Below are 56,742 nucleotides of genomic sequence, written 5' to 3'. Positions count from 1 at the left end.
TGGATGCCAAGAGCGTCGATTTCTCACTGCTCGAGGAGCAGCCGGGAGATAGCCCGACGCCGGTAATGTCTTATCTGGGCCGGCGCGACATGCATCCGCGCCAGGTGAGCTGCCACATCGCCCACACCAACGAGCGCACCCACGAGATCATCTTCGCCAATCTCGATCGCTCGCCGATGTACTCCGGCGTGATCGAAGGCGTCGGGCCGCGTTACTGCCCGTCGATCGAAGACAAGGTGCACCGCTTCGCCGACAAGGCGAGTCACCAGGTGTTCATCGAACCCGAGGGGCTCGATACCCACGAACTCTACCCCAACGGTATCTCCACCTCGCTGCCCTTCGACGTGCAGCTACAGGTGGTGCGTTCGATCAAGGGGCTCGAGAATGTCCATATCACCCGGCCCGGCTACGCCATCGAGTACGATTTCTTCGATCCGCGTGACCTCAAGCACTCGCTGGAAACCAAATTTATCCACAACCTGTTTTTTGCCGGACAGATCAACGGCACCACCGGCTACGAGGAGGCTGGTGCCCAGGGCCTGCTCGCCGGGCTCAACGCCGCCCGCCGTGCCAAGGGGTTCGAGGCCTGGTGGCCGCGCCGCGACGAGGCTTACCTCGGCGTACTGGTCGACGACCTGATCACGCTGGGCACCAAGGAGCCCTACCGCATGTTCACCTCGCGCGCCGAGTACCGCCTGCTGCTGCGCGAGGATAACGCCGACCTGCGCCTCACCGAGGCCGGCCGCGAGCTGGGGCTGGTGGACGAGGCACGCTGGGCGGCGTTCAGCGAGAAGCGCGAGGCGATCGAGCGCGAAAGCGCCCGGCTCAAGGCCAGTTGGGTTCAGCCCGGTACCGCAGCCGCCGAGGCCATCGAAGCCAGGACCGGCAAGCCGCTCACCCGCGAGTACAGCCTGCTCGACCTGCTCAAGCGTCCCGAGCTCGGCTATGCCGACGTGGCCGGGCTGACCGGCCAGCCGGTGAGCGACGAGGCGGTCGCCGAACAGGTGCAGATCCAGGCCAAGTACCAGGGCTATATCGACCGCCAGCAGGACGAGATCGACAAGCTCAAGCGCCATGAGGCCACGCCGCTGCCGGCCGATCTGGACTATGCCAAGGTCGAAGGCCTCTCCCATGAGATTCGCCAGAAGCTCGCCGAAGCACGCCCCGAGACCTTGGCCCAGGCCTCGCGGATCTCCGGCGTGACCCCGGCAGCGGTATCTATCCTGCTGATTCATCTCAAGAAGCGTCGTCTTCTCGATGACACCCGGGTGATCAACGCATGAGCGATGCCGTAACACCCCAGGTGGAAGCGCGTCTCGACGAAGGGTTGGCCGCACTGGGTATCGATATCGATGACGTGCAACGCGAGCGGCTGCTGCGTCTGGTCGGGCTGTTGCACAAGTGGAATCGCGCCTATAACCTCACCGCGATACGCTCACCGGAAGAAATGGTGACCAGGCACCTGCTCGACAGCGCGGTGGTACTGCCCTTCGTCGGCAAGGCACCGCTGCTCGACGTGGGATCGGGCCCGGGCCTGCCGGGGCTGGTACTGGCGATCCTTGAGCCGCAGCTCGAGGTCACGCTGCTCGACAGCAACGGCAAGAAGGTACGCTTCCAGCGTCAGGCGGTGATGGAGCTCGGGCTTGGCAACGTCACGCCCGTGCAGGCCCGGGTCGAGGCCTTCGAGCCGCCAACGGGCGGCTACGTCCAGGTGATTTCACGGGCCTTCGCCAGCCTGGCAGATTTCGTTCGGCTGACCGATCATCTGCTGGCGGAAGACGGGCACTGGCTGGCCATGAAGGGGCCGGCCGCCGACGAGGAGCTGGCCGATCTGGATGCCCGGCTGACCATACGCGAGCGTCATGCGCTCGCCGTGCCGTTCACCACGGGGGAGCGTCAGCTGTTGATCGTCGAGCGAACCGATTCCAACCCAGGCCGCCCGTGAGCGTGCCTTCGACGCAAGGAAGTCGCCCGTGACCCAAATCATCGCCTTGACCAACCAGAAAGGCGGCGTGGGCAAGACCACCACCGCCGTCAACCTGGCCGCCAGCCTCGCCGCACTGGATCGCCGCGTGCTACTGGTCGATCTCGACCCCCAGGGCCATGCCACCATGGGCAGCGGAATCGACAAGCATGCGCTCGAGGGCAGTGTGCTCGACCTGCTGCTGGGCGAGAAGAGCGCTCCCGAAGTGATGCTCGACTGCCCCACCGCCGGCTATTCTCTGCTGCCCGGCAATGGCGATCTCACCGCCGCCGAGGTGGAGTTGCTGGACCGGGCCGAAGGTCGCGAGCGCAGCCTGACCGAGGCCCTGGGCAGCGTCGCCGGCGAATACGACGTGGTGCTGATCGACTGCCCGCCCTCGCTCAACATGCTCACCGTCAACGGCCTGACCGCCGCCAACGGCGTGCTGATCCCTCTGCAGTGCGAGTTCTACTCCCTGGAGGGGCTCTCGGCGCTGCTCGATACCGTTGAGCAGATCAAGGACAGCGTGAACCCGAACCTGGCGATTTATGGCATCCTGCGGACCATGTTCGATGGTCGCAACAGCCTGACTCGTGACGTCAGCAAGCAGCTGCGCGACTACTTCGGCGAGGCGCTGCTCAAGACCACGATCCCGCGCAACGTGCGGGTTGCCGAGGCGCCGAGCCACGGCCTGCCGGTCACCAAGTACGCGCGCTTCTCGCGCGGCAGTCAGGCCCACCGGGTATTGGCCAAGGAACTGATTCGTCGCCTGTCGCTGTAGTGCGGCGGGTGAAACCACCGGTCGTGACCGATTTTCGTGATGAGGGAATGCTGATGACGCGTAAACGCGCCCTGGGCCGAGGCCTGGATGCCCTGATCGGTGCCGGCGCCCGTCGCCGCGAGAATCTCGAGCTGCCCGAGGTGGAAGTCCTGCCTGGCGAGTCGAGCGAGCCGGCCCAAGCTGCCCCTGCCGCCGCCGAGGAGCGACTCGAGCGCCTGCCGCTGGGCCAGCTCTCCCGCGGCAAGTACCAACCGCGGCGTGACATCCAGCCCGAGGCGCTGGAGGAGTTGGCCGACTCGATACGTGCCCAGGGCGTCATGCAGCCCATCGTGGTACGGCCCATCGGCGAGGCCCGCTACGAGATCATCGCCGGCGAGCGCCGTTGGCGTGCGGCCCAACTGGCCGAACTCGACACCATCCCGGCGGTGATCCGTGAGGTCACCGATGAGGTCGCACTGGCGCTGGCGCTGATCGAGAACATCCAGCGCGAGAACCTCAACCCAGTGGAAGAGGCGATGGCGCTCAAGCGCCTCCTCGAGGAGTTCGAACTCACCCAGCAGCAGGTCGCCGATGCCGTGGGCAAGTCGCGGGCCCAGGTGGCCAACCTGCTGCGCCTGCTGGCGCTGGATCCCGAGGTGCAGACCCTGCTCGAGCGTGGCGATCTCGACATGGGCCATGCCCGTGCCCTGCTCGCCCTTTCCGGGGCCAAGCAGCGCCGTGCGGCGCATGAAGTGGTCAACAAGGATCTCACCGTGCGCGATACCGAGGCGCTGGTGAAACGCCTGACCCAGGGCGAGGTGAGTAAGGCAGCGAACGAGCCCATCAGCCCTGACGTGGCGCGCCTGGAAACCAAGCTCGGCGAACTGCTCGGTGCCCCGGTGAAGATTCAGCATGGTCGTGCCGGCAAGGGGCGGGTGACCATCCGCTACTCCAGCCTCGAGGAACTCGACGGCATTCTCGAGCATATTCGCTGACTTTACGGGTTGTGTTGACAATCATTGCTTCTTTGGTCGCAAACCCGCACCATTCGTGGGCAAAAAGCGCCAAGTCTGGTTGAACAGGCCAAGGGGCTTCCCTATAATCCGCCGTTGTTTGCCTGAGCGACACGCTAGGCTCAGCCGGCACTCACGCCCTCTTCAGGTGGGGCAGGAATGTCGACAGATGCACAGACACCCCGGCCGCAAGCGCGAGCGAATCGATACCACTCGGTTATTGTGGTTACAGGGCGCGGCGGCACTGTCGGTGGTTGCTGTCGGCACATTGCTAGCAGGGATCGATGGCGCACTGTCTGCGCTGATGGGCGGGCTGGTTAGTCTGATTCCTTCCCTCTATTTTGCCTGGCGCATCGGCTCGGTTCGTGGTGGCAGACAAGCAGGTCGCTTCGTCTCGAACCTCTACCGGGCCGAGGCAGGAAAGTTCGGTTTGACGGTGGCGCTGCTGGCCATGGTGTTCGTGGCAGCGCCCCCCTCAAACCCGATTTTCTTCTTTGTCGCATACGTGGCGGTTGTTCTTGCGCACTGGCTCTTGCCTTGGACGATGCGCAGGCGACCCGCTCCCTGAACCGAGGTAAGCGCATGGCAGCAGGTAACGAAGTTACGGCAACGTATTACATACAGCACCACCTCCAGAACCTGACGTTCGGTCGTCACCCCGAGAATGGCTGGTCGTTCGCCCACTCCTCGACCGAAGCTCAGGAGATGGGGTTCTGGGCCATTCACGTGGATACCATGGGTTGGTCGGTCGCCATGGGCTTGCTGTTCATCTGGCTGTTCCGCAAGGCAGGGAAGATCGCCACCACCGGCGTGCCCGGCGGCTTGCAGAATGCCGTCGAGATGGTCATCGAATTCATCGAGGGCCTGGTTCGCTCTGCCTTCCATGGCAAGAACCCCATCATCGCCCCGCTGGCGCTGACGCTGTTCGTCTGGATCCTGCTGATGAATACGCTGAAGATCATTCCGGTCGACTACTTCCCGGAGCTCTTCGCGCGTCTCGGCGTCGAGTACATGAAGATCGTGCCGACCACCGATCCCAACGCTACGCTGGGCATGGCGCTGGGCGTCTTCATCCTGATCATCTACTACAGCCTGAAGGTCAAGGGGGCTGGCGGTTTCGCCAAGGAACTGTCACTGACCCCGTTCAATCACTGGCTGTTGATCCCTTTCAACCTGCTGCTGGAGGTGATTGGCCTGCTGGTCAAGCCCTTCAGTCTCGCCATGCGACTGTTCGGTAACATGTTTGCCGGCGAGGTGATCTTCATCCTGATCGCGCTGCTGCCGTTCTGGGCCATCTGGCTGCTGGACGTGCCCTGGGCCATCTTCCACATTCTGGTGGTCACGCTGCAGGCCTTCATCTTTACGGTGCTGACCGTCGTGTACCTGAGCGCCGCGCACGAGCACCACTGAACCGAGCAACGTTTGCAATTCCCTAAACCCCTAACCCGTTGAACCTAAACTCAAATACCAGGAGTAACATCATGGAAATGGTCTACCTTGCAGCCGCCATCATCATCGGTCTGGGCGCCCTGGCCACCGGCATCGGCTTCGCCATCCTGGGTGGCAAGCTGCTCGAGTCCACTGCGCGCCAGCCTGAGCTTGGCGACCAGCTGCAGACCAAGACCTTCATCATGGCCGGCCTGCTCGACGCCGTGCCGATGATCGGCGTCGGTATCGCGATGTACCTGATCTTCGTCGTTGCCGGCTAACGACCCTACCGAGCGCTGAGGCGCTCGGTTTGCTCGTTTCCGGTCGCCACGAACCCGTCAGAGGTACTTACCCGTGAATATCAACATGACGCTTATCGGGCAAACGATCGCCTTCGCGATCTTTGTCTGGTTCTGCATCAAGTACGTGTGGCCGCCGATCAGCACTGCGCTTCACGAGCGCCAGAAGAGGATCGCCGATGGCCTCGACGCGGCCAGCCGCGCCTCCCGCGACCTCGAACTCGCCCAGGAAAAGGCGGAGCAGACGCTGCGTGAGAGCAAGGAACAGGCCTCCCAGATCCTCGAGCAGGCCCACAAGCGCTCCACTCAGATGATCGAGGAAGCCCGCGAGCAGGCCCGTGCCGAAGGTGAGCGCCTGGTGGCCGGTGCACGTGCCGAGATCGATCAGGAAATCAATCGCGCCAAGGAAGAGCTTCGCGCCCAGGTGGCGACACTTGCCATCGTCGGTGCCGAGCGTGTCCTGGAATCCTCCGTCGACGAGAAGGCACACCGCAAGCTGCTCGACAAGCTTGCCGCCGAACTGTGAAGGAGGTGACCCATGGCGGAAACGTCTACCGTTGCACGACCCTACGCCAGGGCGGCGTTCGAGTACGCACGTGATCACAAGGCGCTGGAAAACTGGTCGGAATGGCTGGGCAAGCTCGGCCAGGTCGTTGCAGTCCGCGATGTACAGAAACTCCTTTCCAGCCCGAGCCTGACGCCCGAGCGCAAGGTGGCGCTGATCATCGAACTGGCCGAAGCCAAGCTCGATGAATCGGTTCGCCGCTTCCTCGAGGCGTTGGGTGAAAAGGGGCGTCTGAACACTCTGACCGTGATCGCCGAACAGTTCGAGCTACTGCGTGCCGAACACGAAAAGCGCGTCGAGGTCATCGTGGTCTCTGCCTACGAACTCGACGACAAGCAGCAGCAGAAGCTCGCCGGCGCGCTGAAGAAGCGCCTGAATCGCGAAATCTCCATTACCACTCAGGTGGATTCGAAGCTTATCGGAGGCGTCGTCCTGCGCGCTGGCGATACCGTCATCGACGGGTCGGTGCGTGGTCGACTGAATCGCCTCTCCGAAGCTCTTACCGCCTGAGTCTGAGGGACATGGCATGCAGCAACTGAATCCTTCCGAGATCAGCGACATCATCAAGCAGCGTATCGAAAAGCTGGATGTCGCATCCGAAGCCCGCAATCAGGGCACCATCGTCAGCGTTTCCGACGGCATCGTGCGTATTCACGGTCTCGAGGACGCGATGTTCGGTGAAATGATCGAATTCCCCGGCAGCATCTACGGCATGGTGCTCAACCTCGAGCGCGACTCCGTGGGCGCCGTGGTGTTGGGCGACTACCTGAAGCTGGAAGAGGGCATGACCGCCAGCTGTACCGGCCGCATCCTCGAGGTGCCGGTGGGTCCCGAGCTGATCGGCCGCGTGGTCGATCCGCTGGGCAACCCCATCGACGGCAAGGGCGACGTGGGCGCCAAGCTGACCGATGCGGTGGAAAAGGTCGCCCCGGGCGTCATCACCCGTCAGTCGGTGGATCAGCCGATCCAGACCGGCCTCAAGGCGATCGACGCCATGGTGCCGATCGGCCGCGGCCAGCGTGAGCTGATCATCGGCGACCGCCAGATCGGTAAGTCGGCCATTGCCGTCGACGCCATCATCAACCAGAAGGGCAAGGGCGTCACCTGTGTCTACGTGGCCATCGGTCAGAAGCAGTCGACCATCGCCAACGTGGTGCGCAAGCTCGAGGAGCACGGCGCGATGGAGCACACCATCGTCGTCGCCGCCGGCGCCGCCGACCCGGCCCCGATGCAGTTCCTGGCGCCCTATGCCGGCTGCACCATGGGCGAGTACTTCCGCGACCGCGGCCAGGACGCGCTGATCGTCTATGACGATCTGACCAAGCAGGCCTGGGCCTACCGTCAGGTATCCCTGCTGCTGCGTCGTCCGCCGGGCCGTGAAGCCTACCCGGGTGACGTCTTCTATCTCCACTCGCGTCTGCTCGAGCGTGCCGCTCGCGTCAACGTCGACTACGTCGAGAAGTTCACCAATGGCGAAGTCAAGGGCAAGACCGGCTCGTTGACCGCACTGCCGATCATCGAGACCCAGGGCGGCGACGTTTCGGCGTTCGTTCCGACCAACGTGATCTCGATCACCGACGGTCAGATCTTCCTCGAGACCGACCAGTTCAACGCGGGTATCCGTCCGGCCATCAACGCCGGCCTGTCGGTATCCCGCGTCGGTGGTGCGGCCCAGACCAAGATCATCAAGAAGCTCGGCGGCGGTGTGCGTCTGGCACTGGCCCAGTACCGCGAGCTGGCGGCCTTCTCCCAGTTCGCTTCCGACCTGGATGAAGCCACCCGCAAGCAGCTGGAGCACGGTCAGCGCGTCACCGAGCTGATGAAGCAGAAGCAGTATTCGCCGCTGTCCGTGGCCGAGATGGGCGTGTCGCTGTATGCCGCCAACGAAGGCTTCCTGGACGACGTCGACGTCAGCAAGGTGCTGGACTTCGAGCGTGCCCTGCACGAGTACATGAGGTCCGAGCATGCCGAGCTGCTCGACAAGATCAACCAGACCGGCGACTACAACGACGAGATCCAGCAAGGGCTGAAGCAGGGTCTCGAGCAGTTCAAGGCCACTCAGAGCTGGTAAATCCGCCGGCCCGCCCGCAAGGGCGGGCCCTGGACAACTTCTGAGGGCCACGAACGAGGTAGATCGCTATGGCAGCTGCAAAAGAGATACGCACCCAGATCGGGAGCATCAAGAATACGCAGAAGATCACCAGCGCCATGGAAATGGTCGCTGCGTCGAAGATGCGTAAAGCGCAAGATCTGATGAGGGCCAGCCAGCCTTATGCCCGGCAGATCCGCAACGTGGCCAGCCACCTGGCCGACGCCAATCCCGAGTACAAGCACGACTACATGGTCGAGCGTGACGAGGTGAAGCGGGTCGGTTACATCGTGGTTTCCACCGATCGCGGTCTGTGCGGCGGCTTGAACGTCAACCTGTTCAAGGCTGTGATCAAGGACGCCGTGGCATGGCGCAGCGAGGGGGCGGAACTCGATTTTTGCGCCCTCGGCAGCAAGGCCGGCGGCTTCTTCCGCAACTACGGCGGCAATCTGGTGGCAGCCAAGAGCGGCCTGGGCGAAGCGCCCGAGGTCGAGGCATTGATCGGCATCGTCAAGGTGATGCTGGATGCCTACGACGAAGGCCGTCTGGATCGCCTGTACGTGGTGTACAACGAGTTCGTCAACACCATGACGCAGAGACCGGTGGTTCGCCAGCTGTTGCCGCTCTCCCCCGATATGGGGGCCGGTGCGGATGACGAGGACAACAAGCGTCCCGGTAGCTGGGACTACCTGTATGAGCCGGATGCCAAGGCGCTGTTGGATAGCCTGCTGGTTCGTTTCATCGAATCCCAGGTGTATCAGGCGGTGGTCGAGAACGGGGCCTGCGAACAGGCGGCCCGGATGATCGCCATGAAGAACGCCACCGACAACGCCGGCGGCCTGATCGACGATCTGGAGATGGTGTACAACAAGGCCCGCCAGGCCGCCATCACCCAGGAAATTTCCGAGATCGTCGGCGGTGCCGCCGCCGTATAGCGCCCGGGGAGAGCCTACGGCTCTCCCGGTACAGGTTTCATTTGCAGGTTTTTGAGAGGATCGCAAGATGAGCGGACGTATCGTACAAATCATCGGCGCGGTGATTGACGTCGAGTTTCCGCGGGACTCGGTTCCCAAGGTCTACGACGCGCTCAACGTCGCCGACTCCGAGACCGTGCTCGAAGTCCAGCAGCAGCTGGGCGACGGCGTGGTGCGTACCATCGCCATGGGCTCCACCGAGGGCTTGAAGCGTGGTCTGGAAGTCACCAGCACCGGAGCTCCGATCTCCGTGCCGGTGGGCAAGGAGACGCTGGGTCGCATCATGGACGTGCTGGGTCGGCCGATCGACGAGGCCGGCGACATCGGTGAGCAGGAGCGCATGCCCATTCACCGCCCGGCGCCCACCTATGCCGAGCAGGCGGCATCCAACGAACTGCTCGAGACCGGCATCAAGGTCATCGACCTGGTCTGCCCGTTCGCCAAGGGCGGCAAGGTCGGTCTGTTCGGCGGTGCCGGCGTGGGCAAGACCGTCAACATGATGGAGCTGATCCGCAACATCGCCATCGAGCACAGCGGTTACTCCGTGTTCGCTGGCGTGGGTGAGCGGACCCGTGAAGGTAACGACTTCTACCATGAGATGACCGAGTCGAACGTTATCGACAAGGTATCGCTGGTATACGGTCAGATGAACGAGCCGCCGGGCAACCGTCTGCGCGTGGCCCTGACCGGTCTGACCATCGCCGAGAAGTTCCGCGATGAAGGCCGCGACGTGCTGCTGTTCGTCGACAATATCTACCGCTACACCCTGGCCGGTACCGAGGTATCCGCACTGCTGGGCCGCATGCCCTCCGCGGTGGGCTACCAGCCGACCCTGGCCGAGGAGATGGGCGTTCTGCAGGAGCGCATCACCTCCACCAAGACCGGCTCGATCACCTCCGTGCAGGCCGTCTACGTGCCCGCGGACGACCTGACCGACCCGTCGCCGGCCACCACCTTCGCCCACTTGGACGCCACCGTGGTACTGGCGCGTTCGATCGCCGAGCTGGGTATCTACCCGGCCATCGACCCGCTGGACTCCACTTCGCGCCAGCTCGACCCGCTGGTCGTCGGCGAGGAGCACTACAACACCGCCCGCGGCGTGCAGAACGTGCTGCAGCGCTACAAGGAGCTCAAGGACATCATCGCGATCCTGGGCATGGACGAGCTGTCCGACGAGGACAAGCAGACCGTGGCCCGCGCGCGTAGAATCCAGCGCTTCCTGTCGCAGCCGTTCTTCGTGGCCGAGGTGTTCACCGGCTCCCCGGGCAAGTACGTATCGCTGAAGGACACCATCCGCGGTTTCCAGGGTATCCTCGAAGGCGAATACGACAACTTGCCGGAGCAGGCCTTCTACATGGTGGGTAGCATCGACGAGGCCGTCGAGAAAGCCAACCAGATGAAGTAATCCCGTCCATTGGGGGACTTCGCTATGGCGAAAAGCTTCACATGCAACATAGTCAGCGCAGAGGCCTCGATCTTCTCCGGTGAAGTCGAACAGATCGTGGCAGCGGGCATCATGGGCGACCTGGGCATCCTGCCGGGGCACGCGCCGCTGCTGACCGAGCTACAGCCGGGGCCGATCCGCGTGATCCACGATGGTGGGCGGGAAGAGAACTTCTACGTCTCCGGCGGCTTCCTGGAAGTGCAGCCGGACGTGGTGACCGTACTGGCCGATGCGGCCTCTCGCGCCAGTGACCTCGACGAGGCCGCTGCCGAGGAAGCCCGACAGCATGCGCTGAAGGCCTTCAACGACAAGTCGGCGGAGCTGGATTACACCCGCGCCGCCGCTGAACTCGCTGAGGCCGTGGCCCAGCTGCGTACCATCCAGCAGCTGCGCAAGAAGGCGGGCAAGGGCTAACATTCGTTGGCTGCCCGATCGAACGCCTCCCGAACACTGTTCGGGAGGCGTTTTCGTCTCTGTTATCATGAGTGCTGGTACCGGGAGTCCGGAGCCCATACTCATGCCGCCACGCAGGGTTTCCTTCCACTTGCGTGAGGGTCTCAGGAGAACGCCATGTCGTTGAGCGAACAGCTGCAGGAACACAAGGAAACCCTGATCCTCGCCGTCGAGCAGGATGATCGCGAACGCCTCGACCAATGGCTGCCTGAACTGCGTGCTGCAGATCTCTCCGAGATACTGGAAGAGATGGCCGAGGATGACGGCGATCTTCCCACCGTATTGAAACTGCTCGATTGCCTGCCGCTGGAACGCCGTGCCAATGTCCTGGGCTACCTCCCAGGGGAGGTTCAGGTCGAGATTGCCGAGGCCATGTCCGACGAGCTGCTGCTCTCGGTACTGGAGGAGATGGGCTCGGACGAGCGTGCCGACCTGTTCAACCTGCTCGGTGAGGATCGCCAGGAAACGCTGCTGCGGCGCATGGCGCGCCAGGAGCGCGAGGACCTCAAGCGCCTGGCCAGCTACGAGGAGGGCACTGCCGGGGCGATCATGACCTCGGACTACGTCGCCATCCCCAGTGGCATGACCGTCTCCCAGGCGATGATGCGGGTACGCCAGACCGCGCCCGACGCCGAGACGGTCTACCAGCTTTATATCGTCGACCCTGAGGGCAAGCTGGCAGGCACCCTGTCGCTGCGCCAGCTGATGGTGGCGCGTCCCGGCGCTAAGGTAGACGACCTGATGATCAAGGACGTGATCAGCGTGCCGGTGGACGAGGAGCAGGAGGAAGTGGCGCGGCTGGTGGCCCGTTACGACATGCTGGCCGTGCCGGTACTCGACCATGACGAGCGCCTGGTCGGCATCGTCACCCATGACGATGCCATGGACGTGGCCGAGGAGGAGGCCACCGAGGATTTCCACAAGGGGATGTCCATCGGCCAGCTCGAAGATGGCGTCAGCCGGGTGCCGCTCTGGAGCCTCTACCGCAAGCGCGTGACCTGGCTGGTGCTGCTGGTATTCGCCAACCTCTTCTCCGGTGCCGGCATCGCCTACTTCGAAGACACCATTGCCGCCCAGGTGGCACTGGTGTTCTTCCTGCCGCTGCTGATCGGTAGTGGCGGCAACGCCGGCGCTCAGGCCGCCACGCTCACGGTGCGCGGCATGGCCACCGGCGACGTCGGTGTCAAGGACTGGGGCAAGCTGCTCGGCCGCGAGCTGCTGGTAGCCGGCTCCCTGGGGCTGACCATGGCGCTGGCAGTGGCGCCCATCGGCGTGATGCGCGGTGGCGAGGCCGTGGCCATGATCGTTGCCGCCAGCATGGTCACCATCGTGCTGTTCGGCAGCCTGCTCGGCATGTGCCTGCCGTTCGTGCTCAACCGGGTGGGCTGGGACCCGGCGACCGCCTCGGCGCCGCTGGTGACCACGGTGATCGATGCCTGCGGCGTGCTGATCTACTTCTCAATCGCCACGGCGGTGCTGACAGGGCTCTAGGCTTCGCCGGAAAATCGCGAGCGCAGACAGTCTTCGGGCAGCCAAGCCGCCACGTAGGTGGCGCGCTTGGCATCGCGGTTGTCCACGGCGTTTCTCGCACCCTCGCCCCTCCCAGTTGAAGCGTCAGGCCGGCAGGCCAAGCACAGCGATAGCGAGAGAGCCAACAGCTGAAGCGGTTGTGCAGGCTTGACGTCGGCGATACGCAACACATGCACTGGCGAACGGAATTGTAACGAGACGCGGCGGACAAGCGCTCAGGCTCCGTGTATCCTCTTCGCGTCCTGCCGTGCGTTTGCTGCCAGGCTGCGCATGTCCTTGCCATCAGGAGAGCGCCATATGGATTGGCTTCAGGTCGTCGTGCTGTCAGTGGTTCAGGGCCTGACCGAATTCCTGCCCATCTCGAGTTCGGCCCACTTGATTCTGGTGCCCGTGCTGACCGGCTGGAACGACCAGGGGCTGGTCTTTGACGTGGCGGTGCATCTGGGCAGCCTGCTGGCGGTGGTGTTCTACTTCCGCCACGACCTGCAGCGCATGGCGGTGAGCTGGATCGGTTCGCTGGGTGGGGTGATGCGGCGCCAAGGTACGAATCTCGATCCCGATGCCCGACTGGCCTGGTGGGTGCTGCTGGCCACGATTCCGGTGTGCGTAGTGGGCCTCGCCCTGCATGACGTGATCGAAGTTGGCATGCGTTCCCCGCTTCTGATCGCGGTAGGGCTGATTGGCTTCGGCCTGCTGCTTAGCTATGCCGACTGGCGAAAGCGAGAGGGCCGCAACGAGTACCAGCTCATGCTGCGCGACGCCATGATCATCGGTCTTGCCCAAGCACTGGCACTGATTCCCGGCACATCGCGCTCCGGCATCACCATTACTGCGGCACTGCTGCTGGGCATGAGCCGCGAGGGCGCGGCGCGCTTCTCTTTTTTGCTGTCGATTCCGGTGATTGTCCTGGCATCAGGGCTGGAGGTCGTCAGCCTGATGCAGGCAACGAATGACATCGACTGGCAAGCCTTGGCGGTTGGCGTGGTCCTGTCGGGGCTGAGCGCCTATCTCTGCATCCACTACTTCATCGCCTTCATCAAGCGGATCGGCATGCAGCCCTTCGTTGTCTATCGCATCGTGCTCGGACTATGGCTGCTGTGGATCTTCTGGTAGCCATGCATCACTCTGATCAAGGAGTCCTGTTACCATGAACTCTGTCCTGCGTCCTGTGGTTGTCTTTGCGCTGTGCCTGGGATTGCTGCTCACCGGCTGCTCGGAGAACGACCGCCCGCTGGATTCACCGGTCCGGCTGGAGGGCGGCATCTTCGGCACCTTCTACCAGGTGACCATCGCCGACAGCCTGACCCAGGGCCAGGCGCGAGAACTGGAGGAGGGGCTGCTCGAGGTGCTCGAGCAGGTGGATGCCGCCATGTCGATCTATCGCGACGACTCGGAGCTGATGGCCTTCAACCAGGCGCCGCTCGGTGAATGGCAACCGCTCTCCAACGAGTTGATCGAGGTACTGGCGATCAGCCAATCGGTGGCCGAGGCGAGCAACGGTGCCTTCGACGTGACCATCGGCGGGCTGGTCAACCTGTGGAGCTTCGGCTCAGAGGCGCGTCCGCGGGAGGTGCCCGATGCCGAAACCCTGCGGGCGCGCCTGGACGAGGTCGGCCCCGACAGTATCGAGATCGACGAGAATGCCATGCAGGCACGCCGGCTGCGTGACGTGTTCGTCGATCTCGGTGGCGTGGCCAAGGGGCACGCCACCGACCGGGTTGCCGCCTACCTGGACGGGCAGTCCATAGAACATTACCTGGTCAACCTGGGTGGTGACCTGGTCACGCGCGGCTATCGCGATGGTGAAGGCGAGCCTTGGCGCATCGGCGTCGAGGCGCCGCTCGACGACCGCCAGGAAGCCACCCATATCGTGCCGTTGCACGACATCTCGGTAGCAACCTCGGGGGATTACCGCAACTATTTCGAAGAGAATGGACAACGCTTCTCGCATACCATCGACCCGCGTACCGGCCATCCCATCAGGCATCATGTGGCCTCGGCGACGGTAGCACATCCTTCCAACGCCTGGGCCGACGCCTGGGCTACGGCGATGATGGTGATGGGTGACGAGGAGGGTCTGGCACTGGCGCGTGATCAGGGTCTCAAGGTACTGCTGCTGGTGCGCGAGGGCGAAGGCTGGAGCAGTCTGGCGAGTCCTGCGTTCGCCGACTATCTCGGTGGGGAACTGAGCGATGAGATGGGCCTGGAAGTGCGCTGAAGCTGCCGCGTTGAGAACGCTGCGATCGCCTTCTATCAAGAGGAGAGGGGCGAATCGCCGGGCCCCCGATGAACTGGAGCCAATCGAATGGACAAGGAGTCTTCGATGACCCTGGATGTGGTGATTCTGGCAGCCGGGCAGGGCACGCGGATGCGTTCGACCCTGCCCAAGGTGCTGCATCGCCTGGCTGGCAAACCGATGGTGCGTCACGTGCTCGACACCGCACGCGAACTCGAGGCGGATCGCCTGCACGTGGTGGTCGGCCACGGCGCCGAACGGGTACGCGAGGCACTCTGCGACTATCCGGTACGCTTTGCGCTGCAAGCCGAACAGAAGGGTACCGGCCACGCGGTGGCCCAGGCGCTGGATGGCCTGGGCGACGGCAGGGTGCTGGTGCTGTATGGCGACGTGCCGCTGATTCGGCGCGAAACCCTGGCTGCCCTGCTGGAGGAAGTAAGCGAGTCGCGCATGGGGCTGCTCACCGTGACCCTGGATGATCCGAGCGGCTATGGGCGGATCCTGCGCAACGCCGACGGCCAGGCGGTGGCCATCATCGAGCAAAAGGATGCCAGCGAGAACGAGTTGGCGATCCGCGAGTGCAATACCGGCATCATGGCCATGACCGCATCCCAGCTGAAGCGCTGGCTGCCGAGGCTCTCTGCCGACAATGCCCAGGGCGAGTACTACCTGACCGACGTCATCGCCATGGCCGCCGCCGAGGGGGTCGCCATCGCCACCGCCCAGCCCACCGATCCGCTGGAGGTGGAGGGGGTCAACAACCGCTTGCAGATGGCTCGCCTCGAGCGCGCTCATCAGATGCACATTGCCGAGCAGCTCATGGCTCAAGGCGTTGCGCTGCTCGATCCGTCACGCATCGACGTGCGCGGTCGCCTGAGCTGCGGACACGATGTCGAGATCGACGTCGGCTGCGTGTTCGAGGGTGAGGTAGAGTTGGGCGAGGGCGTACGTATTGGGTCCCACTGCGTGATACGGGACAGCCATATCGGCGCCGAAACCGTCATCGAGCCCCATAGTGTGATCGAGGGTACCGTGGCGGCCGGGCACAACCGCGTCGGGCCCTTTGCCCGACTGCGCCCCGGCACACGCCTGGCGGTGGGCGCGAAGGTGGGCAACTTCGTCGAGACCAAGAACGCCGAGGTGGGCGAGGGTAGCAAGATCAACCACCTGAGCTACGTGGGGGATGCGCGGTTGGGGCGTGACGTCAACGTTGGGGCCGGCACCATCACCTGCAACTACGACGGCGCCAACAAGCATCGCACCGAGATCGGCGATGACGCCTTCATCGGCTCCAATACCGCCCTGGTGGCGCCGGTCAGCGTCGGCCGTGGTGCCACGGTCGGTGCCGGCTCGACCATCAGCAAGGACGTGCCCGACAACGCCCTGGCCGTTTCACGCGGGCGCCAGATCGGCAAGACCGACTGGGTGCGGCCGGCCAAGAAGACCCGAGACTGAAGCAAGCGCGAGGAATCGTCATGTGTGGAATCGTCGGTGCCGTTGCCGAGCGCAACGTGGAAGGCATCCTGCTCGAAGGACTCAGGCGGCTGGAGTATCGCGGCTATGATTCGGCCGGCATGGCCGTGCTCGCCAGTTCCGGTGAGCTGTGTCGCCGCCGTGCGCTGGGCAAGGTGGCCGCTCTCGAGGCCATGCTTGAGGAGGCAGCCCTGCCGGGTCGCTGTGGCATTGCCCACACTCGCTGGGCCACTCATGGCAAGCCCAGCGAGGAGAATGCCCACCCGCACCAGTCGGGCGATCGGCTGGCGCTGGTGCACAACGGCATCATCGAGAATCACGAGCCGCTGCGGCGTGAACTGCAGGCAGGCGGCTATGCCTTCTCCTCGCAGACCGATACCGAGGTGGTGGCCCACCTGCTGGAGCGCGAGTACCAGCATGGCGATGGCCTGCTGGCCGCCGTCCAGCGTGGCCTGGCGCGCCTCGAGGGCGCCTATGCGTTGGCGGTGGTACATGCCGATGAGCCCGACGTTGTCGTCGGCGCGCGCAAGGGCAGTCCGCTGGTGGTGGGGGTAGGCATCAATGAAGCCTTCCTCGGCTCGGATCCGTTGGCGCTGCTGCAGGTCACCGACCGATTCATCTACCTGTTGGAAGGCGATGTGGTACGGCTCGCCAACGGCGGCCGCATCGAGATCTTCGACGCCCAGGGTCATGCCGTGCAGCGTCCGGTTCATACCTTCGAGCATGGCGAAGGTGCCACCAGCAAGGGTGAGTACCGCCACTTCATGCAGAAGGAAATCTTCGAACAGCCGGCAGTGATCGCGGCCGCCCTCGAGGGACGCTTGGGCGAACGCACCGTGCCGGTCGAGTGCTTCGGCCCCGATGCCGAGGCGCTGTTCGAGCGGGTCAAGCAGGTGCATATCGTGGCCTGCGGCACCAGCTATCACGCCGGCCTGGTGGCGCGCTACTGGCTCGAGCGCTATGCCGGCATACCCGTGCAGGTGGAGGTGGCCTCGGAGTATCGCTACCGCACCGTGGTGGTGCCCGAGGATACCCTGTTCGTCACCCTGTCGCAGTCGGGCGAGACCGCCGATACCCTGGCGGCACTGCGCTTCGCCCGTGAGCAGGGCTATCTCGGCAGCCTGGCGATCTGCAACGTACCGGGAAGCTCATTGGTGCGGGAATCGGACCTGACCCTGATGACCCAGGCTGGACCCGAGATCGGTGTCGCTTCCACCAAGGCCTTCACCACCCAACTTACCGCACTGATGCTGCTGACCCTGGCCATGGGTCGGGTCAAGGGGCTCGCCGCCGAGACCCAGGCCGACATAGTCGCCGGCTTGCGTGCCTTGCCGCGGCTGGTGAGCCGCGTACTGGACCTTGACGGCGAGATAGAGGCGCTGTCGACGGCGTTCGCCGAGAAGCACCATGCACTGTTCCTCGGGCGCGGGGCGCACTTCCCCATCGCCCTGGAAGGCGCTCTCAAGCTCAAGGAGATTTCCTACATCCATGCCGAGGCCTACCCCGCCGGCGAACTCAAGCACGGGCCGCTGGCCCTGGTCGACAGCGAGATGCCGGTCATTTCCGTCGCACCCAACGACGAATTGCTCGACAAGCTGAAATCGAACCTGCAGGAGGTCAGGGCAAGGGGCGGCGAACTCTTCGTGTTCGCCGACGAGCAGGTCGGCATCGTGGAGGAGGAGGGCGTCAGGGTGCTGTTGCTGCCCCATGTGCACGATGCCCTGGCCCCGATCCTGTATACCGTACCGCTGCAGCTGTTGAGCTATCACGTTGCCGTGCTCAAGGGCACCGATGTCGACCAGCCGCGCAACCTGGCCAAGTCGGTGACGGTAGAATGAAACTAGCATGAGGTAATCTTACTTTTCCCGTTTCTTGTCGTTAAACTTCGCATTTGAAGTCCGGCAGCAATAGGCGTGGCTTATTGTTGCCTAATTTCATTTAACGAAGAACGAGAAAAGGATATCGACGTGGGGAAAGGACAGAGTCAACGGGGAAGTGCCCTGAAGAAGTCAGTGGCGGTCATCGTAGGGTTAGCGCTCATCGCAGGCTTGGGAGCCCCCTACTGGATGGGGCGCCAGATAGAGCAGCATTACGCCGATTATCTACAGCAACTAGAAAACTTCGGTTATATCCAGGTAGATAACCTGCAGTATGAGCGTGACTGGTTCGAGGCACGCGCCAGTTATGAACTCGTTCTCGAGCCCGAGCTTGCCCAGGCATATGAACAACTCATCGCGGCGGGCATGGACGTGGAGTTCGAGGAAGAACCACTGCGGATCTTCGTGGACGACCGGATCACCCACGGCCCCTTCATGGGAGCCCTGGCCAGCCTCGAAGGACGAATCGACGGTTCGGGTTGGCTGTTCGAGCAATTGATCCAACTCGAAGACGACGAGGCAGTGTCTCGTTACACTGCCAAGATAGGCTTCGACCAGGTGGTGGTGGGCGAATGGGCGCCCATGCCGATGACGCTGGCCGCGGGACCGCTGCTCAGCGATTACGGCCTGGAGATGCGCTACGAGATCGACTACCAGGGCGGCGAATTCCGCTTCGACCCTGCCAAGGGCGAATACCGCAGCACCAATCGCATGGGCCAGGCCCGGTTGGAGGAACCCACCGCCATTCATACCTTCGAGAGTTCCACATCGAACCTTGTGGCCTCCTTTCCCCAGGGCGTTCTGCGTGAAGTCACCTTTGCCTCGAACGATGGCCCGATGCTGACGGAAAGTCGTGACCTGGAGCAGGCGAGCGACTCGCGAATCGAAGGTCAGAACGTCGAAATCAAACTTCTTTTCGATGACCAGGGGCGTTTCGAACATTTCTCGGCGCATCTCGACATGCAGGACTTCGAGTCCGAAGCGCCCGATCTCTATCTGACGATGGATGGCCTGGGGGCCGATATCGTTGCAACCCGCCAGGGCCTCAACAGCTGGTATGGGCACTTGGGCCTCAGCCTCGATGGGTTGGCGGTACGCGAGCAGCACTCACCGGGCTTTACGGCACAAAGCGCCAATATCCGCCTGGGGCTGGAACCGGAATCCGAGGCGCACTTCCAGGTTGCCCAGCTGTGGTCGGCCAACGATTTGCGGATTCAGGGGATGGAGGAGCCGATCGCCTTTCATGTCGAGTCGAGCTACGGGCAGTTGCCGCGTACCGAGTACGACACGCTGTGGAGCCTGATCTACGAAGCCATCGATAGCTTCCAACTGGACGATCCCGATGCCCTGCTGCCCGTTTTCGAGCGCATGGAGCACGCCGGGGAGGCGCTGGTGGCTGGCCGTTCCGTACTCTCCTTCAAGCCGGCCTCGTTCAGTATGGGCGATGCGGACATCGAGCTGGAGCTGGAAGCCGATCTGTTGTTGCAGGACCTTGCCGCCTTTGATGAAAGCAGCCTGCTCGATCCGGAGAATCGACTGGATCTGAGCGTAAACGCTTCCGCCTTGTTGCTGCACAAGGTGGCCCGTGAGTCGCTGCGCCAGCAGTACAACGGGATGCTTTCGGGTAACGAACTCGATGCGATGGCCAAGGACGTGGTGGCCGGAAGCGTGGAGCCGATGCTCGAGCTTGGTGTCGTTCGCCGCGAAGAGGACGGACGCTACACCCTGAAGCTGCAGCTACAGGACGGCCAGCTGCTGATGAACGGCGAACCCGGCGAGTGGCTGCTGGGGCAATTCTGAGCCGCCTTGAAGCAAACTAGTGGGTCAGGCAGGTGGAGCGCTCAGCGCTCCACCCAGCCACGGCGAATCAGCGGGGCGAACAGCAGGCGATAGAGCCGCATGGCCACATGGTGGTAGAAGGGCAGGATCAGCCAACTGCGGCTGGCGCCGACCAGAGTGGCCATACCCACGGCCAGCAGCAGCGCACCGAACATGTCCTGAGGAAAGTGCACGCCGAGAAATACCCGCGCCCAGGCCACCGGTACCGTTAGTAGCAGCAGGTAGCGCCCGATGCGTCGGGTCCCGCCATGCAGCAGCAGGCTGCAGGCCATGGTCAGCATGATCGTGGCATGGTTGCTGGGAAAGGCCGGGGTCGGCGCATGTTCCAGGAACGTCTGTCCCACGGGGATCATGAATGGCCGTGGGCTGGGCCAGAGATGACCGATCAGCCAACTCGCCGTCAGGGCCAGCACGGTGGCCACGAAAGCCTCGAGTAGAGGGCGTTTCAGGCGATCGTTGCCGCGTAGCCAGCCGATGACCAGCAGGGCCGGCACCAGCCAGATCAGGTAAACGGCGAAGACCTCTGCCAGCAGCAGCAGGCGAGGGTCGCTGTCGGGCGCAGCGTTGAGCCGGGCAAACAGGGCAAGATTGAGCATCGTATCCATGGACGTTGGGGCGCAGCAGTGGGGCGCATCTTCCTTGTGCAGCGTGGGGCGGGCAGCTCATGCTGCCACTCGCCAGGCATCGTTTCCGATTATTTTTGTTACAGGAGTATGACAAGGTTGTCCAGGCTGTATCTCGGTTTGCCCATGTGGGCCAATCCCGAGTGGTGTGGCTCCCTTTACCCACCCTATGGCGCCCAGCAGGGCTGGCTGACCGACTACGCCCGGGTTTTCTCCGCGGTGGAGGGAAACACGACCTTCTATAGTGGTGCGCCCAGGCCGGAGACGGTGGCAGGCTGGTCGCGCCAGGTACCTGCGCACTTCCGCTTCTGCTTCAAGCTGCCGGCGACATTGACCCATGAGCAACGCCTCCAAGGGGTCGAGGCGGGTTTCGATGCCTTCCTCGAAGCGCTCGAGCCGCTGCACGATCGTCTGGGGCCGCTCCTCGTCCAGCTACCGCGGGATTTCGGTTACGCTGAGCTGTCTCGGCTCGAGGCGTTGCTCTCGCGCTGGCCGGCCGCCATTCCCTGTGCCGTGGAGGTTCGCCACCCCGAGTTTTTCCACAAGGGGACAGCAGAAGTCGCCTTGAACCGCCTGTTGATAACTCACGGCGCCAACCGTGCCATGCTCGACGTCCGCGCACTATTTTCGACCCCGGCAGAGGGCAGTCCGGCCCTGGCCCACGCCCAGAGCGAAAAGCCAAGATGCCCATTACACGTGCTTTCCACGGGGAAACAGCCGCTGATTCGCTTCATCGGGCATCTCGATGAGGCAATCAACTGGAATTACTTCCAGCCCTGGATAAACCAGATCAGGCTGTGGATAAAACAGGGGAAAACCCCTTTTTTGTTTGTGCATACCGCTAACAACCGCCAGGCGCCGCAGTTGGCCAGGCGGCTCTATCAAGCCTTTGCCGACGACATCGGCCTGCTGCCGCTGGGTGACTTTGCCGGGGAGCGTCAAACGAGCCTGTTCTAAGCCTATCGCTGCTGGCCTTCGAGCGTATGATCGGATAGATTTGCCAACATTCGAGCCAAAAACCTTCCTATCTTCTGTGTTTTTGCGCTTGAGAAAGATCAACAACCAGATACACAACAATAGGTGAACCATGTCTAAACTCGTCCATGCGCAGTGGTCATCGAAGATGACCTTCGTGCTCGCGGCTGCCGGTTCGGCCGTGGGGCTAGGCAACATCTGGCGCTTTTCCTACATGGTGGGAGACAACGGTGGCGCCGCCTTCGTGCTCGTTTACCTCGCCTGCGTGGCGGTGGTCGGCCTGCCCGTGCTGGTCGCCGAGTGGCTGATCGGCCGGCGTGGCCAGAAAAATCCCATCAATGCCATGGCCGAGCTGGCCGGCAAGAACGGTCAGCCCAAGGCCTGGGCGCTGGTGGGGGCCAGCGGGGTACTGGCTGCTTTCCTGATCCTGTCCTTCTACAGCGTGATCGGGGGCTGGTCGCTCTCCTACACCCTGGGATCGGTCACCGGGGCTTTCACCGGTCAGGATGCCGACGGCGTCGGTGCTATCTTTACGGGACTGCTGGGCAACCCGGGCCTGCTGCTGCTGTGGCATACCGCGTTCATGGCGCTGGTGGTGTGGATCGTGGCGCGCGGCGTGACCAAGGGGCTGGAGGGTGCGGTACGCACCATGATGCCGGCCCTGGTGGTGCTGATGCTGATACTGGTGGGCTACGGCATGACCACCGGTCACTTCGGCGAAGCGCTGGCCTTCATGTTCCGCCCGGACTGGAGCGCACTGACGGGAGGCGTGGTGCTGGCGGCCATGGGCCAGGCCTTCTTCACCCTGTCGCTGGGCATGGGCATCATGATGGCCTACGGCTCCTACCTGGGCGAGGACGTCAACCTGCTGGGTACCGCCCGCACGGTGATCATTCTCGATACCGGCATCGCCTTGCTGGCTGGCCTGGCGATCTTCCCCATCGTCTTCGCCAACGGCCTGAGCGCTGGTGAAGGGCCGGGGCTGATCTTCGTTACCCTGCCGCTGGCCTTCGGCAACATGACCGGTGGCATGCTGCTGGGCTTGATGTTCTTCCTGCTGCTGACCTTCGCCGCGCTGACTTCGGCCATTTCCCTGCTGGAGCCGGTAGTGGAGTTCGTCGAGGAGCGTACGCCGCTGTCACGCGTGGTGGCTACCCTGGCGGGGGGTGTGGCGGTCTGGCTGCTGGGCATCGCGGCGCTGATGTCGTTCAACGTCTGGCCGGAGCCGGTGATGATGGGGCTCAACGTGTTCGATCTGCTGGATACCTTCACCAGCAAGATTCTGCTGCCGCTGACTGGGCTTGGGGCGATCATCTTCGTCGCCTGGTGCCTGGAGCGTCGCAGTGTCGCTGCCGAATTGAACCTGGTGGGGGGAAGCGAGAAGCTGTGGCATGTGGTGGCGCGCTACGTGGCACCGCTGGGTGTGATAGCGGTATTCGTTCACTCCCTGCTGGGGTGACGATCGCCTCCGAGCCCCGGATGGCGGGGCTCGGAGCGCCTGTTGTACGGCCGCGTCAAGCGGCCGTTTCAGTGTTTCTCGTCGTCGGCCAGTTCGGCGATATCGCGCTCCAACTGCTTGAACTCCTGATGCAGCTCGATGCCGCGTCGGGCGCGCAGGTTACGCTGGGCAGCGCTGCGGGAGCGCTTCTCGTGTTCGGCGACGTTGATGCTCATGAAGATGTCGAGAAGTTCGTTCTTGACGGAAGTGACCCGTTCGACCTTACTCATGATCGACTCTCCCTTCTTCTTCTGTGTCTTATCTTCTTCAGTGCAGCAAGATCAAATCACAGCATCTTTACTATACCCTACTTGACAGTTTCATGACGAAGTGGGCCATTTCACGCTTCCACGGAAATTCCCCCAAACGAGTCGGATCAGGCATACTGAACCTCTGCGTTCGTCCACCAAGGAGTTCAGCGTGAGCCGCGCCCTGTTCGATGAAATGAGACGCCGCATGGAGCACTTTCGCCGCTCCGAGCAGAAAGTGGCCCGCTTCGTGCTGCGTAACCCCGATGAAGTCATCCACATGCGCATCGTCGACCTGGCCACCGAAGCCAAGGTGAGCGAACCGACCGTGGTACGTTTCTGTCGGGCGCTGGGCTGCAACGGCTTCCAGGATTTCAAGCTCAAGCTGGCGCAGATGCTGGCATCGGGCAGCCAGTTCGCCCAATTCACGATGAACGACGACGACTCGGTCGCCGAGTTCTCGCAGAGCATCTTCGATTCCACCGTGGGTACCCTGCTGTCGGTGCGCGACCGACTCGACAACGATGCCATGAGCCGGGCGATCCAGGCCCTGGCCATGGCCAACCGGGTCGAGTTCTACGGCTTCGGCGCCTCCGGCGCGGTGGCTTTCGATGCCCAGCACAAGTTCTTTCGCCTGCAGATCTCCACCGCCGCTTATGCCGACCCGCACATGCAGAACATGTCGGCGGTGACGCTCAGGGAGGGCGACGTGGTGGTGGCGATCTCCCAGACCGGCCGTACCCGCGCCCTGGTGGCCAGCGTGCGTCTGGCCCGCGAGGCGGGCGCCACGGTGATCGGACTGTGCCCCAGCGGCTCGCCGCTGGCGGAGGAGGTGACCCTGCCGCTCTATATCGACGTGCACGAGGACACCGAGATCTATACGCCAATGAGTTCGCGGATTGCCCATCTGGTGCTGGTCGACGTGCTCGCCGTGGGCGTGGCCAAGACCCGCGGGCCGAGGCTCGCCGAGCAGCTCAAGGCGGTGAAGAAGAGCCTGACGCCGTTGCGCTTCCCCGAGCAGGAAGGCAAGCCCTAGCAGCCTGAACACGCGGCTTTTCCGGCGACAGGTCCCGGAGTGCCGGACCAAGGCGGAGGCGCTGTGAACCCATCCCTGGGCGCTACCTTCATCCCTGAAGGATGGCCTCCGCTTCGGCCTATCCCCGGCGCCGCTCGCTCGAGAACGGGCCGGGCGCGATGCAGATGGAGCGGACCTTAGCGCGGACGCTGACGCCAACGCAGCCGCGCGCGGAAATCGACAGGGATGTCGATTTAGCGTCGGCAAGAGGGACCTTGTTCCGACGCGACGCGCAGGCGGCCAGTGCCGCGTCAGGGTTTCGTCCGAGCGTGTCGCGAATCGTACCGCGCCTGCCAACTCCAGGTCTCATGGGGTTCAATATGCTAAGCTGGGCGACTAATTTTCCAGCGGCAGACCCCTTCCATGGATGACGTCACGGCGATTCTCGATCAGTTGAACCCGGCTCAGCGCGAGGCGGTGAGCGCGCCCCAGGGCAACATGCTGGTGCTGGCCGGTGCCGGCTCGGGCAAGACCCGGGTGCTGGTGCATCGCATCGCCTGGCTGATGCAGGCCGAGGGCCTGTCGCCCTATGCCGTGCTGGCGGTGACCTTCACCAACAAGGCCGCGCGCGAGATGCGCACGCGCCTCGAGGCGCTGCTGGGGCTGTCGCTGCGCAACGTCTGGGTCGGTACCTTCCACTCGATATCCCATCGCCTGCTGCGAACCCACTGGCAGGATGCGCGGCTGCCGCAGCACTTCCAGATCATCGACTCCGACGACCAACTGCGCCTGGTCAAGCGCCTGCTCAAGGAGCATCGGGTCGACGACGAGCGCTTCCCGCCGCGCCAGGTGCAGTACTTCATCTCCGGCTGCAAGGAGGAGGGGCTGCGCCCGCACCAGGTCGACGTACACGGCGACGCCTACATGGCCCAGATGGTCGAGCTCTACGAGCGCTACCAGCTCACCTGCGAGCGCGGCGGGCTGGTCGACTTCGGCGAGCTGCTGCTCAGAAGCCTGGAGCTGCTACGCGACAATCCGGCGCTGTTGGCCCACTACCAGGAGCGCTTCGCCCACGTGCTGGTCGACGAGTTCCAGGATACCAACACCCTGCAGTACGCCTGGCTCAAGCTGCTCACCGGCATGAAGACGCCGATGACCGTGGTCGGCGACGACGACCAGTCGATCTACGGCTGGCGCGGGGCGCGGATCGAGAACATTCGCCGCTTCGAGCGGGAGTTCACCGAGACGAAGACGGTGCGGCTGGAGCAGAACTACCGCTCCACCAGCGCCATTCTCGATGCCGCCAATGCGTTGATCAGCCACAACGCCGAGCGCATGGGCAAGGAGCTGTGGACGGCCGGCGCGCGCGGCGAGCCGATCTCGGTATATGCCGGCTTCAACGACCTCGACGAGGCGCGCTTCATCGTCGACACCATCAAGGAGAAGGTCGACGAGGGCTATCGGCGCCGCGACGTGGCCATCCTCTACCGCTCCAACGCCCAGTCGCGGGTGCTCGAGGAGATCCTGATCCGCCAGGGCATGCCCTATCGCATCTACGGTGGCCATCGCTTCTACGAGCGCCTGGAGATCAAGAATGCCCTGGCCTATCTGCGGCTGCTGCTCAACCGCGACGACGATGCTTCGCTCGAGCGCATCATCAACGTGCCGCCGCGTGGCATCGGTACGCGTACGGTAGAGCAGTTGCGCGAGCGCGCCCGGCTGGCCGGCGTGTCGCTGTGGCAGGCGTTGCACGACGGCCTGGCCGATGGTTCGCTGAAGGGGCGAGCCGGCGTTTCGCTGCAGGCCTTTGCCGACCTCGTCGAGCGGCTCGACAATGACACCGCCGGCATGGCGCTGCACGAGATCATCGCGCATGTGAACGAGATGTCCGGCCTGATCGAGCATCACCGCAACGAGAAGGGCGAGAAGGGCCAGGCCCGGGTCGAGAACCTGGAAGAACTGATCAACGCCGCTCGCGCCTTCACCCAGGGCGAGTCCTTCGACCCGCCCGAGGCCGGCGAGGGGGGCGTGGCGCTGGAGGCCTTCCTGGCCGAGGCGGCACTCAACGCCGGCGAGCACGAGGCCGACGAGTTCGAAGACAGCGTGCAGTTGATGACCCTGCACTCGGCCAAGGGGCTGGAGTTCCCGGTGGTCTTCATCGCCGGGGTCGAGGAGGGGCTGTTCCCGCACAAGATGTCGCTGGAAGAGCCCGGTCGCCTGGAAGAGGAGCGCCGGCTCTGCTATGTGGGCCTGACCCGGGCCATGCGCAAGCTCTACCTGACCCATTCGGAGCTCCGCCGCCTGCACGGCAAGGAGACCTTCCAGCGGCCGTCGCGCTTCCTGCGCGAGATTCCCGCGGAGTATCTGGAAGAAGTACGCCTGCGCGGCCAGATCTCGCGGCCGGTAACGGCGTCCCGGCCGGCGGTGGGGTTGTCCCGCCAGACCTCGGTCGATCCCGGCGGCGACCTGCCCAGCCTGAGCCTGGGCCAGCGGGTCCAGCACCCGGTCTTCGGCGAAGGCGTGATCCTCAATGCCGAGGGGGAGGGCGCGCGTGCCCGGGTGCAGGTCAGCTTCGAGGGAGAGGGTGACAAGTGGCTGGTGCTAGGCTTCGCCAAGCTCACCCCTTTGTAGGGGATGGTGAGGGGTACGTTGACGTCTACGTCAAAAGGCGCGCTTGCTGCCCAAATTGGCATTAAGCATACTCACAGGCGGACATATCGCGCTTGATTAGACGCGACTCAGAATAACCACAGGAGTCATGCTCGCCATGCAACGCCGCAAATTCCTCAAGACCGCTGGCCTCGGTGCCGCCGGTGTCGTCGCCGCGCCATTCGTATCCACCGCCAAGGCGCAGGAAACCATCACCTGGGACATGGTCACCTCCTGGCCGACCAACTTTCCGGCCTTGGGCACCGGTGCCAACGATTTCGCCCAGCGTATCGAGCAGCTCTCCAACGGCCGCATGCGCATTCGCGTACACGGTGCCGGCGAGCTGGTACCGCCACTGGAAGTCTTCGATGCCGTTGCCGCAGGCACGGCCGAGATGGGCCACTCCGCCGCCTACTATTGGCGTGGCAAGGTCGCCGCTTCGCAGTTCTTCACCGCCGTGCCGTTCGGCATGAACACCACCGAAACCAACGCCTGGCTCTATCACGGCGGCGGCCAGGAGCTGTGGGACGAAGTCTACGGCAAGCACAACCTCAAGCCGTTCGCCGTCGGTAACACCGGCGCGCAGATGGCCGGCTGGTTCAAGAAGGAAATCAACTCGCTCGAGGACATGCAGGGCCTCAAGCTGCGCCTGCCGGGCCTGGCCGGTGAAGCCATGAACGGCATCGGCGTGACCACGGTGAACATGCCTGGCGGTGAGATATTCACCTCGATGCAGACCGGCGTGCTCGACGCCGCCGACTGGGTCGGCCCCTACAACGACATGGCCTTCGGTCTGCACCAGGTGGCCGATTACTACTACACCTCGCCGTGGAACGAGCCCTCCGCGGTGCTGGAAGGTACCGTCAACCTCGACGCCTGGAACGCCCTGCCCGACGACCTCAAGGCGGTAGTGACCGAGGCGGCTCGTGCCTCCAACCTGGCGATGATCAGCGAGTTCGCCTACCGCAACGCTCAGGCGCTGGCCACCCTGGTGGAAGAGCACGGCGTGCAGCTGCGCAGCTTCCCCGAGGACGTCATGCAGGCTCTCTACGAGTCCTCGCAGCGCGCCATCCAGCAGCAGGTGGAGAGCGATCCCGATTCGGCCAAGGTGTACGAGTCCTACCAGGCCTTCCAGAAGCTGGTGCGCAACTTCAGCGACGTGGGTGAGTACCACTACCTCAAGACTCGCGAGAGCATCGGCGTCTGATCGTTCAGGCGAAGAACCCGACAGGGGCGCCAGGCGGCGCCCCTGTCGTTTCTGGGTGTGCGGCTCTCAGCCGGCCTGGTGCACGGCGCGAATGCGCCCCTTGTCGTCGAGCGCCACCATCACGAAACGGGCTTCGGTGACCTTGTGCAGTTCGCTGTTCTCGCGCTCGTGGGGCTGGCGTATCCAAACTTCCACGTCGATCTTGATCGAACTGTGGCCTATCTCGCGCACGGCGGTGAAGATATTGACCATCGAGCCGACGCGCACCGGGCACAGGAAGTCCATGGTCTCGATGGCCACGGTCGCGGTGCGGCCATGCGCTTCGCGGCCTGCCGTCAGCTCGGCGGCCTGATCCATGTGGTGCACCAACCAACCACCGGGAATGTCGCCGTAGAGGTTGGTATCCTGTCGATTGGCCAGTAACTTGAGGGTCAGTTGTCCCTGAGGGGCGGGCACGTCGTCGAGGTCGGTCATGGAATGTCGTAAGCTCGGCTTGTTGTTGTGGGTGGCGATATTGCATCGCAGCGACTTCAGTGCGCCATCTTATACGCCAAGGCCAACCCTCACCAGAGCTGCGACAACCTGTCAGTTCCGCTTCGTCTCCCAAGCATCGAGGAGCCCAGCATGATCTCCCTTCCTCAAGGTCGTGGCCGGCACAGGCTGCGGCAGGCTTGCTTCGCTGCGGTGCTGTCGTTCATGGTGGCGATGGCCCACGCGAGTGAGCCGGTCGGCACCCTGGGCATCGTCGGCTCCGACACCATGGCCGGGCTGATGCTGCGCTGGGGCGAGCAGCTTGGCGAGCGCCACCCGGGTATTCGCGTGCAGCTTCAGGCCAGCGGATCGGCCAGCGCCCCCCCGGCCCTGGCGGCCGGCACCACCCGGCTCGGTCCCATGTCGCGCCCGATGGATGAGGAGGAGCGCCAGGCCTTCATCCAGCGCCACGGCTATGCGCCGGTGGAAGTGGAGGTGGCCCGGGATGCGCTGGCGGTCATCGTCCACCGCCACCATGCGCTGGAATCGCTGCGCCTGGCAGAGGTCGATGCCATCTTCTCGCGCTCCCGTCGCTGTGGCGGCGAGCGTGACATCAACCGCTGGGAGCAGCTTGCCATCGATGACCGGGCCGGACGTATCGAGCTGCATGGGCGTAACCCGGCATCGGGCAGCTATGGGCTCTTTCGCCAGCGCGCACTGTGCGGGGGTGAATACCGCCAGCGTCTCAACGAGCACCCCGGTTCGGCGGCCATCGTGGCGGCGGTGACGGAGAGCCGCGAGGCGATCGGCTATGTCGGCCTCAATCACCTGACGCCAGGGGTCAAGCCCCTGGCCCTGGAGGACGCCGAAGGCAGTCTGAGCTTCCCCGGAGCCGAGCAGGTTCGCCGCGGCGACTATCCGCTGAGCCGGGCGCTCTACCTCTATGCCAACCTGCCGCCGGGCGAGGTGCTTTCAGGACCGGAGCGGGCGCTACTGGAACTCATCCTCTCGCCTGAGGGCCAGCAGACGGTCACCGAGTTGGGTTTCGTGGCGCTGTCGGACGCGGCGTTGGCGTCTCAGCGTGAGCGACTGAGGCTGGACGGCTCGCTGCCGTGACGCTGTCATCCAACTGTCATCAAGCCGTTATACGCTGCCGATCATGATAGAGCCCTCTCCCGTTTCCTCCCCCTCCCGGCCTCTGTGGCGCCGGCAGCGCGATCGGCTGGCTACCGCCCTGATCACGGCCGGAGGCATCGGAGTGATCGTGGCGGTGCTGGCCATCGGTGTGTTCCTGGTGATGGAAGTCATGCCGGCGCTGCTGGGGGGCGTCCTCGATTCGGCACGCATCCGCATGACGCTGACGCCGATGGCCTGGGGCACGCTGAAGGCGGCCTTCTGGGCGATGGCCTTCGCCATTCCCCTGGCATTGGGTGCTGCGGTCCATTCGGCGATGTTCATGTCGCAGCGCCTGCGCAGCCGCATGAAACCCACCCTGGAGATGATGGAAGCGCTTCCCGGGGTGGTGATCGGTTTCGTTGCCGGCCTGGTACTGGCCCCCTGGGTGGAGCGCCATCTGGCGGGTTCGCTGGCACTATTGCTGGTGTTGCCGCTGGGTGTGTTGCTGGCCGCCGCGGTGTGGCGGCGCCTGCCTTCGGCCGGGCGGCGTCGGCTGTCGCTGGCCCGGGCCGGGCTGTGGTTGGTGCCGTGGCTGGCCCTGCTGGCGTCACTTACCCTCACCCTCTCGCCCGGGTTCGAGTCGCTGCTGTTCGGTGGCGACCTGCGCGGCTGGCTGGATGCCGAGCTGGGGCTCGACTACGCCACGCGCAATGCCCTGATCGTGGGGCTGGCCATGGGCTTCGCCGTGATGCCGAGCGTCTATGCCCTGGCCGAGGATGCGCTCTCAGGCGTGCCGGGTCGACTCGGCGAGGGCGCGCACGCCTTGGGTGCGACGCGCTGGCAGACCCTGTGGCGGGTGGTGCTGCCGGCCGCCGCTCCCGGTGTCTTCGCCGCGGTGATGATCGGCACCGGCCGCGCCGTGGGCGAGACCATGATCGTACTGATGGCCAGCGGCAACACCGCCTTGATGAGCCTCAGCCCCTTCGAGGGCATGCGGACCATGGCGGCGGGCATCGCCGTCGAGCTGCCCGAGGCGGTGCCCGGCAGCGAGGCCTATCTGCTGCTGATGCTGGCGGCGCTGCTGCTGTTCCTGTTCACCTTCCTGGTCAATACCCTGGCCGAGGTGGTGAGAAGCCGGCTCAGACGTCGCTACCGCTGGCTCGATGGTTCGCCATGAGGGGGGGGCGCGTGAAGCTCGTCAAGCGTTGCCTGCCACGCTCGGAAGGTCCCTGGGCCTGGCTCGCTGCCGGTAGCGTGGCGCTATCGCTGCTGGCGCTGGGCGGGCTGCTGCTGCTCATCGCCGTGCGCGGGCTGGCCCACTTCTGGCCGGCAGCGGTGGTGCAGATCGAAATGGACGATGGCCGGGTAGTGGCTGGCCAGGCAGTGCGCGAGCTGCCGTTGGAGCGGGGACAAGGGCGAGAACGGCTCTATTTCACTGCCAACCGCGACCTCGACGGCCATGTCTGGCACTGGCTGCCAGTCGACGCCATCGTGGCGAGCGAGCGCCCACCAGAGCTGGTGGTACTGGAACGGCGGCGCCATGGCCAGTTCTTCGGCCGCCTGATCGCGGTGGGAGAGATCGGGGCGACACCAGGCCATGAACCTCGGCAGGCCGCTTGGGCCAGGCTCCAGGCCCGTCTGGCGGCACTTGAACAGCTGCGCAGCGAGCGCGAACGGTTGCGCCAGGAGGTGCTCAGGCCGTTGATACGCCGGCTCGATGCCAACCCGGACGACACTGACGCCCGGCGGGCACTGGCCGAGGCCAATGAGCACGTGCGCACTCTGCAGGAAGCGATGCGCGGCGAGTATGCGCTACTCGAGAGCATCGATGGGCAACGCCTGCTGCAGCCACTCGACGAGGTACTGCGCGCCTGGCAGCCCAATGCCATGTCGTTGCCGCAGAAGCTGGCCGCCTGGGCTGGCGGCGTATGGCGCTTCCTTGCCGAGGGCCCGCGTGATGGCAACGCGGCCGGCGGCGTGTGGCCGGCGATCTTCGGTACCGTGCTGATGGTGATGTTGATGTCGTTGCTGGTCACGCCCTTCGGCGTGCTGGCGGCGGTCTATCTCAACGAGGTGGCCCACCAGGGGCGGCTGACGAATCTGGTTCGCATCGCGGTGCGCAACCTGGCGGGGGTTCCCTCTATCGTTTACGGCGTGTTCGGCCTGGGGGTGTTCGTCTATGGTATCGGCGGTTCGCTCGACGAATGGTTCTTCAGTGACACCTTGCCATCCCCCACCTTCGGCACTGGGGGGCTGCTGTGGGCGTCGTTGACGCTGGCGCTGCTGACGCTGCCGGTGGTGATCGTGGCCACCGAGGAGGGGCTGGCAAGGATTCCCGTCCAGCAACGCGAAGGCGCCCTGGCGCTGGGGGCCACCCGATTCGAGACATTGGCCCGGGTGGTGCTGCCGATGGCGGTGCCGGCCATGCTCACCGGGGTGATCCTGGCGGTGGCCCGGGCCGCTGGCGAGGTGGCGCCATTGCTACTGGTCGGCGTGGCCAAGCTGGCGCCCCAGGTGCCGGTGGACGGCGAGTTCCCTTTCCTCCATCTTGAGCGCAAGTTCATGCACCTGGGCTACCACATCTACGATACGGCATTTCACGGCAGCGACGTGCAGGCTGCCATGCCGCTGGTGTACGCCACGGCGCTGCTCCTGGTGCTGGTCATTCTGGTGCTTAACCTGACTGCCATATTTCTGCGGCACTATTTTCGCGTGCGTCACGGTGTGCAGCCGCGTCCATGAGGAGGTAATACCCACCGATGACCTTGCCGTCCCGCTTCCAGCCCACCTCGGGTTCGATCATTGATTTTCCCCCCGAGACCAGCTGCTTCCAGATCGAGGGTCTGGGCCTGGCCTATGGCGGCAAGCCAGCGCTGCGGGGGGTCTCGCTGCGGGTGCCCCGGCACCGGGTCACGGCCTTCATCGGCCCGTCGGGCTGCGGCAAGTCGACCCTGCTGCGTGCGCTCAACCGCCTGCACGACCTCAACGAGGAGGTAAGCCACGAGGGCAGGATTCTGCTCGAAGGCGAGGACATCCATGCGCCAGAGGTGGCCGTGGACGAACTGCGTCGACGCGTCGGCATGGTGTTCCAGGTACCCAACCCGTTCCCCATGTCGATCTACGAGAACGTGGCCTTCGGCCTGCGCCTGCAGGGCGGGCTGACGCGACGGCGCATGGACGACATCGTCGAGTGGGCGCTGAACGCCGCGGCACTGTGGGACGAGGTGAAGGATCGCCTGCGCGCCTCGGCCTGGTCGCTCTCCGGCGGCCAGCAGCAGCGCCTGGTGATTGCCCGCTCACTGGCGGTGCGCCCCGAGGTGCTGCTGCTCGACGAGCCGGCCTCGGCGCTGGACCCGATCTCGACGCTGAAGATCGAGGAGCTGATTCGCGGCCTGAAGTCGCAGCTGACGCTGATACTCGTGACCCACAACATGCAGCAGGCGGCGCGGGTCTCCGACTACACCGCCTTCCTGCAGGACGGCGAACTGGTGGAGTACGCCCCCACCGATACCCTGTTCACCAACCCCAGCCTGCGTCGTACCGAGAACTACATCACCGGCCGCATGGCCTGACCGAGACCGCCCGAGGAGAGAACGATGGACATTACCAGCGATACCCACAGCCAGCACATCTCCCGTCAGTTCAATCAGGAGCTGGAAGCGCTCAAGACCCACCTGATGACCATGGGCGGGCTGGTCGAGCAGCAGGTCCAGGAGGCGATCCAGGCACTGCTCGAGGGCGACAGCCGACTGGCCGAGAAGGTGCGCGACCGCGACCGCGACGTCAACGCCATGCAGCTCAAGATCGACGACGAGTGCACGCGGGTGCTGGCGCGGCGGCAGCCGGCGGCATCCGACCTGCGCCTGGTGCTGGCGGTGATTCGTGCCACCGCCGACCTGGAGCGGATCGGCGACGAGGCGAGCAAGATCGCACGCAACGCCCTGACCCTGATCGACGGCGGCAACAACGTGCGCGGCCTGGTCGAGGTACGCCATATCAGCGAGCACGTGCGGCGCATGCTGCGCGATGCGCTGACCGCCTTCGCCCGCTTCGACACCGAGCTGGCCCTGCAGGTAGTGCACGAGGACGAATCGGTGGACGACGAGTACGGCAGCGCCATGCGCTCGCTGATGACCTTCATGATGGAGGACAGTCGAGCCATCGGCCCGGTGCTCAACGTGATGTGGATCTTGCGCGCGCTGGAGCGGGTCGGCGATCATGCCGACAATCTCGCCGAATACGTCATCTACCTGGTCAAGGGGCTCGACATTCGCCACATGGACCCGGCCCAGATCGACGAGGATGCGCTGACACGCAAGGAATAACCATTCAGAGGATCTCGATGCTGGACGCCTTCACGGCACTCAACCGCGGCACGCGGCTGGTCTACGGCCGCGGCCTGCGCCGCTACGTCTACGCACCGATCGCCGTCAACCTGGCGGTCTATTCGACCATGCTCTACTACGTGGTCAGCCACTTCGGCGGCTGGCTGGATAGCTGGATGGCCATGGTACCGGCCTGGCTCGGCTGGCTGGAGTGGCTGATCTGGCCGCTGTTCGTGGCGAGCCTGGTGCTGATCGTGTTCTTCACCTTCACCCTGGTGACCCACCTGATCGCCGCGCCCTTCTACGGTTTCCTGGCGGCCAAGGTGGAAGTGCAGGTCACTGGCAGGCCGCCCCTCGACGACCGCGGCCTGGCGCGCACCGCGGTGGATGCCATGGGGCGCGAGCTGGTCAAGCTCGGCTACATCCTGCCGCGGGCGCTGGCGCTGTTCGTCCTCAGCTGGGTGCCGGCGCTCAACGTCGCCGCGCCCTTCCTGTGGGCGCTGTTCTCGGCCTGGATGATGGCCATCACCTACCTCGACTACCCCATGGACAACAACAAGGTGAGCTTCGCCGACATGCGTCGACGGCTCGCCTCGCGTTCCTGGCAGACCCTCACCTTCGGCGGCTGGGTGACGCTGATCACCTGGATCCCGCTGGCCAACCTGTTCCTGCTGCCCGGCGCCGTTGCCGGCGCCGTGTTGATGTGGGACCGCCACTATCGCGGCGAGCGTGACATCGTTCAGACCTGAACCCAGGAGAACACTGGCTTCATCCTGAGCGCTTCGAGGGAAGTTTCTCCGAAGCGGCGTCGAGGATCGTCTCGGTTGCCGCCAGGCGGGAGGCGGGGAACACGCAGCGGAACAGGGCGCCGTGGCCAGGGTGGGATTCGATCTCCAGGTAGGCGTCGTGGCGCAGCAGCACGTGCTTGACGATGGCGAGCCCCAGCCCGGTGCCGCCGCTTTCGCTGCTGCGCCCCTTGTCGACCCGGTAGAAGCGCTCGGTGAGCCGGGGGATGTGGACCGGGTCGATGCCCTCGCCGTCATCCTCCACTTCCAGGCAGGCGCCCTTGGGGTGCGGCTTCCAGCGCAGCACGATGTGGCTGTCCTCGGCGGTGTAGCGCACGGCATTGGAGGCCAGGTTGGACAGCGCGCTGTGGATCTCCGCATCGCTACCCAGCAGCCAGCGAGGCTCCTCGACCTCGACGCGGACCTGCTGGCGTCCCGCCGACAGCGCCTCGGCATCCTGGCGCACCTCCTCGAGCAGCGCCGGCACGGCCAGTGGCAGATGGTCCTCGCCGCCCTGGTCGATCTCCAGGCGCGACAGCAGCAGCAGGTCGTTGACCAGATTCTGCATGCGAGTGGTCTGTTCTTGCATACGGGTCAGCCCTTGGGCCAGGCGCGGCGGCAGGCGGTCGGCAGCGTCGGCATAAGTCTCGAGATAGCCCGCCAGCACGGTCAGCGGGGTCCTCAGCTCGTGGGAGACGTTGGCGACGAAGTCGCGGCGCATTTCTTCCAAACGGTGCAGGCGGGTGATGTCGCGTGCCATCACCAGGCGTTCATCGTCGCCGTAGAGGGTGATCTGGAACTGCAGCACCTTGCGTTCGTCGACCGGTGAGGTCAACGTCAGCGGTTCGCGGTAGTCGCGGGCATTGAAGTAGGCGACGAAGCGGGGGTCACGCACCAGGTTGGTGATGTGCTGGCCGCGGTCATGGGCGGCCTTGAGCCCCAGCATGCGCTCGGCAGCGCTGTTCCACCACTCCAGGTCGCCATGCTGGTCGAGCATTACCACGCTGTCACGCATCGCCTCCGAGGATTCCTGGATGCGCTTGAGGGTCGCCTGCAGGCGATGCTGGGTATGGCGCTGGCCCTTCTGGTAGCGGTAGAGGCGATCGAACAGCTCGCCCCACAGGCCGGTGGCCGCGGGCGGCTCGCTGTGCGGGTTGCGTGTCAGCCAGCGGCGCAGGGCGTGCAGCTGGCGCAGGTGATAGATGAGGCGCAGGGTGAGCCCCGCGGCAAGCCCGAGGCCAGGGGCGGAAAACAGCCAGCCGACCAGGCTGCCGGCAACGCCGAGCAGGCCGAGGCGCCAGAGTTCATGGCTCCAGGGGCGCACGTCAGCCCTTGTTGGAGAAGCGGTAGCCGGTGCCGCGCACGGTCTGGACCAGATGCTGGTGGGCATCGCCCAGCGCCTTGCGCAGGCGGCGGATATGCACGTCCACAGTGCGCTCCTCGACATAGACGTTGCCGCCCCATACCTGGTCGAGCAACTGGCTACGCGTGTAGGCGCGCTCCTGGTGGGTCATGAAGAATTGCAGCAGGCGGTACTCGGTGGGGCCCATTTCCAGCGCCTTGCCATCGGCGCTGACGCGATGGCTGACCGGGTCGAGCAGCAGGCCGTCCACTTCCACCGGCTCCTCGACGCCCTTGGGCGTGGTGCGGCGCAGCACCGCCTTGAGCCGGGCCACCAGCTCGCGGGGCGAGAAGGGCTTGGTGATGTAGTCGTCGGCGCCGGCCTCGAGGCCCTGGATCTTGTTGTCCTCCTCGCTCTTGGCGGTGAGCATGATGATCGGCAGCTCGCGGGTGGCCTCCTCGCGCTTCAGCCGGCGCGCCAGCTCGATACCGCTGGTGCCGGGCATCATCCAGTCGAGCAGCAGCAGGTCGGGCTGGTTGTCGACGATCATGCTATGGGCGCTCTGCGCGTTGGCGGCCTCCAGCACGCGATAGTCGGCCATCTCCAGCGCCACCGCGATCATCTCGCGGATGGGCGCTTCGTCATCGACGATCAGTACGGTCTTGGCGGTCATCCCGAAGCCTCGCGGTCAGTGACGGGTCGGTGACGATCTCACCACGTCATCATGACAGTTGGATGACACCGTCGCCAGCGACTCAGGCGCCGGTGACGGGCCACAGGCTGAACGCGATGCCGGCGAACACCAGCAGCCCCGACCAGTGGTTGTTGAGAAAGGCCTGGAAGCAGCGTTCGCGCTTGCGCTCACGTATCAGGAACTGCTGGTGAACGAAGGTGGCGGCCATGCCCGCGAGGCCCAGCCAGAAGAACGTGCCGAGCCCCAGGCGCCACCCGACCCAGCCCAGCAGCCCCAGCGTGACCAACTGCAGCAGGCCGATGGCGGCCCGGTCGGCGCGGCCCAGCAGCACCGCGGTGGACTTGATGCCGATCTTGAGATCGTCGTCGCGGTCGACCATGGCGTACTCGGTATCGTAGGCCACTGTCCAGGCCACGTTGGCGGCGAACAGTAGCCAGGCCTCCAGCGGCACATGGCCGAGCACGGCACCGAAGGCCATCGGGATCGCCCAGGAGAAGGCCGCGCCGAGGAAGGCTTGCGGCAGGTGGGTATAGCGCTTCATGAAGGGATAGATGAAGGCCAGCGCCACGCCCACCAGGGAGAGCAGGATGGTGAACAGGTTAGTGAACAGCACCAGCACGAAGGCTGCGGCGACCAGGCTGGCGAACAGGAACTTGGCCTCTTGTTCGCTGATGCGCCCGGTCGCCAGTGGTCGATGCTTGGTTCGCTCCACGTGGCCATCGAAGTGGCGGTCGGCGTAATCGTTGATCACGCAACCCGCTGCGCGCATCAGGTAGACCCCGGCAACGAAGATCAGCAGCAGGTGCCGTTCGGGAATCCCCGCCGAGGCCACCCACAGCGCCCATAGCGTCGGCCACATCAAGAGCCAGGTACCAATGGGGCGATCCAGCCGCATCAGGTGCAGGAAATCAGGCAGGCGGGCAAGCCCCTTGGGGCGCATCAGAGAGCGATCCATCGGTGTCTCCTCATTCGATGGGGAACATCCTAGCGCGATGGCAAGCCCAATTCATCCGCCATCTCATTCAGGAAGAACTCCTGCACCAGCACGGCGAAGCGGCCGTGGCGGAACACCGAACGCCGCCCCCAGGGGCCGGTCAGGCGATGGAAGGGCGCCGGGGCGGTCGTGACCTCGATGGGGCTGCGCACCAGGTCGGGCTGACGGAACAGCCAGCTACCTAGTGAGCGTTCGCCGAGCCGCTCGAGGCGCTGACCACGCATCTGGTCCAGCGGTGCCACCGAGCGAGCCACCACCCAGGGCCGCCCGTCGAGGCACAGCGCCACTTCCCGCAGCCAGGCGAGACGACCGAGGGGCAGCCCCAGGGCTTGGGCTTCGTCGAGGCGCGGCTTGCCCAGGCGCTGGTCGAGCAGGCGCACGCGGAAAGGGCGGCCGGCACCGGCCCCGATCAGTCGCGCAGTAAGCGAATCCTGGGTGGCGACCCAAGCCCACCAGGCCGGACTCATCGCCGGTCGGCCCGCGGCCAGGGGGCGCCAGGTGGCAGTAAGGCAGGAATTGACATGGCGCTCCGCGTGGTTCCGGGCCACCGGCACTCTCCGGGTCGAACTAGGGGCGCATAGTGTAACATGCGGTTCTGACACGATTCCCCGTGCTGGGCCGCGCCATTCGGTCGCGGCTCAGCCCCCGGCGAGGAGTTCCATGACCGCACCTCTTACCATCATCGGCTCCGGCATGGCGGGCATCGGCCTGCTCAAGCAGCTGCGCGCGCTGGATGCCGAGCGTTCCGTCACGCTGATCACCGCCGACAGCGGCGACGATTACGCCAAGCCGTTGCTTTCCACCGGCTTCGCCAAGCGTCTGTCCCCGGAGCGGCTGGCGGCGCGCTCGGCGCTGGAAGTGGCCGACCAACTGGGCGTGGTGCTGCGAACCCGTACCCGGGTGGATGCCATCGACCCAGCCAGGCGTTGCCTGCACATCGGCGAGGAGCGCCTGGCATGGGACGAGCTGGTGCTGGCCACCGGTGCCGCGCCCGCCGTGCCCTTTGCCATACCCGAGGGTCTAGCCGGCCGCGTGTTCACCATCAACGATCTCGATGACTATCGCGCCTTTCATGCTGCCCTGGAAGCGCTCGGCCGGCGGGCCCGGGTGGCGATCGTCGGTGCCGGCCTGGTGGGCTGTGAATTCGCCAATGATCTGGCTGCGGGTGGTCACGCGGTAAGCCTGGTGGCGCCGGAGCATGCGCCCTTGCCGCGGCTGCTGCCGGAGCCGCTGGGCCGGGCGCTGGGCGAGGCGTTCAGCGCAGCGGGCATGGTGCTGTACCTGGGGCGTGGCCTGAAGCGGCTGGAGGCGGTTGGCAGCAATGTCGGCGTGGCGCTCGATGACGGCGAACGGCTCGAGGCCGACCTGGTATTGGTGGCCACGGGTCTGCGCCCGCGTAGCGAACTGGCCCGGGCGGCCGGGCTGGAGGTGGGAGGGGCGGGCATCCAGGTCGACCGCTATCTGGCGACGTCGGCGCCCGGCATCCATGCCTTGGGCGACGTGGCCTGCGTGGACGGGGTCAACGCCATGTACGTACAGCCGCTGCAGGCCAGCGCCAAGGCGTTGGCACGAACGCTCAACGGCACACCCACCGAGGTGAGCTATGGCGCCTGGCCGGTGCTGGTGAAGACACCGCTGTTGCCGGTGGTAGCGCTACCGCCGCTGACGGCGCCGGCCCGCTGGCGAATCGAGGGAGAGGGTTTCGATCTGGCTGCTTTCGCCGAAGATCAAGACGAACGTTTGATCGGCTTTGCGTTGACAGGAGCCTGCGTGAAGCGGAAAGTTGAGCTGGCGCGAGCGGCGCCGCCGTTGCTAGGCTAGTGACGTCACCGTTCCGGCCGGTTTTACCGGCGCGGTTCACGGAGGTCATCGTGCTTGACGCTTCAAGAGCAAGGGACGAACCCACGCAAGGGGAACGGGCTCTCCCGGAGAAGTGACAGGCGGCTCGAGCTTGACCATTTGATGAATAACAACTCACCGGCTTCGTTGCCGGGACATAGCCAATACCCAGGAGGGCTGTCATATGCGTAAGCCAGAACTTGCTGCGGCAATTGCCGAGCGTGCGGAACTTTCGAAAGACAAGGCCAGCCAGGTGCTCAACGTCATCCTCGACGAGATCACCGGCAGCGTGGCCCAGGGGCAGGATGTGTCACTGATCGGGTTTGGTACCTTCACCGTGCGCGAGCGCGCCGCCCGTACCGGCAAGAATCCCCAGACCGGCCAGCCGCTGGCCATTCCGGCCAGCAAGACCGTTGCCTTCAAGCCGGGCAAGGGCCTCAAGGACGCCGTCGGCAAGGGCTGATTCGAACATCGGATCCTCTCGTGGCGCGGCCTGTCCGTCAGGCCGCGATACCTCTCCTTCTCGCTCGAATCGGACTCGACATGAAGCTGCGACTGATGCTGTGGCTGCTGGGTTTGATGCTCAAGCGTGCCTTGCGCCGCAAGCCGGGTTTCCGCCAGGCGCTCTCCGAGGCGCGCCGCCTCGATTGGGGCATCGCCACCGAGGACCTCTCCATCGCGCGCTACTTCCGCATGTCGCCCGAGGGCATCCAGGCTGGTGCGGGGCTACCGGTGGACCTCGATCTGGAACTGCGCTTCGACGATGAAGCCACCGCCATTCGTGTGCTGCGCAAGCCGACCCAGCAGGCCTTTCTCGACGGCATGATGGCCGGCAAGGTGCGTCTGGTCGGTGATTCGGCTGACCTGAAGAAGCTGCAGAAACTGCTCAAGCAGCTTTGATTCGCCGCCTCGCGCCAACCTTCGGCCCCAAGCCTTTCTTGATGGCATGACACGACGTGGATATTCCTCACCAGCGGCTGGTCTACTTCAGAGTCACCCTGGAATCGGGCTCGGTGCGTCAGGCAGCCGCCCGCCTCGATATTGCACCGTCGGCGGTGAGCCGGCAGCTCTACCTACTGGAAGACGCACTGGGCGCCACGCTGCTGGAGCGCAAGCGCACCGGCATCCGGCCCACGCCGGTCGGCGAGATGCTGCTGGAGTACTGTGAGCGCCGCGGGGCCCTGGACGAGAGCTTCATTGCTTCCCTCGAAGCCTACCAGCGGCTGGAAACCGGTACCGTGTCGCTGGTGGTGGGAGAAGGCTTCGTCGCCGACCTGGTCGCCAAGCCGCTGCGCGAGTTCACCGAGCGCTATACCGGTATCCAGATCGACATTCACCTGGCTGGCACCTCGGGCATCATCGAGGCGATCATCGACGAGCAGGCCCATATCGGCCTGATGTTCCATGAGCGCACTCATCACGAACTGCGTTTCTGGGTGTCGAGCCCGCAGCCGTTGATGGCCATCCTGCCGCCCGACCATGTGCTGGCCGCACAGGCCGAGCCCCTCACGTTGGCCCAGTTGAGCGAAGAGCCGATGGCAATGTGGGACCCCAGCCACCAGGTGCGCCAGATGGTGGACGAGGCGTTTCACCAGGCGCGGCTGCGCCCGCGCATGGCCATGAACACCAACTCCATGGCCATTCTCGCCCAGTACGTTCGCAGCGGTATGGGCATCACCCTGCTGCCGGCCTTCGCCGTTGCCGGCGACCTGGCGGAAGGGCGGCTGGTGGCACGCAGTGTCGACGACCCCTTGTTCCAGCGTTCCCAGGCGCACATGGTCACCCGCATCGGGCGTCAGCAGCCCAAGGCCAGCGTGCTGCTGCTGCGCCACCTCCAGCACTGGATGCAGGCGTTCCAGGGAGGTGGGGCATCGGCCAAAGTGCCCTGATGCTCAGCCCACACCGCTGCCGTAACCCATCGCCACACTGGCCTCGGCGCCGGTCTCCACCCAGATGCTCTGGGGCAAAGTGTACTCGCGCAGGCCGTCGATGCCGCTGGAGCGGCCGAAGCCGCTCTCGCCGAAGCCGCCGAAGGGAGACATCACGCTGATCGCCTTGTAGCCGTTGATCCACACCGTGCCGGCACGCAGCCGGCCGGCCACGCGGTGAGCGCGAGCGGGGTCCTGGGTCCATACCGCGCCGGCGAGGCCGAAGCGGGTGGCGTTGGCCAGGCGTACGGCCTCCTCTTCGTCATCGAACGGCATCGCCACCAGCACCGGGCCAAACACCTCCTCGCGGGCGATCTCCATTTCGGGGGTGACGTCGACCAATAAGGTGGGGGCCAGAAAATAGCCCTGCGCTTCATTGGGCAGCCCCGCCGGGCGGCTACCACCAGCGATGACGCGGGCGCCGGCGGCCACGGCATCGTCGATCATGCGCATCACATGGGCATGTTGGCGGGCGTTCTGCAGCGGTCCCATGCGCGTCGCTTCGTCGCCCGGGAGCCCGACGGTAATCTCTCCCGCAGCACGCGCCAGCCGCTCGGTCACCTCTTCGAACACCTCTCGCTGGACGAGCAGCCGCGAGCCGGCCACGCAGCTCTGCCCGGCGGCGGCGAAGATCGCCGCCTGGGCCCCGGCCACGGCGGCATCGAGCTCGGCGTCGGCGAAGACGATGTTGGCCGATTTGCCGCCCAGCTCCAGCACGCTCGGCACCAGCCGCCGCGCGCCGGCTTCTGCGATCATGCGCCCGCTCTGGGGTGAACCGACGAACACCAGCTTGCTGATGGCTTCGCTGCCGGTAAGCGCTGTGCCGGTGCTCGGCCCCAGGCCGTTGACGATGTTGACCAGCCCTCCGGGCAGACCGCCCCGTTCCAGCAAACTGGCGATTACCACCGAGGTGAAGGGCGTGAGCTCGGAGGGCTTGAGCACCACGCCGTTGCCGGCGGCGATGGCCGGGGCGAGCTGCCAGGCGCAGGTGAACATCGGTGCATTCCACGGCGTGATCTGACCGACCACACCGTAGGGCACGTGGCGTACATAGTTGAGGTGACTGGTAGGCACCGGGATCACCTCGCCGTGCTGCTTGTCGCACCAGCCGGCGTAGTACTCGAACATCTCGCGTACCTTGCCCACTTCGCCCCGGCAGTCGCGGATCGGCTTGCCGGCCACCACGCTCTCGAGCTGGGCCAGGGCCTCCTCATGGCCTTCGAGACCGCGCACGGCGGCGTTCATGCGCCGGCCGCGCTCGCTGGCGGTGAGGGCCATCCATTCCGCTTGCGCCCGGGTGGCGGCGTCGACGGCGCGCTCGACCAAGGCCGGACCGGCGTCGCGGTAGTCGACCAGCGCCTCGCCGGTGGCCGGGTCGACCAGGGTTATCGTCTCGCCTTCACCGGTGCAGGGCGCCCCGTCGATCCAGTTGGAGAGCAACATTTCGCCGTTCAGGCCAAAGCGGGCGAGCAGGGTATCGAGGCGTTCGCGGGCTTGGCGGGTGAGTCGGTTCATTGCACGGTCTCCTCGGTGGCGCTGGCGGTATCCAGCAGTGGGCCGGCGATACGGTTGAAGTCGTCGCCGTCGGCGGGACGCTCCGGGTCGGCGTGCCACGCCTCGACCACGGCGCCGAGCAACCCAGGTGCCATGCCCAGGCGTTTGGCGGCATCACGGGCCAGGCGCAGGTCCTTGCGCATCAGTCCGGTGGTGAAGCCGGAGTCGAAGCGCCCGGACAAGATCCACTCGGGGAAGTTGACCTCGCTCACCGCGCTGCGCCCCGAGCCGCTGTTGAGCCCGGCCAGGCAGGCCGCCGGGTCGACCCCGGCGCGGGCGGCCATGGCGACCGCCTCGGCGGTGGTCAGCAGGTGCGCGGCGCAGAGATAGTTGTTGGCCAGCTTGACCACATGGCCGCTGCCCGGCCCGCCGACGTGGGTATATCTGGCCGACATCGCCTCGAGCATCGGCGCCAGGCGCTCGATGGTGGCCGCTTCGCCGCCGAGCAGCATGCCTAGCTTGCCGTTGGCGGCCCCCTTGGGGCCACCGCTGACCGGGGCGTCGAGCCACTCGAGGCCGGCGGCCTGCACCCTGGCGGCGAGTTCACGGCTGACCGCCGGGTCGGAGGTCGAGGTATCGACGATCACGCTGCCGGCGGGGGCAAGACCGAGCAGGCCGGGAGAGGTCTCGATCACCTCCTTGACCTGGGCCGAGGTGGGCAGCGACAGCAGATAGACGTCGCTGGGCGGAAGTTCGTCGGGGGCGGCCACGGGCAGCCCGCGGGCGGCCAGGCGCTGGCGGGCATCCTCGAACAGATCGCTGCCGGTGACGTCGAAACCGGCGGCTTGCAGGGTGAGGGCCATGTTGCCGCCCATCTGGCCGAGGCCGATAACGCAGATTCTCATTGTCGTTCCTCTGAAAACGGTAGATGTCGTTTGGCGGGTACATGTGTCCGGGCCGCAGCAGCGCAGCGGCCTATCCAGACAATGCGGGAAGTGCCGCCGTCAATCGTCGAGCAGGGTCCTGACCAGGGCCTGCCAATAGGTCACGCCGAGCGGGGCGATGGCGTCGTTGAAGTCGTAGCGCGGGTTGTGCAAGGCCGCACTCTCCACGCCGTTGCCGAGCCAGATGTAGGCGCCGGGGCACGCTTCCAGCATGAAGGCGAAGTCCTCCGAGGCCATGCTCGGCGGCAGGTCGCGATGCACCCGGGTAATGCCCGGCAGCGCTTCGAGGACCTCCGCGCAGCGAGCCGCATGCGCCGGGGTATTGATCGTGGCGGGATAGCGCGGCTCGTAGGCAAGTTCGACCGCCAGGCCGTGGAAGCCGGCCAGCGAATCGACGGCCTCACGGAAGCGCCGCTGCAGATAGGCGCGCAGCTCGGCATCGAAGCAGCGCAGCGTGCCGCGCAGCTCCACCGTTTCGGGGATCACGTTGAAGGCGTCGCCGGCGTGGAACTGGGTAATGCTCAGTACCGCGCTCTGGTGCGGCGGCGTCTCGCGGCTGATCAGTCCCTGCAACTGGCTGGCGAGCTGACAGGCGGCCAGGATGGTGTCGCTGCCCAGGTGAGGCATGGCCGCGTGACAGCCGCGTCCGGTGAGCTTGAGGGTGAAGACGTCGAAAGCCGCCATCACTGCGCCGTCGTGCACCGCCGCCTCACCCACGGCCAGCCCCGGCCAGTTGTGCAGGCCATACACGGCTTGCATGGGGAAGCGTTCGAAGAGCCCCTCCTCGACCATTACGCGGCCGCCTCCCTCGCTCTCTTCCGCCGGTTGGAAGATGAAGTAGACCCTCCCGGCAAAGTCGGGGTCGGCGGCCAGGGCACAGGCCGCCCCCAGCAGCATGGTGGTGTGACCGTCATGCCCGCAGGCGTGCATCTTGCCCGGCGTGGCGGAGGCATGGGCGAAATCGTTGGCCTCCTCCACGTCGAGCGCATCGATATCGGCGCGTAGGCCGATGGCACGCCTGGGGCCGCGCCTGCCATCGAGCATCGCCACGACACCCGTGCCGCCGCCCAGCCCGGTGACGACCTCGAGGCCGGCCTGACGCAGGAGATCGGCGATGCGCCGGGCGGTGCGATGCTCCTCGAAGGCGGTCTCGGGGTGGCGGTGGAAGTCGTGGCGCCAGGCCGTGAGGCGCTCCTGGGTCGGCAGCAGGCTGTCATCCATGAACGAACTCCTTAGAGGATCAGGTGGGCGATGAATGCCGAGGCGACGAAGGTGCCGGTGAACACCAGCAGCGAGACGATGACCAGCTTCCAGCCGGTCTGCCGGAACATGGTGAACTCGCGTCCAGTCAGCGCCAGGCCGGCATAGGCCAGCACGGGAGTCACCACGGCAAGGAAGTTGACGTGGGCGAGGCGCTCGACGATCCAGGCGCTACCGGGGAAGAAGGGCAGCGTCATGACGATGCTGATCAGCGAGACCCAGGCCACGCTGGGCAGGTAGAACGGGGCGAAGCGGCCGATGGCCAGGCCGATCATAACCATGCCATAGAGGATGACCATTCCGGGCAGCGCCTGATGCAGCGGGGCGCCATTGACCACGTTGGCGACCCAGGCGGCCATGCACACCACGGCCAGCAGCAGGGCGGTCTTGCCGAGTTGCTGCTCGGGGCGCAGTTCCTGCAGTGCCGCGGCGTCGAAGCCGCCGTTCGGTGTGGCGGTATCAGAGGTTTTCATGGCGGGCCTCCTTGAGTACGGCGCCACCCAGGCGCTTGTAGAGCCATTCGGCAGCGGGAAGGGCGATGAACAGGGAAACGTAGAGGCCGGTGGCGTAGGTCAGCAGGTTGCTGGCACCGGAGAAGGCGAGCAGCTCGTCGCGCAGGTGGGGGGCTGCTTCGGCCAGGGCGCCGGAACAGGCCGCCACCATGCTGCCGCTGCCCACACCGCAGGCCATGGCCAGGGCACGGATGTCGAGAATGTCCAGCGAGGCCAGGTAGCCGGCCATCAGCGCGAAGTAGAGGGTACCGAACATGGTGCCTACCACGTAGACGCCCATGATGCCGATGCCCTCCGGGCTTCTCAGGCCGTACTTGTCGGAGATGATGGCAATGTTGGGTTCGCGGGCGATGGAGTAGGTGGCGCCGATGGCCTCGCGGCCCATGCGCAGTACCAGCACGGCAAAAGGCAGCGCCAGCAGCATGGTGCCGAGGTTGCCAAGCTCCTGCAGGATCAGTGCCGGTCCGGCGGCGACGATCTGTTCGATGGCCGGGCCGATGGTGGAGCCGAACTTGGCGATGAAGGGCAGGATGGAGATCATGATCAGCGGGCCGGCAGCATTGCTGACCCGTTTGGGAATGATTCGCTGCATGCCCGAGAACAGGTGCGGGTTGAGCAGCACGCCAATGATGAAGGCGTAGAACAGCGGCAGCAGCAACAAGGTGCCGGGCCCCAGGGGTATGCGCAGTATGCCGATCCACTCGGCAAGCAGCGACGCCAGGACCACCGTCAGGTGCAGGCGCCAGTCGAGTAGCAGTTTCATGTCCATTGGTTTGTCCTTGTCGTGGTATGGGACTCTTCGAGTATCGAAAAGGAACGTGTTCCAATGGTAGGCGCTGCGTGTTCTCTTTATTGCTACACGCTGCGGTTCCTGTGCTGGCGAGTCGGCACGCACCGCACGACTTCGTTGGTTAATACGAAAGTCTAATGAGGTAGAATGACCCTTCATCAACGATAACGCCCAAGAGCCCCATGCCGACCTCGCTATCGCTCTCACTGCGGCGTCTGTGGACGCTGGACAAGTTTGCCTACAGCCTGCGGGTCTTTCTCGCCTTCAGCGGGGCGCTGCTGCTGAGCTGGGCGCTGGCCGACATCAGCCTGGTGATCCCGCTGTTCCTGGGCATCATCGCCAGCGCGCTGTCGGAGACCGACGACAGCTGGCAGGGCCGCCTGCAGGCGCTCGCGGTCACGCTGGTCTGCTTCGCCGCGGCGGCGCTCGTCGTTCGCTGGCTGTTTCCCTGGCCGTGGCTATTTGCCCTGGGGCTGGGCGTGGCGACCTTCGTGCTGATCATGCTCGGCGCCGTGGGACAACGCTATGCCACCATCGCCTCCGGCACCTTGATCCTGTCGCTCTACACCATGATCAACATCGAGCACCACGGCGGCGTGCCGCAGGCGGGCGACTGGGGGCAGACGCTGCTGATCCTCTCCGGCGCGGCCTGGTACGGCGTGATTTCGGTGATCTGGTGTGCGCTCTTTTCGCGCCAGCCGGTCAAGCAGAGCATGGCCCAGCTTTATCGCGAGCTGGGCAACTACCTGATCCTCAAGGCGACGCTGTTCGAGCCGCTGCGCGGTGTCGATATCGAGGCGCGCCGCCTGGCGCTAGCGCGGCAGAACGGCAGGGTGGTGACGGCGCTCAACCAGGCCAAGGAGATGATCTTCCGCCGGCTCGAGGGACAGCGCGGCGAGGGCAAGCTCAACCGCTACCTGCGCATCTACTTCATTGCCCAGGAGATCCACGAGCGCGCCAGCTCCACGCACTACCCCTATGCCCGGCTGACCGAGGCGTTCTTCCACCACGACGTGCTGTTTCGCTGTCAGCGCCTGCTCGACCAGCAGGGCCAGGCGTGCAAGCGGCTGGGCAAGGCACTGCTGCTCAACCGGCCCTTCGAGCACGACCAGAGCGAGCAGGCACTCGCCGACCTGCGTGCCTCCATCGACCACCTGCGGGCCATGCGCAATCCGGCATGGCGGGAGCTGATGTATCCGCTCAATGCCCTGGCCGACAACCTCGCCACCCTCGAGGAGCGGCTGGCGACGGGATACAACCCCGATGCCGGCGACGACCCGAGCGATGCGGCGCTGTTCGACCGCTCGCCCGAAAGCGTGAAGGAGGCCTGGGCGCGTGTGCGGCTCAACCTGACGGTGGGCTCGCCCACCTTTCGTCATGCCATTCGCCTGCCCATTGCGCTGCTGGCGGGATACGGCCTGCTCCAGCTGATCCATCCCACCCAGGGCTTCTGGATCCTGCTCACCACGCTGTTCGTCTGCCGCCCAAACTTCGCCGCCACCCGGCGCTTCATGACCCAGCGCATCGCCGGTACCGTGCTGGGACTGCTGGTCGGCTGGGCGTCGATCACGCTGTTCCCCAGTGCCCTGTTGCAGATCCTGATCGCGGTGATCGCCGGCGTGACCTTCTTCGCCACGCGTGAGAAGCACTACGTCATTGCCACCGCTGCCATCACCCTGCTGGTGCTGTGCAGCTTCAATCAGGTTGGCGACGGCTTCGACCTGATCTGGCCGCGGCTTTTCGACACCCTGCTCGGCGCGCTGATCGCCGGCGTGGCGGTGTTCTTCATCCTGCCCGATTGGCAGGGGCGGCGCCTGCATCGCGAGGCGGCCAACGCGCTCGGGGCCAATCGTCGCTATCTGGAAGAGATCCTGCACCAGTACGCCAGCGGCAAGCAGGATGATCTCGCCTACCGCCTGGCACGGCGCAATGCGCACAACGCCGATGCGGCGCTGTCGACCCTGCTGGCCAATGTGCTGCAGGAGCCCGAGCCCTATCGCAGGCGTGTCGCCGATGACGGCTTCCGCTTCCTGGTGCTGTCGCATACGCTGCTGAGCTACCTTTCGGCGCTGGGATCCCATCGGCATCGGCTCGGCGAGGAGGCGCACGATGCCCGGCTGCTGCCCGAGGGACAGCGCCTCGCCGACTACCTGGCGATGCTGGCGGATCATCTCACCCGACGCGTACCGACCGCTGGGCTGGAGGAAGCGCGAGAGGCGTTGGTGGCGCGGCTCGAAGGCAAGCCGCCGGAGTGGGAGGAGGAGGGCTACCGGCCCATGCATACGCAATTGCTGTTGATCGCCCAGCAGCTGGGAGCGCTGACCGAAGCTGCCGAGCGCCTGATTGCGGTGAGCGATGACCGCCGTGAAAGCGCTGCCTCGATGGCAAACGGCTGAGCCTTCGCTACACCTGCCCGTAGCGCCCGGCTTCCTCGCCCAGCCAGCGGCGAATCAGTGGTCGGCTGGCTTCGGGGTGGCTGGCCAGCAGCGCCTCGGCCAGCGGTGCGACGCGCTCCAGCAGGTCGGTGTCGCGCTCCAGGTCGGCGATCTTCATCTGCGCCAGCCCGGTCTGGCGGGTGCCGAGCACTTCGCCGGGGCCGCGCAGCTCGAGATCCTTCTCGGCGATACGGAAACCGTCGGTGGTCTCGCGCATCACCGCCAGGCGCTCGCGGGAGTGGGCCGATAGCGGCCCGTGGTAGAGCAGCACGCAAAAGCTCTCGCTGGTGCCGCGGCCAACCCGACCACGCAACTGGTGCAGCTGCGAAAGGCCCAGGCGTTCGGGATTCTCGATGATCATCAGGCTGGCATTGGGGACGTCGACGCCCACTTCGATCACCGTGGTGGCCACCAGCAGGTCGAGTTCGCCGGCCTTGAAGGCGTCCATCACCGCGGCCTTCTCCGTCGCTTTCATGCGCCCGTGGACCAGGCCGATGGCGAGCTCCGGCAGCGCCTCGGTAAGCTCGTCGCGGGTCGCCTCGGCGGCCTGACACTGCAGCGCGTCCGACTCTTCGATCAGGGTACAGACCCAGTAGGCCTGGCGGCCCTCGGCGCAGGCATGGCGAATGCGCGCCACCACCTCGGGGCGGCGCTCGTCGGGCACCACCACCGTCTTCACCGGGGTACGCCCGGGCGGCAGCTCGTCGATGACCGAGACGTCGAGGTCGGCATAGGCGCTCATCGCCAGGGTGCGCGGTATCGGCGTGGCGGTCATCACCAACTGATGAGGCGTCAGCCCGCCGGCTTCGCCCTTTTCGCGCAGCGCCAGGCGCTGATGCACGCCGAAGCGATGCTGTTCGTCGATGATGGCGAGCCCCAGGCGCTGGAAATGCACGTCGCCCTGGAACAGCGCATGGGTACCGACCACCATGCGCGCGCGGCCGTCCAGGATGGCCGCCTTGGTGTCCAGGCGCGTCTTGCCCTTGAGCTTGCCGGAAAGCCACGCCACTTCGAGGCCGAGCGGCGCGAACCACGCCTTGAGCGTGCGGTAGTGCTGCTCGGCGAGTATCTCGGTGGGCGCCATCATGGCCGCCTGGCAGTCGCCGGCGATGGCCGAGAGCGCCGCCATGGCGGCCACCACCGTCTTGCCCGAGCCCACGTCGCCCTGCACCAGGCGCAGCATGGGTACCTCGCGGGCCAGGTCCGCACTGATCTCGTCGAGCACGCGGCGCTGGGCGCCGGTCAGCGAGAACGGCAGCTGGGTGAGGAAGCGCGCCTGCAGGCCGCGCCCGCTGGGCAGCGCCGGGGCGCCATCCTGCTGGATCTGCTGGCGTACCTGCTGCAGGCTCAGGCGATGGGCCAGCAGCTCCTCCAGCGCCAGGCGGCGGGTGGCAGGATGCTTGCCGCTGGCGAGCCGTTCGGGGTCGGCGTCGGGTGGCGGCTGGTGCAGCACGTGCAAACAGTGGTGCAGCTCGGGCAGGCCGAAGCGCGTTCGCAAATCTTCACCGATCCAGTCGGGCAGTGCTGCCGGGTCCTCGTCGAGTCGGGCCAGGGCCTGCTCGATCAGCGCCCGTAGCCGCGCCTGGTGCAATCCTTCGGTGGTGGGGTAGATCGGCGTCAGGTGGTCTTCCACCGGCGGCGCATCGGCGCTGAGCAGGCGGTATTCCGGGTGATAGATCTCGAGCCCGGTGGCACCGGCGCGGGCCTCGCCGAAGCAGCGTACCCGGGTGCCGGGGCGGAACTGCTGCTGCTGGGCCGGGGAGAAGTGAAAGAAGCGTAGGCTGAGGATGCCCGAGCCGTCGCGCAGCCGAACCAGCAGGCTGCGCCGGCGCCCCTTGACCACGTCGCTGGCCGAGACCTCACCCTCCACCACCGCCTCGTGTCCGGCACGCAGGGTGCCGATCGGCGTGATTCGGGTGCGGTCCTGGTAGCGCAGCGGCAAATGAAACAACAGGTCGGCCACACTCTCCACGCGCAGCCGAGCCAGCTTCACTGCGACCGCCTCCCCGACGCCCTTCAGGGAGGTGACCGACGCGTCAAGCGCATTCCTGTCAGCGCTCATGCCGGTTCGGGAAGCGCCTCGTGACACTGCTGGATGGCATCGGTGACCGCGTCGATCGCCTTGGGGCGCGGAAAGCTGGCGCGCCAGGCGATCGCCACGGTGCGTGACGGTGCCGGCGACTCGAACGGCCGACTGATGAGCAGCCCGGTTTCATAGTGTACGGTGCCGATGGCCGAACGCGGCAGCACGGTAATGCCGAGCTTGGAAGCGACCATGTGGCGGATCGTCTCCAGTGAGCCGCCCTCGGCGGTCAGGGTATTGTTCGGGCTGTTGAGCTGATGACTGATGGCGGGGCAGGCTTCGAGGATCTGGTCGCGGAAGCAGTGGCCCTCTCCCAGCAGTAGCAGGCGCTCCTTGAGCAGGTCCTCCTTCTCGATGAATTCGCGCCGGGCCCAGGCATGGTCGGCCGGCATCAGCACCTCGAACTCCTCCTCGTAGAGGGGCTTGGTGACCACGTCGGTCTCGGTGAAGGGCAGCGCGATGATGATGGCATCGAGCTCGCCGCTGCGCAGCTTGCGCCGCAGGTTGGCGGTGAAGCCCTCCTCGATGTAGAGCGGCATCTGCGGGGCGCTGCGCGTCAGTGCGGGCACCAGGTGCGGGAACAGGTAGGGGCCGATGGTGTAGATGGCGCCGATGCGCAAGGGGCTTGCCAGCTGGTCCTTGCCGGCGTTGGCCAGCTCCTTGATCACGCTGCTCTGCTCCAGCACCCGCTGGGCCTGCTCGACGATCTTCTCGCCTAGCGGCGTGACCTGGACGGTCGACTTGGAGCGTTCGAACAGCGCCACGCCCAGCTCCTCCTCGAGCTTCTTGACTGCTACCGACAGCGTGGGCTGGGAGACGAAGCAGCGTTCTGCCGCCCTGCCGAAGTGGCGTTCCTGCGCCAAGGTTACGATGTACCGAAGTTCTGTTAGAGTCATGTCTGGTGCCCCATGGGCATCCTCTCGGGCGATAGATGACTTTCAATAGGGACTTTTTATCAGGGGGCGAGAGAAAATTGAAGAAGACGATACTTATTCTGGGCTGTGGCGACATCGGAATGGTGCTGGGCAGGGAGCTGCTGGAGGCCGGACATCGCGTGATCGGCGCTCGCCGCAGTGCTGCGGCGCTGGAGGGAAGCGGCATCGAGCCGCTGCCGCTCGATCTGGTCGACGAAACCGCCTTGGCCGAGCTGCCCGAGGCCGACTATGTAGTCTACATCCTCAGCGCCGACCGCTTCGATGAAGCGGCCTACCGGGCCGCCTATTGCGACGGCCTCAAGGCGGTGCTGCGTACCTACGAGGGGCGTGAGACAGCACCGCAACGCCTGTTCTTCGTCTCTTCCACCAGCGTGTATGCGCAGAAGGAGGGCGAGCGGGTCGACGAGGAGAGCCCCGCGGAAGCGGCCGGCTTTTCCGGGACGGTAATGCGCGAGGCCGAGCAAGCCCTGCTCGAGAGCGCACTGGCCGGCACCACGGTGCGTTTTGCCGGCATCTACGGGCCGGGTCGGGATCGCCTGATCCGCCAGGTGCAGGAAGGCCGCATCGCACCGAAAACTCCGCCCATGTACTCCAACCGCATCCACCGCGACGACTGTGCCGGTGTGCTGGCCCACCTGATCGGCCTGGATGTGGCGGGCAAGCCGCTCGACGACCTCTACCTGGCCAGTGACTGTGCGGCGGAGCCGCTCCACGACGTCATGCTTTGGCTGGCCGGTCAGCTCAAGGTGGAGCCCACCGAGGTGATCCAGGCACCGTTGCGCAAACGTTCCAGTAAGCGCTGCGACAACTCTCGCCTGCGCGCGACGGGCTATGTCTTCCGCTATCCCAGCTATCGGGAAGGCTATGCCCAGGTGATGCAGGAGGGCGGCTTCCTGGCCGAGCCGGTCTGATACGGTCTTGACGTGACAGGCAACACGGGGAGATGCGACCGCGTTGCCTGGCTGTCTCGGGTTGCTCGCCGTGCAGGTCCTTCACAGCGGCAGGCGATAGCCCAGGCCCAGAAGTTCGAAGCCATCGTTGGGTCGCTTGATGCCGCCGTTGGAGTAGTGAGTGAGGCTCAGTATCAGCTCGCCCGCACCCAGCGCTGCCCCCAGCGCCAGGCGGTCCTGAAACTGGAAGGCACTGCTGAGTTCGCGCGACTCGAGCCGTGTGTGGAGCATCAGTGCCGCGCCGATGCCACCTTCGACGAAGACGTTGCCGGCCTTGCCGAAGTTCCAGCGCAGTGCCGGTGTCGCCAGCCAGGCCGCGTTGCGCTCATCCTCGCTTCCCTCGAGCAGCAGCAGGCCAGTGGCCAGCCGCAAGGTCAGCGGTGGGGGCAGGCGCTCGAAGCCGATCAGGGTATCGATCTCAATGCGCGCGGCGGCGGTGGACTCGCTGGTAACGCCACCTTCGAGATAAAGGTCGGCCAGGCCGGGCTGGCTATTTGTCATGGCTATGCAGGCAAGGAGACCGGCAATGGCGGGTTTTACACGAAGCACCTTGCTCTCCATTAGCTTGTGCGTCAATAAATCATGTACTGATCGATGGGGCGCCTTCATTCTTGAGGCTCAGCCCTGCGAGACGGCCAGGGTCCGGTAGCGAGCGCCCCGCTCATCGATGATCGATTCAATCAGCTCTAACTGATTATAGGACCACGCCAAGTCGATGGAGGGAAGGCCTTCCAAATCGAGAGTGACAGCGCGCCGCAGCAGGGTGACGTGCGGGATGAACCTGGCGGGGCGCGTACCGAGCCCGCATGGCTCGAGAGCGCTCCAGAGCCGGCCCTGCAGCCGCTCCAGGGCCGGGTCGCGTCCGCGCCCACCGATCCAGACGATACCGGGCCGTTGGAAGCTGCCCCAGCGCTGCATCTGCCACTCGCCGGGTGTCACGACGAGGTCCTGCACCCAGGCGGCCAGCTCGGCCGCTCTCACCTCCTCCACGTTGCCGAGAAAGGCTAGCGTCAGGTGCAGGCTCTCCTCGGGCATGCGCCGACCGCCGCAGCGCGCGTGCGCGACATCCGCCAGCTCGCCGAGCCGCTCTCGCAGCTCGGGCGGCGGGGTCAGGGCGATAAACAGTCTCATGGACCTGTTTCGGAAGGAGGTGGATTTTCCTAGTCGCCGATGACCATTACAGCTTCCGCCTCGAACTGGGCGCCCTTGGGCAGGGCCTTGACGCCCACCGCGGCGCGGGCCGGGTAGGGCTTATCGAAGAACTCCTCCATGACCTGGTTGACGATGGCGAAGTTGCCCAGGTCGACCAGGTAGAGGTTGAGCTTGACGATCTCGCCCAGCGAGCCGGCAGCCTCTTCGCAGACGGCCTTTAGGTTGGTGAAGACCTGACGGGCCTGGGCCTCGAAGTCGTCGGAGACCAGCTCCATGGTGGCCGGGTCGAGGGGGATCTGGCCGGAGAGGTAGACGGTATTGCCGGCCTTGATGGCCTGGGAGTAGGGGCCGATGGCGGCGGGCGCCTTTTCGGTATTGATGACGGCCTTGTTGCTCATGAGGATCTCCTTGTGCTGTTCGCGTTGTGTCGCAAGGGTCAATGAAAGGCCCGTCCGCCGCGGTCGGCGGCGAACGGGCCGAAGCGGGTTCAATTGCCGACGCGGGTGATCTTGCCGACGTGGGACAGGTTGCGGATGCGTTTGATGATGCGCGCCAGGTGCACGCGATCGCGCACCGCCAGGGTCAGGTGCACGATGGAGAGCCGGGCGTCGCGCTCTTCGATGCCGACGCGCTCGATGTTGGCATCGGCGTCGGTGACCAGGCTGGCGAGTTCGGCTACCAGCCCACGGCGGCTCTCGATCTCGATGCGCAGGGCCACTGGAAAGTCCTCGCTGATCTCATCGGACCACTTCAGGGCGAACAGCTTGTCGGGGTCGCCCTGGAGTTCATCGAGATTGCGGCACTCGGTGCGGTGTACCACGATGCCCTTGCCCACCGACAGATGGCCGACCACCGGGTCGCCGGGCAGGGGGTGGCAGCAGCGGGCGAACTTTATCACCATGCCTTCGGCGCCGCTGATCACGATGGGACCACCCTGGGGGGCGAGCGCACGCTCGCCGGCTTCGGCCATGTCGCCATGCAGGAGGTCGACCAGGCGTCGCGCCACCACGTGAGCCACCCGGGTGCCGAGTCCGATCGATTCGAGCAGGTTCTCCTCGCTCTTGATCGAGAATTCTTCGAGCAACTCTGGCAGGACGTTCTCCGGCAGTTCCTCCAGGCTGGTCTCGAAATCGGCCAGGGCCTTGTTGAGCAGGCGCCGGCCGAGCTGTACCGCCTCGGTGTGCTGTTGGTGCTTGAGCGCGTGGCGGATCGCCGAGCGCGCCTTGGCGGTGACCACGAAGTTGAGCCAGGCCAGGTTGGGCCGTGCCCCCGGTGCGGTGATGATCTCCAGCGTCTGGCCGCTCTCCAGGCGGGTGGAGAGCGGCGCCAGGTGACGGTCGATGCGGCAGGCGATGCAACTGTTGCCGATATCGGTATGCACGGCGTAGGCGAAGTCGATCACCGTGGCGCCCTGGGGCAGTTCCATGATGTCGCCGCGCGGCGTGAATACGTAGATGTCGTCGGGGAACAGGTCGTTCTTGACGTGCTCGATGAACTCCAGCGAATCACCGGCATGGCGCTGCATCTCGAGCAATCCCTTGACCCACTCCCGGGCGCGGGCGTGGCTGCCCTCGGCAATCGGGTGGTCGGTCTGGCCGGCCTTGTAGAGCCAATGGGCGGCGATGCCGTTGTTGGCCATGGCCTCCATCTCGCGGGTACGTATCTGTACCTCGATGGGCATGCCGCCGCTGCCGAACAGGGTGGTATGCAGGCTCTGGTAGCCGTTGGCCTTGGGAATGGCGATGTAGTCCTTGAAGCGCCCCGGCACCGGCTTGTAGAGATTGTGGACCACGCCGAGAATGCGATAGCAGCTGTCGACGTCCTCGGTGATGATGCGAAAACCGAACACGTCCATGATCTCGGCGAACGGCTTGCGCTGGTCGCGCATCTTCTTGTAGATCGACAGCAGGTGCTTCTGGCGGCCGACCACGGTGCCGGGCAGGCCGTCGTCGTCGAGGCTCTTCTGCAGGGTGCTCTGGATCTGGCGAATCGCCGAGCGGCGATGGCCGCGGGCGCTGGAGACGGCACGCTTGATACGCTCGGCGCGCATCGGGTGCAGCGCCTGGAACGAGAGATCCTCGAGCTCCACGCGGATGGTGTTGATGCCCAGGCGGCTGGCGATGCGGGCGTAGATCTCCAGCGTTTCGCGGGCGATACGGCGCTTCTTCTCGGGACGCAGGGCGCCCAGGGTGCGCATGTTGTGCAGGCGATCGGCGAGCTTAACGATGATGACGCGAATGTCCTTGGACATCGCCAGCACCATCTTCTGAAAGTTCTCGGCCTGGGCGACCGCCTTGTCCTCGAAGGTGATCTGGGTCAGCTTCGAGACGCCGTCGACCAGTTCCGCCACCGGCTTGCCGAACTGCTCGGCGAGGGCCTCCTTGGACACGCCGGTATCCTCGATCACGTCGTGCAGCATGGCCGACATCAGGCTCTGATGGTCCATGTGCATGTTGGCGAGGATATTGGCCACGGCGAGGGGGTGGGTCACATAGGGCTCGCCGGAACGCCGGCGCTGGCCGTCATGGGCCTGCT

General features: G+C 65.3%; 54 protein-coding genes (2 of these 54 only partly in view). 36 read left to right on the top strand and 18 right to left on the bottom strand.

Going from position 1 to position 56,742, the window contains the following annotated elements; all coding sequences use genetic code 11:
- The 19 genes from mnmG to ACUY1T_RS08855 all read left to right on the top strand — a co-directional run.
- On the top strand, window positions 1–1,283 hold the 3' portion of the coding sequence (gene mnmG / locus ACUY1T_RS08945; RefSeq protein WP_446021975.1) for a tRNA uridine-5-carboxymethylaminomethyl(34) synthesis enzyme MnmG. It extends 613 nt beyond the left edge of the window; the window shows 1,283 of its 1,896 coding nt (coding positions 614–1,896); the start codon falls outside the window, past its left edge; it ends in the stop codon at window positions 1,281–1,283.
- Complete coding sequence (gene rsmG, locus ACUY1T_RS08940) at window positions 1,280–1,945, top strand: 16S rRNA (guanine(527)-N(7))-methyltransferase RsmG (protein WP_446021974.1); 666 nt, start codon at window positions 1,280–1,282, stop codon at window positions 1,943–1,945. The genes mnmG and rsmG overlap by 4 nt, the downstream gene beginning before the upstream one ends.
- Window positions 1,946–1,973: 28 nt before the next feature.
- Window positions 1,974–2,744, top strand: coding sequence for a ParA family protein (locus ACUY1T_RS08935; protein WP_446021972.1), 771 nt, complete (start codon window positions 1,974–1,976; stop codon window positions 2,742–2,744).
- Window positions 2,745–2,797: 53 nt separating this feature from the next.
- Entirely contained in the window at window positions 2,798–3,718 is a 921-nt protein-coding gene (locus tag ACUY1T_RS08930; RefSeq protein ID WP_446021970.1) for a ParB/RepB/Spo0J family partition protein, read from the top strand.
- Window positions 3,719–3,905: 187 nt separating this feature from the next.
- On the top strand, window positions 3,906–4,304 hold the full coding sequence (locus ACUY1T_RS08925) for an ATP synthase subunit I (protein WP_446021968.1): 399 nt from the start codon (window positions 3,906–3,908) through the stop codon (window positions 4,302–4,304).
- Window positions 4,305–4,318: 14 nt separating this feature from the next.
- Window positions 4,319–5,146 (top strand): F0F1 ATP synthase subunit A, encoded by an 828-nt coding sequence (gene atpB, locus ACUY1T_RS08920; RefSeq protein WP_446021966.1) that lies wholly within the window; start codon window positions 4,319–4,321, stop codon window positions 5,144–5,146.
- Window positions 5,147–5,217: 71 nt separating this feature from the next.
- On the top strand, window positions 5,218–5,445 hold the full coding sequence (gene atpE / locus ACUY1T_RS08915; RefSeq protein ID WP_114478188.1) for a F0F1 ATP synthase subunit C: 228 nt from the start codon (window positions 5,218–5,220) through the stop codon (window positions 5,443–5,445).
- A gap of 73 nt (window positions 5,446–5,518) precedes the next feature.
- Window positions 5,519–5,989, top strand: a complete 471-nt coding sequence (locus ACUY1T_RS08910; protein WP_446021963.1) for a F0F1 ATP synthase subunit B — start codon at window positions 5,519–5,521, stop codon at window positions 5,987–5,989.
- A gap of 12 nt (window positions 5,990–6,001) precedes the next feature.
- The gene (locus ACUY1T_RS08905; RefSeq protein ID WP_446021961.1) at window positions 6,002–6,538 is read left to right on the top strand and encodes a F0F1 ATP synthase subunit delta; all 537 of its coding nucleotides are present in this window, start codon (window positions 6,002–6,004) and stop codon (window positions 6,536–6,538) included.
- Window positions 6,539–6,554: 16 nt separating this feature from the next.
- Complete coding sequence (gene atpA / locus ACUY1T_RS08900; protein ID WP_446021959.1) at window positions 6,555–8,099, top strand: F0F1 ATP synthase subunit alpha; 1,545 nt, start codon at window positions 6,555–6,557, stop codon at window positions 8,097–8,099.
- Window positions 8,100–8,167: 68 nt separating this feature from the next.
- Window positions 8,168–9,052, top strand: coding sequence for a F0F1 ATP synthase subunit gamma (atpG, locus tag ACUY1T_RS08895; RefSeq protein ID WP_446021957.1), 885 nt, complete (start codon window positions 8,168–8,170; stop codon window positions 9,050–9,052).
- Window positions 9,053–9,119: 67 nt separating this feature from the next.
- On the top strand, window positions 9,120–10,496 hold the full coding sequence (gene atpD / locus ACUY1T_RS08890; protein ID WP_446021955.1) for a F0F1 ATP synthase subunit beta: 1,377 nt from the start codon (window positions 9,120–9,122) through the stop codon (window positions 10,494–10,496).
- Between the two features lie 24 nt (window positions 10,497–10,520).
- On the top strand, window positions 10,521–10,949 hold the full coding sequence (locus ACUY1T_RS08885; RefSeq protein WP_446021953.1) for a F0F1 ATP synthase subunit epsilon: 429 nt from the start codon (window positions 10,521–10,523) through the stop codon (window positions 10,947–10,949).
- Window positions 10,950–11,105: 156 nt separating this feature from the next.
- Complete coding sequence (mgtE, locus tag ACUY1T_RS08880) at window positions 11,106–12,479, top strand: magnesium transporter (RefSeq protein ID WP_446021951.1); 1,374 nt, start codon at window positions 11,106–11,108, stop codon at window positions 12,477–12,479.
- A 336-nt stretch (window positions 12,480–12,815) separates the two neighbouring features.
- A complete protein-coding gene (locus ACUY1T_RS08875) occupies window positions 12,816–13,631 on the top strand; it encodes an undecaprenyl-diphosphate phosphatase (RefSeq protein WP_446021949.1) in 816 nt (271 codons plus the stop codon).
- 34 nt (window positions 13,632–13,665) lie between these two features.
- A complete protein-coding gene (locus ACUY1T_RS08870; RefSeq protein WP_446021947.1) occupies window positions 13,666–14,736 on the top strand; it encodes an FAD:protein FMN transferase in 1,071 nt (356 codons plus the stop codon).
- 105 nt (window positions 14,737–14,841) lie between these two features.
- Window positions 14,842–16,209: a bifunctional UDP-N-acetylglucosamine diphosphorylase/glucosamine-1-phosphate N-acetyltransferase GlmU gene (gene glmU, locus ACUY1T_RS08865; protein WP_446022439.1), complete on the top strand. Its 1,368-nt coding sequence runs from the start codon at window positions 14,842–14,844 to the stop codon at window positions 16,207–16,209.
- 20 nt (window positions 16,210–16,229) lie between these two features.
- On the top strand, window positions 16,230–18,065 hold the full coding sequence (gene glmS / locus ACUY1T_RS08860) for a glutamine--fructose-6-phosphate transaminase (isomerizing) (protein ID WP_446021945.1): 1,836 nt from the start codon (window positions 16,230–16,232) through the stop codon (window positions 18,063–18,065).
- Between the two features lie 75 nt (window positions 18,066–18,140).
- On the top strand, window positions 18,141–19,904 hold the full coding sequence (locus tag ACUY1T_RS08855; protein ID WP_446021943.1) for a DUF945 family protein: 1,764 nt from the start codon (window positions 18,141–18,143) through the stop codon (window positions 19,902–19,904).
- Between the two features lie 41 nt (window positions 19,905–19,945).
- Here the strand turns inward: ACUY1T_RS08855 and ACUY1T_RS08850 are convergent, their stop codons facing one another.
- Window positions 19,946–20,539, bottom strand: a complete 594-nt coding sequence (locus ACUY1T_RS08850) for a phosphatase PAP2 family protein (protein WP_446021941.1) — start codon at window positions 20,537–20,539, stop codon at window positions 19,946–19,948.
- Between the two features lie 117 nt (window positions 20,540–20,656).
- On the opposite strand from ACUY1T_RS08850, the gene ACUY1T_RS08845 reads away from it, so the two are divergent.
- A complete protein-coding gene (locus ACUY1T_RS08845; RefSeq protein ID WP_446021939.1) occupies window positions 20,657–21,523 on the top strand; it encodes a DUF72 domain-containing protein in 867 nt (288 codons plus the stop codon).
- 130 nt (window positions 21,524–21,653) lie between these two features.
- On the top strand, window positions 21,654–23,000 hold the full coding sequence (locus ACUY1T_RS08840) for a sodium-dependent transporter (protein WP_446021937.1): 1,347 nt from the start codon (window positions 21,654–21,656) through the stop codon (window positions 22,998–23,000).
- 68 nt (window positions 23,001–23,068) lie between these two features.
- Here ACUY1T_RS08840 and ACUY1T_RS08835 read toward each other — a convergent pair whose 3' ends face one another.
- Window positions 23,069–23,269, bottom strand: coding sequence for a PA3496 family putative envelope integrity protein (locus ACUY1T_RS08835; protein ID WP_446021936.1), 201 nt, complete (start codon window positions 23,267–23,269; stop codon window positions 23,069–23,071).
- 190 nt (window positions 23,270–23,459) lie between these two features.
- Here ACUY1T_RS08835 and hexR point away from each other — a divergent pair, with 190 nt between their 5' ends.
- The 3 genes from hexR (at window position 23,460) to ACUY1T_RS08820 (ending at window position 28,158) form a co-directional block, all read left to right on the top strand.
- Window positions 23,460–24,323: a transcriptional regulator HexR gene (gene hexR, locus ACUY1T_RS08830; RefSeq protein ID WP_446021934.1), complete on the top strand. Its 864-nt coding sequence runs from the start codon at window positions 23,460–23,462 to the stop codon at window positions 24,321–24,323.
- A 402-nt stretch (window positions 24,324–24,725) separates the two neighbouring features.
- The gene (gene uvrD, locus ACUY1T_RS08825; protein WP_446021932.1) at window positions 24,726–26,933 is read left to right on the top strand and encodes a DNA helicase II; all 2,208 of its coding nucleotides are present in this window, start codon (window positions 24,726–24,728) and stop codon (window positions 26,931–26,933) included.
- A 136-nt stretch (window positions 26,934–27,069) separates the two neighbouring features.
- The gene (locus ACUY1T_RS08820; RefSeq protein ID WP_446021930.1) at window positions 27,070–28,158 is read left to right on the top strand and encodes a TRAP transporter substrate-binding protein; all 1,089 of its coding nucleotides are present in this window, start codon (window positions 27,070–27,072) and stop codon (window positions 28,156–28,158) included.
- Window positions 28,159–28,224: 66 nt separating this feature from the next.
- On the opposite strand, the gene ACUY1T_RS08815 is transcribed toward ACUY1T_RS08820, so the two are convergent.
- Window positions 28,225–28,632, bottom strand: coding sequence for an acyl-CoA thioesterase (locus ACUY1T_RS08815; protein WP_446021928.1), 408 nt, complete (start codon window positions 28,630–28,632; stop codon window positions 28,225–28,227).
- Between the two features lie 150 nt (window positions 28,633–28,782).
- On the opposite strand from ACUY1T_RS08815, the gene ACUY1T_RS08810 reads away from it, so the two are divergent.
- Genes ACUY1T_RS08810 through cysZ form a run of 6 tightly spaced genes read left to right on the top strand, consistent with a single transcriptional unit; the run spans window position 28,783 to window position 34,819 of the window.
- Window positions 28,783–29,745 (top strand): phosphate ABC transporter substrate-binding protein, encoded by a 963-nt coding sequence (locus tag ACUY1T_RS08810; protein WP_446021926.1) that lies wholly within the window; start codon window positions 28,783–28,785, stop codon window positions 29,743–29,745.
- Between the two features lie 43 nt (window positions 29,746–29,788).
- Window positions 29,789–30,922, top strand: coding sequence for an ABC transporter permease subunit (locus ACUY1T_RS08805; protein ID WP_446021924.1), 1,134 nt, complete (start codon window positions 29,789–29,791; stop codon window positions 30,920–30,922).
- Window positions 30,919–32,487 carry a phosphate ABC transporter permease PstA gene (pstA, locus tag ACUY1T_RS08800; RefSeq protein ID WP_446021923.1) on the top strand — a complete coding sequence of 523 codons (1,569 nt, stop codon included), beginning with the start codon at window positions 30,919–30,921 and terminating at the stop codon, window positions 32,485–32,487. The genes ACUY1T_RS08805 and pstA overlap by 4 nt, the downstream gene beginning before the upstream one ends.
- Window positions 32,488–32,504: 17 nt before the next feature.
- On the top strand, window positions 32,505–33,317 hold the full coding sequence (gene pstB, locus ACUY1T_RS08795; RefSeq protein WP_446021921.1) for a phosphate ABC transporter ATP-binding protein PstB: 813 nt from the start codon (window positions 32,505–32,507) through the stop codon (window positions 33,315–33,317).
- A gap of 24 nt (window positions 33,318–33,341) precedes the next feature.
- Complete coding sequence (gene phoU / locus ACUY1T_RS08790; protein ID WP_263581816.1) at window positions 33,342–34,070, top strand: phosphate signaling complex protein PhoU; 729 nt, start codon at window positions 33,342–33,344, stop codon at window positions 34,068–34,070.
- A 17-nt stretch (window positions 34,071–34,087) separates the two neighbouring features.
- Complete coding sequence (gene cysZ / locus ACUY1T_RS08785; protein ID WP_446021920.1) at window positions 34,088–34,819, top strand: sulfate transporter CysZ; 732 nt, start codon at window positions 34,088–34,090, stop codon at window positions 34,817–34,819.
- A gap of 19 nt (window positions 34,820–34,838) precedes the next feature.
- Here cysZ and phoR read toward each other — a convergent pair whose 3' ends face one another.
- From phoR to ACUY1T_RS08765, 4 genes are all read right to left on the bottom strand, one after another.
- Complete coding sequence (phoR, locus tag ACUY1T_RS08780; RefSeq protein ID WP_446021918.1) at window positions 34,839–36,179, bottom strand: phosphate regulon sensor histidine kinase PhoR; 1,341 nt, start codon at window positions 36,177–36,179, stop codon at window positions 34,839–34,841.
- Window position 36,180: 1 nt separating this feature from the next.
- The gene (gene phoB / locus ACUY1T_RS08775) at window positions 36,181–36,870 is read right to left on the bottom strand and encodes a phosphate regulon transcriptional regulator PhoB (RefSeq protein WP_209538194.1); all 690 of its coding nucleotides are present in this window, start codon (window positions 36,868–36,870) and stop codon (window positions 36,181–36,183) included.
- An 82-nt stretch (window positions 36,871–36,952) separates the two neighbouring features.
- Window positions 36,953–37,846 carry a 4-hydroxybenzoate octaprenyltransferase gene (gene ubiA, locus ACUY1T_RS08770; protein WP_446021915.1) on the bottom strand — a complete coding sequence of 298 codons (894 nt, stop codon included), beginning with the start codon at window positions 37,844–37,846 and terminating at the stop codon, window positions 36,953–36,955.
- A gap of 29 nt (window positions 37,847–37,875) precedes the next feature.
- Window positions 37,876–38,433, bottom strand: a complete 558-nt coding sequence (locus ACUY1T_RS08765) for a chorismate--pyruvate lyase family protein (protein WP_446021913.1) — start codon at window positions 38,431–38,433, stop codon at window positions 37,876–37,878.
- 112 nt (window positions 38,434–38,545) lie between these two features.
- On the opposite strand from ACUY1T_RS08765, the gene ACUY1T_RS08760 reads away from it, so the two are divergent.
- The 4 genes from ACUY1T_RS08760 (at window position 38,546) to ACUY1T_RS08745 (ending at window position 41,613) form a co-directional block, all read left to right on the top strand.
- Window positions 38,546–39,706, top strand: coding sequence for an FAD-dependent oxidoreductase (locus ACUY1T_RS08760; RefSeq protein ID WP_446021911.1), 1,161 nt, complete (start codon window positions 38,546–38,548; stop codon window positions 39,704–39,706).
- Between the two features lie 175 nt (window positions 39,707–39,881).
- A complete protein-coding gene (locus ACUY1T_RS08755; protein WP_446022437.1) occupies window positions 39,882–40,187 on the top strand; it encodes an HU family DNA-binding protein in 306 nt (101 codons plus the stop codon).
- Between the two features lie 80 nt (window positions 40,188–40,267).
- Window positions 40,268–40,624 (top strand): hypothetical protein, encoded by a 357-nt coding sequence (locus tag ACUY1T_RS08750; protein WP_446021909.1) that lies wholly within the window; start codon window positions 40,268–40,270, stop codon window positions 40,622–40,624.
- Window positions 40,625–40,680: 56 nt separating this feature from the next.
- Entirely contained in the window at window positions 40,681–41,613 is a 933-nt protein-coding gene (locus ACUY1T_RS08745) for a LysR family transcriptional regulator (RefSeq protein ID WP_446021907.1), read from the top strand.
- A 3-nt stretch (window positions 41,614–41,616) separates the two neighbouring features.
- Here the strand turns inward: ACUY1T_RS08745 and ACUY1T_RS08740 are convergent, their stop codons facing one another.
- From ACUY1T_RS08740 to ACUY1T_RS08720, 5 genes are all read right to left on the bottom strand, one after another.
- On the bottom strand, window positions 41,617–43,167 hold the full coding sequence (locus ACUY1T_RS08740) for an aldehyde dehydrogenase family protein (protein ID WP_446021905.1): 1,551 nt from the start codon (window positions 43,165–43,167) through the stop codon (window positions 41,617–41,619).
- Window positions 43,164–44,051 carry an NAD(P)-dependent oxidoreductase gene (locus ACUY1T_RS08735; RefSeq protein ID WP_446021903.1) on the bottom strand — a complete coding sequence of 296 codons (888 nt, stop codon included), beginning with the start codon at window positions 44,049–44,051 and terminating at the stop codon, window positions 43,164–43,166. The genes ACUY1T_RS08740 and ACUY1T_RS08735 overlap by 4 nt, the downstream gene beginning before the upstream one ends.
- Window positions 44,052–44,150: 99 nt before the next feature.
- On the bottom strand, window positions 44,151–45,311 hold the full coding sequence (locus tag ACUY1T_RS08730; protein WP_446021902.1) for an amidohydrolase: 1,161 nt from the start codon (window positions 45,309–45,311) through the stop codon (window positions 44,151–44,153).
- 11 nt (window positions 45,312–45,322) lie between these two features.
- Window positions 45,323–45,823, bottom strand: a complete 501-nt coding sequence (locus tag ACUY1T_RS08725) for a hypothetical protein (protein WP_446021900.1) — start codon at window positions 45,821–45,823, stop codon at window positions 45,323–45,325.
- Window positions 45,810–46,631, bottom strand: a complete 822-nt coding sequence (locus ACUY1T_RS08720) for a DUF3100 domain-containing protein (RefSeq protein ID WP_446021898.1) — start codon at window positions 46,629–46,631, stop codon at window positions 45,810–45,812. The genes ACUY1T_RS08725 and ACUY1T_RS08720 overlap by 14 nt, the downstream gene beginning before the upstream one ends.
- 203 nt (window positions 46,632–46,834) lie before the next feature.
- Between ACUY1T_RS08720 and yccS the strand changes: the two genes are divergently transcribed.
- On the top strand, window positions 46,835–49,048 hold the full coding sequence (gene yccS / locus ACUY1T_RS08715) for a YccS family putative transporter (RefSeq protein ID WP_446021896.1): 2,214 nt from the start codon (window positions 46,835–46,837) through the stop codon (window positions 49,046–49,048).
- A 7-nt stretch (window positions 49,049–49,055) separates the two neighbouring features.
- On the opposite strand, the gene recG is transcribed toward yccS, so the two are convergent.
- The gene (gene recG / locus ACUY1T_RS08710) at window positions 49,056–51,149 is read right to left on the bottom strand and encodes an ATP-dependent DNA helicase RecG (RefSeq protein WP_446021894.1); all 2,094 of its coding nucleotides are present in this window, start codon (window positions 51,147–51,149) and stop codon (window positions 49,056–49,058) included.
- The gene (locus ACUY1T_RS08705) at window positions 51,146–52,066 is read right to left on the bottom strand and encodes a hydrogen peroxide-inducible genes activator (RefSeq protein ID WP_446021892.1); all 921 of its coding nucleotides are present in this window, start codon (window positions 52,064–52,066) and stop codon (window positions 51,146–51,148) included. Before ACUY1T_RS08705 ends, recG begins: the two co-directional genes overlap by 4 nt.
- Before the next feature lie 77 nt (window positions 52,067–52,143).
- Between ACUY1T_RS08705 and ACUY1T_RS08700 the strand changes: the two genes are divergently transcribed.
- Window positions 52,144–53,016 carry an NAD(P)H-binding protein gene (locus ACUY1T_RS08700; protein WP_446021891.1) on the top strand — a complete coding sequence of 291 codons (873 nt, stop codon included), beginning with the start codon at window positions 52,144–52,146 and terminating at the stop codon, window positions 53,014–53,016.
- Between the two features lie 81 nt (window positions 53,017–53,097).
- Here ACUY1T_RS08700 and ACUY1T_RS08695 read toward each other — a convergent pair whose 3' ends face one another.
- From ACUY1T_RS08695 to ACUY1T_RS08680, 4 genes are all read right to left on the bottom strand, one after another.
- A complete protein-coding gene (locus tag ACUY1T_RS08695) occupies window positions 53,098–53,556 on the bottom strand; it encodes an acyloxyacyl hydrolase (protein WP_446021890.1) in 459 nt (152 codons plus the stop codon).
- A 117-nt stretch (window positions 53,557–53,673) separates the two neighbouring features.
- Window positions 53,674–54,186, bottom strand: coding sequence for an RNA 2',3'-cyclic phosphodiesterase (gene thpR / locus ACUY1T_RS08690; RefSeq protein WP_446021888.1), 513 nt, complete (start codon window positions 54,184–54,186; stop codon window positions 53,674–53,676).
- 29 nt (window positions 54,187–54,215) lie between these two features.
- Window positions 54,216–54,605, bottom strand: a complete 390-nt coding sequence (locus ACUY1T_RS08685; RefSeq protein ID WP_446021886.1) for a RidA family protein — start codon at window positions 54,603–54,605, stop codon at window positions 54,216–54,218.
- Window positions 54,606–54,694: 89 nt separating this feature from the next.
- Window positions 54,695–56,742 carry the 3' portion of a RelA/SpoT family protein gene (locus tag ACUY1T_RS08680; protein ID WP_446021884.1) on the bottom strand. 91 nt of this gene lie beyond the right edge of the window, so only the last 2,048 of its 2,139 coding nucleotides appear in the window; its start codon lies beyond the right edge, outside the window — the gene reads right to left on this strand; its stop codon occupies window positions 54,695–54,697.

Source organism: Billgrantia sp. Q4P2 (assembly GCF_052806135.1).
This window is presented reverse-complemented; position numbering and strand designations above follow the sequence as displayed.

Coding starts and splice junctions, on each gene's coding strand:
- ACUY1T_RS08805 (WP_446021924.1), top strand. CDS start 29,789: ATGATAGAGCCCTCTCCCGTTTCCTCCCCCTCCCGGCCTCTGTGGCGC.
- recG (WP_446021894.1), bottom strand. CDS start 51,149: ATGAGCGCTGACAGGAATGCGCTTGACGCGTCGGTCACCTCCCTGAAG.
- mgtE (WP_446021951.1), top strand. CDS start 11,106: ATGTCGTTGAGCGAACAGCTGCAGGAACACAAGGAAACCCTGATCCTC.
- ACUY1T_RS08845 (WP_446021939.1), top strand. CDS start 20,657: ATGACAAGGTTGTCCAGGCTGTATCTCGGTTTGCCCATGTGGGCCAAT.
- ACUY1T_RS08750 (WP_446021909.1), top strand. CDS start 40,268: ATGAAGCTGCGACTGATGCTGTGGCTGCTGGGTTTGATGCTCAAGCGT.
- uvrD (WP_446021932.1), top strand. CDS start 24,726: ATGGATGACGTCACGGCGATTCTCGATCAGTTGAACCCGGCTCAGCGC.
- ACUY1T_RS08885 (WP_446021953.1), top strand. CDS start 10,521: ATGGCGAAAAGCTTCACATGCAACATAGTCAGCGCAGAGGCCTCGATC.
- ACUY1T_RS08735 (WP_446021903.1), bottom strand. CDS start 44,051: ATGAGAATCTGCGTTATCGGCCTCGGCCAGATGGGCGGCAACATGGCC.
- atpB (WP_446021966.1), top strand. CDS start 4,319: ATGGCAGCAGGTAACGAAGTTACGGCAACGTATTACATACAGCACCAC.
- pstA (WP_446021923.1), top strand. CDS start 30,919: ATGAGGGGGGGGCGCGTGAAGCTCGTCAAGCGTTGCCTGCCACGCTCG.
- atpA (WP_446021959.1), top strand. CDS start 6,555: ATGCAGCAACTGAATCCTTCCGAGATCAGCGACATCATCAAGCAGCGT.
- ACUY1T_RS08740 (WP_446021905.1), bottom strand. CDS start 43,167: ATGAACCGACTCACCCGCCAAGCCCGCGAACGCCTCGATACCCTGCTC.
- ACUY1T_RS08875 (WP_446021949.1), top strand. CDS start 12,816: ATGGATTGGCTTCAGGTCGTCGTGCTGTCAGTGGTTCAGGGCCTGACC.
- glmU (WP_446022439.1), top strand. CDS start 14,842: ATGACCCTGGATGTGGTGATTCTGGCAGCCGGGCAGGGCACGCGGATG.
- ubiA (WP_446021915.1), bottom strand. CDS start 37,846: ATGGATCGCTCTCTGATGCGCCCCAAGGGGCTTGCCCGCCTGCCTGAT.
- ACUY1T_RS08730 (WP_446021902.1), bottom strand. CDS start 45,311: ATGGATGACAGCCTGCTGCCGACCCAGGAGCGCCTCACGGCCTGGCGC.
- ACUY1T_RS08720 (WP_446021898.1), bottom strand. CDS start 46,631: ATGGACATGAAACTGCTACTCGACTGGCGCCTGCACCTGACGGTGGTC.
- ACUY1T_RS08840 (WP_446021937.1), top strand. CDS start 21,654: ATGTCTAAACTCGTCCATGCGCAGTGGTCATCGAAGATGACCTTCGTG.
- ACUY1T_RS08870 (WP_446021947.1), top strand. CDS start 13,666: ATGAACTCTGTCCTGCGTCCTGTGGTTGTCTTTGCGCTGTGCCTGGGA.
- ACUY1T_RS08685 (WP_446021886.1), bottom strand. CDS start 54,605: ATGAGCAACAAGGCCGTCATCAATACCGAAAAGGCGCCCGCCGCCATC.
- ACUY1T_RS08760 (WP_446021911.1), top strand. CDS start 38,546: ATGACCGCACCTCTTACCATCATCGGCTCCGGCATGGCGGGCATCGGC.
- atpD (WP_446021955.1), top strand. CDS start 9,120: ATGAGCGGACGTATCGTACAAATCATCGGCGCGGTGATTGACGTCGAG.
- rsmG (WP_446021974.1), top strand. CDS start 1,280: ATGAGCGATGCCGTAACACCCCAGGTGGAAGCGCGTCTCGACGAAGGG.
- ACUY1T_RS08905 (WP_446021961.1), top strand. CDS start 6,002: ATGGCGGAAACGTCTACCGTTGCACGACCCTACGCCAGGGCGGCGTTC.
- phoU (WP_263581816.1), top strand. CDS start 33,342: ATGGACATTACCAGCGATACCCACAGCCAGCACATCTCCCGTCAGTTC.
- atpG (WP_446021957.1), top strand. CDS start 8,168: ATGGCAGCTGCAAAAGAGATACGCACCCAGATCGGGAGCATCAAGAAT.
- ACUY1T_RS08695 (WP_446021890.1), bottom strand. CDS start 53,556: ATGACAAATAGCCAGCCCGGCCTGGCCGACCTTTATCTCGAAGGTGGC.
- ACUY1T_RS08850 (WP_446021941.1), bottom strand. CDS start 20,539: ATGCTCAATCTTGCCCTGTTTGCCCGGCTCAACGCTGCGCCCGACAGC.
- ACUY1T_RS08835 (WP_446021936.1), bottom strand. CDS start 23,269: ATGAGTAAGGTCGAACGGGTCACTTCCGTCAAGAACGAACTTCTCGAC.
- ACUY1T_RS08925 (WP_446021968.1), top strand. CDS start 3,906: ATGCACAGACACCCCGGCCGCAAGCGCGAGCGAATCGATACCACTCGG.
- ACUY1T_RS08820 (WP_446021930.1), top strand. CDS start 27,070: ATGCAACGCCGCAAATTCCTCAAGACCGCTGGCCTCGGTGCCGCCGGT.
- ACUY1T_RS08815 (WP_446021928.1), bottom strand. CDS start 28,632: ATGACCGACCTCGACGACGTGCCCGCCCCTCAGGGACAACTGACCCTC.
- phoB (WP_209538194.1), bottom strand. CDS start 36,870: ATGACCGCCAAGACCGTACTGATCGTCGATGACGAAGCGCCCATCCGC.
- yccS (WP_446021896.1), top strand. CDS start 46,835: ATGCCGACCTCGCTATCGCTCTCACTGCGGCGTCTGTGGACGCTGGAC.
- cysZ (WP_446021920.1), top strand. CDS start 34,088: ATGCTGGACGCCTTCACGGCACTCAACCGCGGCACGCGGCTGGTCTAC.
- ACUY1T_RS08930 (WP_446021970.1), top strand. CDS start 2,798: ATGACGCGTAAACGCGCCCTGGGCCGAGGCCTGGATGCCCTGATCGGT.
- thpR (WP_446021888.1), bottom strand. CDS start 54,186: ATGAGACTGTTTATCGCCCTGACCCCGCCGCCCGAGCTGCGAGAGCGG.
- atpE (WP_114478188.1), top strand. CDS start 5,218: ATGGAAATGGTCTACCTTGCAGCCGCCATCATCATCGGTCTGGGCGCC.
- glmS (WP_446021945.1), top strand. CDS start 16,230: ATGTGTGGAATCGTCGGTGCCGTTGCCGAGCGCAACGTGGAAGGCATC.
- ACUY1T_RS08725 (WP_446021900.1), bottom strand. CDS start 45,823: ATGAAAACCTCTGATACCGCCACACCGAACGGCGGCTTCGACGCCGCG.
- ACUY1T_RS08705 (WP_446021892.1), bottom strand. CDS start 52,066: ATGACTCTAACAGAACTTCGGTACATCGTAACCTTGGCGCAGGAACGC.
- pstB (WP_446021921.1), top strand. CDS start 32,505: ATGACCTTGCCGTCCCGCTTCCAGCCCACCTCGGGTTCGATCATTGAT.
- ACUY1T_RS08810 (WP_446021926.1), top strand. CDS start 28,783: ATGATCTCCCTTCCTCAAGGTCGTGGCCGGCACAGGCTGCGGCAGGCT.